Annotated in this window: 59 protein-coding genes and 1 tRNA gene (1 of these 60 running past the window's edge); 41 read left to right on the plus strand and 19 right to left on the minus strand. The window is 69.3% G+C overall.

The features are described 5' to 3' along the window. The 7 genes from A3Q37_RS13115 to A3Q37_RS13145 form a co-directional block, all read left to right on the plus strand. Nucleotides 1-926, plus strand: the 3' portion of a protein-coding gene (locus tag A3Q37_RS13115; protein ID WP_065482879.1) for an ABC transporter substrate-binding protein. The gene continues 598 nt to the left of window position 1, outside the view; the window shows 926 of its 1,524 coding nt (coding positions 599-1,524); its start codon lies off the left edge, out of view; the stop codon is at nt 924-926. Nucleotides 927-930: 4 nt separating this feature from the next. Further along, entirely contained in the window at nt 931-2,661 is a 1,731-nt protein-coding gene (locus A3Q37_RS13120) for an ABC transporter permease subunit (RefSeq protein WP_065482886.1), read from the plus strand. Further along, a complete protein-coding gene (locus tag A3Q37_RS13125) occupies nt 2,658-4,079 on the plus strand; it encodes an MFS transporter (RefSeq protein WP_065482889.1) in 1,422 nt (473 codons plus the stop codon). The genes A3Q37_RS13120 and A3Q37_RS13125 overlap by 4 nt, the downstream gene beginning before the upstream one ends. A gap of 60 nt (nt 4,080-4,139) precedes the next feature. Beyond that, nucleotides 4,140-4,544, plus strand: a complete 405-nt coding sequence (locus A3Q37_RS13130) for a PPOX class F420-dependent oxidoreductase (protein WP_010063550.1) — start codon at nt 4,140-4,142, stop codon at nt 4,542-4,544. A 141-nt stretch (nt 4,545-4,685) separates the two neighbouring features. Continuing rightward, nucleotides 4,686-6,086 carry a cysteine--tRNA ligase gene (gene cysS / locus A3Q37_RS13135; protein WP_065482891.1) on the plus strand — a complete coding sequence of 467 codons (1,401 nt, stop codon included), beginning with the start codon at nt 4,686-4,688 and terminating at the stop codon, nt 6,084-6,086. 113 nt (nt 6,087-6,199) lie between these two features. Then, nucleotides 6,200-7,156, plus strand: a complete 957-nt coding sequence (rlmB, locus tag A3Q37_RS13140; RefSeq protein WP_065482894.1) for a 23S rRNA (guanosine(2251)-2'-O)-methyltransferase RlmB — start codon at nt 6,200-6,202, stop codon at nt 7,154-7,156. Between the two features lie 202 nt (nt 7,157-7,358). Further along, on the plus strand, nt 7,359-8,996 hold the full coding sequence (locus tag A3Q37_RS13145; protein ID WP_255311799.1) for a DoxX family membrane protein: 1,638 nt from the start codon (nt 7,359-7,361) through the stop codon (nt 8,994-8,996). A gap of 85 nt (nt 8,997-9,081) precedes the next feature. On the opposite strand, the gene A3Q37_RS13150 is transcribed toward A3Q37_RS13145, so the two are convergent. The 3 genes from A3Q37_RS13150 to A3Q37_RS13160 form a co-directional block, all read right to left on the minus strand. Next, on the minus strand, nt 9,082-9,798 hold the full coding sequence (locus A3Q37_RS13150) for a nucleotidyltransferase family protein (protein ID WP_065482900.1): 717 nt from the start codon (nt 9,796-9,798) through the stop codon (nt 9,082-9,084). 80 nt (nt 9,799-9,878) lie between these two features. Continuing rightward, nucleotides 9,879-10,292 (minus strand): hypothetical protein, encoded by a 414-nt coding sequence (locus tag A3Q37_RS13155; RefSeq protein ID WP_065482903.1) that lies wholly within the window; start codon nt 10,290-10,292, stop codon nt 9,879-9,881. Between the two features lie 232 nt (nt 10,293-10,524). Continuing rightward, entirely contained in the window at nt 10,525-11,661 is a 1,137-nt protein-coding gene (locus A3Q37_RS13160) for an ABC transporter ATP-binding protein (protein WP_032781274.1), read from the minus strand. A 176-nt stretch (nt 11,662-11,837) separates the two neighbouring features. Here A3Q37_RS13160 and A3Q37_RS13165 point away from each other — a divergent pair. The 5 genes from A3Q37_RS13165 (at nt 11,838) to A3Q37_RS13185 (ending at nt 15,630) form a co-directional block, all read left to right on the plus strand. Continuing rightward, nucleotides 11,838-11,911 (plus strand) — tRNA-Thr (locus tag A3Q37_RS13165). A gap of 548 nt (nt 11,912-12,459) precedes the next feature. Next, nucleotides 12,460-12,633 carry a hypothetical protein gene (locus A3Q37_RS37225; protein ID WP_176711407.1) on the plus strand — a complete coding sequence of 58 codons (174 nt, stop codon included), beginning with the start codon at nt 12,460-12,462 and terminating at the stop codon, nt 12,631-12,633. 111 nt (nt 12,634-12,744) lie between these two features. After that, nucleotides 12,745-13,797: a CdaR family transcriptional regulator gene (locus tag A3Q37_RS13175; protein WP_065482909.1), complete on the plus strand. Its 1,053-nt coding sequence runs from the start codon at nt 12,745-12,747 to the stop codon at nt 13,795-13,797. Nucleotides 13,798-13,950: 153 nt separating this feature from the next. Then, complete coding sequence (gene nhaA / locus A3Q37_RS13180) at nt 13,951-15,282, plus strand: Na+/H+ antiporter NhaA (protein ID WP_065482912.1); 1,332 nt, start codon at nt 13,951-13,953, stop codon at nt 15,280-15,282. Between the two features lie 132 nt (nt 15,283-15,414). Then, a complete protein-coding gene (locus A3Q37_RS13185) occupies nt 15,415-15,630 on the plus strand; it encodes a hypothetical protein (RefSeq protein WP_141693564.1) in 216 nt (71 codons plus the stop codon). Nucleotides 15,631-15,693: 63 nt separating this feature from the next. Here A3Q37_RS13185 and A3Q37_RS13190 read toward each other — a convergent pair whose 3' ends face one another. From A3Q37_RS13190 to A3Q37_RS13205, 3 genes are all read right to left on the minus strand, one after another. Beyond that, on the minus strand, nt 15,694-16,617 hold the full coding sequence (locus A3Q37_RS13190) for an alpha/beta fold hydrolase (RefSeq protein WP_369691451.1): 924 nt from the start codon (nt 16,615-16,617) through the stop codon (nt 15,694-15,696). 731 nt (nt 16,618-17,348) lie between these two features. After that, the gene (locus tag A3Q37_RS13200; RefSeq protein ID WP_065482921.1) at nt 17,349-18,965 is read right to left on the minus strand and encodes a site-specific integrase; all 1,617 of its coding nucleotides are present in this window, start codon (nt 18,963-18,965) and stop codon (nt 17,349-17,351) included. After that, entirely contained in the window at nt 18,962-19,621 is a 660-nt protein-coding gene (locus tag A3Q37_RS13205) for a helix-turn-helix domain-containing protein (protein ID WP_065482924.1), read from the minus strand. Before A3Q37_RS13205 ends, A3Q37_RS13200 begins: the two co-directional genes overlap by 4 nt. A gap of 91 nt (nt 19,622-19,712) precedes the next feature. On the opposite strand from A3Q37_RS13205, the gene A3Q37_RS13210 reads away from it, so the two are divergent. Next, nucleotides 19,713-20,000, plus strand: a complete 288-nt coding sequence (locus A3Q37_RS13210; RefSeq protein WP_065482927.1) for a hypothetical protein — start codon at nt 19,713-19,715, stop codon at nt 19,998-20,000. Nucleotides 20,001-20,098: 98 nt separating this feature from the next. Here the strand turns inward: A3Q37_RS13210 and A3Q37_RS37475 are convergent, their stop codons facing one another. Further along, nucleotides 20,099-20,443 carry a hypothetical protein gene (locus A3Q37_RS37475; RefSeq protein ID WP_218064552.1) on the minus strand — a complete coding sequence of 115 codons (345 nt, stop codon included), beginning with the start codon at nt 20,441-20,443 and terminating at the stop codon, nt 20,099-20,101. A 58-nt stretch (nt 20,444-20,501) separates the two neighbouring features. Here A3Q37_RS37475 and A3Q37_RS37480 point away from each other — a divergent pair, with 58 nt between their 5' ends. Beyond that, the gene (locus A3Q37_RS37480; protein WP_218064553.1) at nt 20,502-20,705 is read left to right on the plus strand and encodes a hypothetical protein; all 204 of its coding nucleotides are present in this window, start codon (nt 20,502-20,504) and stop codon (nt 20,703-20,705) included. A gap of 348 nt (nt 20,706-21,053) precedes the next feature. Beyond that, nucleotides 21,054-21,332 (plus strand): hypothetical protein, encoded by a 279-nt coding sequence (locus A3Q37_RS36795; RefSeq protein WP_141693566.1) that lies wholly within the window; start codon nt 21,054-21,056, stop codon nt 21,330-21,332. A 149-nt stretch (nt 21,333-21,481) separates the two neighbouring features. Here A3Q37_RS36795 and A3Q37_RS13230 read toward each other — a convergent pair whose 3' ends face one another. The 7 genes from A3Q37_RS13230 to A3Q37_RS13260 all read right to left on the minus strand — a co-directional run bounded on the left by A3Q37_RS13230 (nt 21,482) and on the right by A3Q37_RS13260 (nt 27,214). Beyond that, nucleotides 21,482-21,787, minus strand: coding sequence for a MazG nucleotide pyrophosphohydrolase domain-containing protein (locus A3Q37_RS13230; protein WP_065482940.1), 306 nt, complete (start codon nt 21,785-21,787; stop codon nt 21,482-21,484). Between the two features lie 80 nt (nt 21,788-21,867). Then, nucleotides 21,868-22,368, minus strand: coding sequence for a hypothetical protein (locus A3Q37_RS13235; protein WP_065482943.1), 501 nt, complete (start codon nt 22,366-22,368; stop codon nt 21,868-21,870). Continuing rightward, nucleotides 22,365-23,318 (minus strand): nucleoside 2-deoxyribosyltransferase, encoded by a 954-nt coding sequence (locus A3Q37_RS13240; protein WP_065482946.1) that lies wholly within the window; start codon nt 23,316-23,318, stop codon nt 22,365-22,367. Before A3Q37_RS13240 ends, A3Q37_RS13235 begins: the two co-directional genes overlap by 4 nt. Nucleotides 23,319-23,343: 25 nt before the next feature. After that, a complete protein-coding gene (locus A3Q37_RS13245; protein WP_065482949.1) occupies nt 23,344-24,162 on the minus strand; it encodes a PfkB family carbohydrate kinase in 819 nt (272 codons plus the stop codon). Next, nucleotides 24,131-25,003 (minus strand): hypothetical protein, encoded by an 873-nt coding sequence (locus tag A3Q37_RS13250; RefSeq protein ID WP_065482951.1) that lies wholly within the window; start codon nt 25,001-25,003, stop codon nt 24,131-24,133. The genes A3Q37_RS13245 and A3Q37_RS13250 overlap by 32 nt, the downstream gene beginning before the upstream one ends. After that, complete coding sequence (locus A3Q37_RS13255) at nt 25,000-25,710, minus strand: aspartate/glutamate racemase family protein (RefSeq protein ID WP_065482954.1); 711 nt, start codon at nt 25,708-25,710, stop codon at nt 25,000-25,002. The genes A3Q37_RS13250 and A3Q37_RS13255 overlap by 4 nt, the downstream gene beginning before the upstream one ends. Beyond that, nucleotides 25,694-27,214, minus strand: a complete 1,521-nt coding sequence (locus A3Q37_RS13260; RefSeq protein ID WP_065482957.1) for a radical SAM protein — start codon at nt 27,212-27,214, stop codon at nt 25,694-25,696. Before A3Q37_RS13260 ends, A3Q37_RS13255 begins: the two co-directional genes overlap by 17 nt. Before the next feature lie 522 nt (nt 27,215-27,736). Here A3Q37_RS13260 and A3Q37_RS13265 point away from each other — a divergent pair. Next, complete coding sequence (locus A3Q37_RS13265) at nt 27,737-28,810, plus strand: hypothetical protein (RefSeq protein WP_255311800.1); 1,074 nt, start codon at nt 27,737-27,739, stop codon at nt 28,808-28,810. A gap of 8 nt (nt 28,811-28,818) precedes the next feature. Here the strand turns inward: A3Q37_RS13265 and A3Q37_RS13270 are convergent, their stop codons facing one another. Further along, nucleotides 28,819-29,625 (minus strand): SDR family NAD(P)-dependent oxidoreductase, encoded by an 807-nt coding sequence (locus tag A3Q37_RS13270; protein WP_065482964.1) that lies wholly within the window; start codon nt 29,623-29,625, stop codon nt 28,819-28,821. Nucleotides 29,626-29,917: 292 nt separating this feature from the next. Between A3Q37_RS13270 and A3Q37_RS13275 the strand changes: the two genes are divergently transcribed. The 13 genes from A3Q37_RS13275 (at nt 29,918) to A3Q37_RS13335 (ending at nt 41,707) form a co-directional block, all read left to right on the plus strand. After that, a complete protein-coding gene (locus A3Q37_RS13275; RefSeq protein ID WP_079137772.1) occupies nt 29,918-30,580 on the plus strand; it encodes an ATP-binding protein in 663 nt (220 codons plus the stop codon). 103 nt (nt 30,581-30,683) lie between these two features. After that, complete coding sequence (locus A3Q37_RS37755) at nt 30,684-30,881, plus strand: DUF5999 family protein (RefSeq protein WP_079137773.1); 198 nt, start codon at nt 30,684-30,686, stop codon at nt 30,879-30,881. Nucleotides 30,882-31,076: 195 nt separating this feature from the next. Beyond that, nucleotides 31,077-31,256: a hypothetical protein gene (locus A3Q37_RS13280; RefSeq protein WP_141693567.1), complete on the plus strand. Its 180-nt coding sequence runs from the start codon at nt 31,077-31,079 to the stop codon at nt 31,254-31,256. Then, nucleotides 31,253-32,269, plus strand: a complete 1,017-nt coding sequence (locus A3Q37_RS13285; RefSeq protein WP_065482970.1) for an MvdC/MvdD family ATP grasp protein — start codon at nt 31,253-31,255, stop codon at nt 32,267-32,269. The genes A3Q37_RS13280 and A3Q37_RS13285 overlap by 4 nt, the downstream gene beginning before the upstream one ends. A gap of 1,303 nt (nt 32,270-33,572) precedes the next feature. Further along, nucleotides 33,573-34,016, plus strand: coding sequence for a DUF6082 family protein (locus tag A3Q37_RS13295; RefSeq protein ID WP_065482978.1), 444 nt, complete (start codon nt 33,573-33,575; stop codon nt 34,014-34,016). Nucleotides 34,017-34,098: 82 nt separating this feature from the next. Further along, nucleotides 34,099-34,287 (plus strand): hypothetical protein, encoded by a 189-nt coding sequence (locus tag A3Q37_RS13300; RefSeq protein ID WP_065482987.1) that lies wholly within the window; start codon nt 34,099-34,101, stop codon nt 34,285-34,287. A 215-nt stretch (nt 34,288-34,502) separates the two neighbouring features. Then, the gene (locus A3Q37_RS13305; protein ID WP_065482990.1) at nt 34,503-35,594 is read left to right on the plus strand and encodes an NAD(P)-dependent oxidoreductase; all 1,092 of its coding nucleotides are present in this window, start codon (nt 34,503-34,505) and stop codon (nt 35,592-35,594) included. 115 nt (nt 35,595-35,709) lie between these two features. After that, nucleotides 35,710-36,417: a transferase gene (locus A3Q37_RS13310; RefSeq protein ID WP_065482993.1), complete on the plus strand. Its 708-nt coding sequence runs from the start codon at nt 35,710-35,712 to the stop codon at nt 36,415-36,417. Further along, complete coding sequence (locus tag A3Q37_RS13315; RefSeq protein WP_065482996.1) at nt 36,414-36,941, plus strand: RpiB/LacA/LacB family sugar-phosphate isomerase; 528 nt, start codon at nt 36,414-36,416, stop codon at nt 36,939-36,941. The genes A3Q37_RS13310 and A3Q37_RS13315 overlap by 4 nt, the downstream gene beginning before the upstream one ends. Before the next feature lie 19 nt (nt 36,942-36,960). Then, complete coding sequence (locus tag A3Q37_RS13320; protein ID WP_065482999.1) at nt 36,961-38,181, plus strand: DegT/DnrJ/EryC1/StrS aminotransferase family protein; 1,221 nt, start codon at nt 36,961-36,963, stop codon at nt 38,179-38,181. Then, complete coding sequence (locus A3Q37_RS13325; protein WP_065483002.1) at nt 38,181-39,986, plus strand: radical SAM protein; 1,806 nt, start codon at nt 38,181-38,183, stop codon at nt 39,984-39,986. The genes A3Q37_RS13320 and A3Q37_RS13325 overlap by 1 nt, the downstream gene beginning before the upstream one ends. Next, nucleotides 39,983-40,789 carry a nucleoside phosphorylase gene (locus tag A3Q37_RS13330; RefSeq protein WP_065483005.1) on the plus strand — a complete coding sequence of 269 codons (807 nt, stop codon included), beginning with the start codon at nt 39,983-39,985 and terminating at the stop codon, nt 40,787-40,789. Before A3Q37_RS13325 ends, A3Q37_RS13330 begins: the two co-directional genes overlap by 4 nt. A gap of 39 nt (nt 40,790-40,828) precedes the next feature. Next, complete coding sequence (locus A3Q37_RS13335; protein WP_065483008.1) at nt 40,829-41,707, plus strand: glycosyltransferase family 2 protein; 879 nt, start codon at nt 40,829-40,831, stop codon at nt 41,705-41,707. A gap of 241 nt (nt 41,708-41,948) precedes the next feature. On the opposite strand, the gene A3Q37_RS35630 is transcribed toward A3Q37_RS13335, so the two are convergent. Next, the gene (locus tag A3Q37_RS35630) at nt 41,949-42,773 is read right to left on the minus strand and encodes a hypothetical protein (protein WP_065483010.1); all 825 of its coding nucleotides are present in this window, start codon (nt 42,771-42,773) and stop codon (nt 41,949-41,951) included. 898 nt (nt 42,774-43,671) lie between these two features. Here A3Q37_RS35630 and A3Q37_RS35640 point away from each other — a divergent pair. From A3Q37_RS35640 to A3Q37_RS13345, 3 genes are all read left to right on the plus strand, one after another. Next, the gene (locus tag A3Q37_RS35640) at nt 43,672-44,115 is read left to right on the plus strand and encodes a hypothetical protein (protein WP_255311801.1); all 444 of its coding nucleotides are present in this window, start codon (nt 43,672-43,674) and stop codon (nt 44,113-44,115) included. A gap of 106 nt (nt 44,116-44,221) precedes the next feature. After that, nucleotides 44,222-45,457 (plus strand): MAB_1171c family putative transporter, encoded by a 1,236-nt coding sequence (locus tag A3Q37_RS35645; protein ID WP_079137777.1) that lies wholly within the window; start codon nt 44,222-44,224, stop codon nt 45,455-45,457. 279 nt (nt 45,458-45,736) lie between these two features. Beyond that, complete coding sequence (locus tag A3Q37_RS13345; protein ID WP_065483018.1) at nt 45,737-46,366, plus strand: HAD-IA family hydrolase; 630 nt, start codon at nt 45,737-45,739, stop codon at nt 46,364-46,366. A gap of 194 nt (nt 46,367-46,560) precedes the next feature. On the opposite strand, the gene A3Q37_RS13350 is transcribed toward A3Q37_RS13345, so the two are convergent. Continuing rightward, the gene (locus A3Q37_RS13350) at nt 46,561-47,436 is read right to left on the minus strand and encodes a helix-turn-helix transcriptional regulator (protein ID WP_065483021.1); all 876 of its coding nucleotides are present in this window, start codon (nt 47,434-47,436) and stop codon (nt 46,561-46,563) included. Between the two features lie 554 nt (nt 47,437-47,990). Here A3Q37_RS13350 and A3Q37_RS13355 point away from each other — a divergent pair. The 9 genes from A3Q37_RS13355 to A3Q37_RS13395 all read left to right on the plus strand — a co-directional run bounded on the left by A3Q37_RS13355 (nt 47,991) and on the right by A3Q37_RS13395 (nt 55,028). Beyond that, complete coding sequence (locus A3Q37_RS13355) at nt 47,991-48,317, plus strand: transcriptional regulator (protein WP_065483024.1); 327 nt, start codon at nt 47,991-47,993, stop codon at nt 48,315-48,317. A gap of 1 nt (nt 48,318) precedes the next feature. After that, nucleotides 48,319-49,338: a hypothetical protein gene (locus A3Q37_RS13360; protein ID WP_065483349.1), complete on the plus strand. Its 1,020-nt coding sequence runs from the start codon at nt 48,319-48,321 to the stop codon at nt 49,336-49,338. After that, nucleotides 49,338-50,042 (plus strand): ATP-binding protein, encoded by a 705-nt coding sequence (locus tag A3Q37_RS13365; RefSeq protein ID WP_065483025.1) that lies wholly within the window; start codon nt 49,338-49,340, stop codon nt 50,040-50,042. The genes A3Q37_RS13360 and A3Q37_RS13365 overlap by 1 nt, the downstream gene beginning before the upstream one ends. Nucleotides 50,043-50,150: 108 nt before the next feature. Beyond that, nucleotides 50,151-50,714 (plus strand): WhiB family transcriptional regulator, encoded by a 564-nt coding sequence (locus A3Q37_RS13370; protein WP_065483028.1) that lies wholly within the window; start codon nt 50,151-50,153, stop codon nt 50,712-50,714. Further along, nucleotides 50,711-51,766, plus strand: a complete 1,056-nt coding sequence (locus A3Q37_RS13375) for a DUF2637 domain-containing protein (protein ID WP_065483031.1) — start codon at nt 50,711-50,713, stop codon at nt 51,764-51,766. The genes A3Q37_RS13370 and A3Q37_RS13375 overlap by 4 nt, the downstream gene beginning before the upstream one ends. Before the next feature lie 91 nt (nt 51,767-51,857). Beyond that, nucleotides 51,858-52,082: a hypothetical protein gene (locus A3Q37_RS13380; protein WP_065483034.1), complete on the plus strand. Its 225-nt coding sequence runs from the start codon at nt 51,858-51,860 to the stop codon at nt 52,080-52,082. Further along, nucleotides 52,079-52,744 (plus strand): plasmid mobilization protein, encoded by a 666-nt coding sequence (gene mobC, locus A3Q37_RS13385; RefSeq protein ID WP_065483037.1) that lies wholly within the window; start codon nt 52,079-52,081, stop codon nt 52,742-52,744. Before A3Q37_RS13380 ends, mobC begins: the two co-directional genes overlap by 4 nt. Beyond that, entirely contained in the window at nt 52,744-54,516 is a 1,773-nt protein-coding gene (locus tag A3Q37_RS13390; RefSeq protein ID WP_065483040.1) for a relaxase/mobilization nuclease domain-containing protein, read from the plus strand. Before mobC ends, A3Q37_RS13390 begins: the two co-directional genes overlap by 1 nt. An 80-nt stretch (nt 54,517-54,596) precedes the next feature. After that, complete coding sequence (locus tag A3Q37_RS13395) at nt 54,597-55,028, plus strand: hypothetical protein (RefSeq protein WP_255311802.1); 432 nt, start codon at nt 54,597-54,599, stop codon at nt 55,026-55,028. Nucleotides 55,029-55,098: 70 nt separating this feature from the next. Here A3Q37_RS13395 and A3Q37_RS13400 read toward each other — a convergent pair whose 3' ends face one another. Next, nucleotides 55,099-55,329 (minus strand): hypothetical protein, encoded by a 231-nt coding sequence (locus A3Q37_RS13400; RefSeq protein WP_065483043.1) that lies wholly within the window; start codon nt 55,327-55,329, stop codon nt 55,099-55,101. A 28-nt stretch (nt 55,330-55,357) separates the two neighbouring features. Continuing rightward, nucleotides 55,358-55,681, minus strand: a complete 324-nt coding sequence (locus A3Q37_RS13405; protein ID WP_065483047.1) for an AsnC family protein — start codon at nt 55,679-55,681, stop codon at nt 55,358-55,360. Nucleotides 55,682-55,708 lie beyond the last annotated feature (27 nt).

The following is a 55,708-nucleotide window of genomic DNA, read 5'->3' on the forward strand; positions in this document are numbered from 1 at the left end:
TCAACGGCGCGGTCAGCGCGACCCTGGAGCGCAACGACACCTACTGGGGCGCCAAGGCGAAGGCCCCCGGCGCCGACGTGAAGTTCGTCGCCGACGGCACCGCCCGCGCCAACGCCCTGCGCACCAAGGACGTCGACGTGGCCGAGTACGTCCCCATCTCGCAGGCCGCGCTGCTCGGCGACGGACTGGTCCACGAGTTCCCCTCCGCCCGCACCAACGGCCTCTCCCTCAACACCGAGCGCGGTGTCTTCGCCGATCCGGCGATGCGCGCCGCCGCCCGCGAGGCCATCGACTCCAAGGCGCTGGTCGACGGCGTCTACGAGGGCCGCGCCGACACCGCGCAGGGGCTGCTCGGCCCCGGCGTCCCCTGGGCCGCCGATCTGCGCACCGCCCCCACCGGCCGGGCGAAGGCCGCCGCCCCGGCCGAGGTGAGGAAGACGCAGCAGATCGTGCTCGCCACCTACACCAACCGGCCCGAGCTGCCCGAGGTCGCCACTGTTGTCCAGCAGCAGCTGGAGAAGCGCGGGTTCACCGTGAAGCAGGTCGTCCGCGACTACGCGCAGATGGAGGCCGACGCGCTCGCCGGGAAGTACGACGCGTTCATCCAGGCCCGCAACACCCTCCTGGACACCGCCGACCCGGTCTCCTACCTCGCCTCCGACTTCACCTGCGACGGCAGCTTCACCATCACCCAGCTCTGCGCCGAGCCCGTCGACACCGCCGTCGGCAAGGCCGCCGCCCTCGCCGACACCGACGCCCGGCACAAGGCCGAGATGACCGCCGAGGCCGCGATCCTCGGCACCGACGCCCTCGTCCCCCTCGTCCACGAACGCTTCGTCCAGGGATACGACGAGACCCGCGTCCGGGGCGTCGCCCTCGACCCGATGGAGCGCACCCTCATCACCGCCGACACCCGCATCGGGTGACCCCGTGAAGTACCTCGCCGGACGGCTCGGCACGCTGCTCGCCGTCGTCGCGGTGATCGGGCTGCTGCCCTGGCTGACCCGGACCGACCCGGCCCGCACGATCCTGCACGCCCGGTACGCCGACCGGGCCCCGACCCCCGAGACGCTCGCCGCGATCCGCGCCGAGACCGGACTCGACGGCGGGCCGCTCCACGTCCTGGGCGACTGGCTCGGCGGACTCGTACGCGGCGACCTCGGCACCTCCTGGGTCTCCGGCCAGCCCATCGCCCCCGACGTGGTCGCCGCCCTCGGCAACTCCCTCACCCTGATGGGCGTCTCGCTCGCCGTCGCCGTGCTCCTCGCCCTCGCCCTGAGCGCGGCCACCCTCCGGCGCGGGGCCGCGCGCCGGATCGTGCGCGTGCGCACCGGAGCGGGCGCGGCGGTGCTCGCCGCGCTGCCGGAGTTCCTCCTCGCCGCCGTCCTGGCCACCGTGTTCGCCGTGCACCTCGGCTGGTTCCCCGCGCTCGGCTGGGGCGCCCCCGACCAGCTCGTGCTGCCCGCCCTCGCCATGGGCGTACCCGCGGGGGCCCTGCTCGGCCGGCTGCTGGACGACGCCCTGCCCGGCGCGTTCGCCGAACCCTGGGCGAAGGCCGCCGCCGCGAGCGGCATACCCGGCCGGACCGTCGCCCGCCACGCCCTCCGCCGTACGCTGCCGGGCTTGCTGCCCCAGCTCGGCCTGGTCGCGGTCGGGCTGACCGGCGGGGCCGTCGCCGTCGAGACGCTGTACGCGATCCCCGGCCTCGGCGGTACGGCACTCGCCGCCGCCCTCGCCCAGGACCTGCCCGTCCTCCAGGCGGCCGTGCTGGTACTCCTGCTCCTCGGCGTCGCCGCGGGCCTCGCCTCCCGCCTCGCCGTCCGCGTCCTGCTCGGCCCCGCGCTCACCGACCGCGCCCTGCCCGCCCTCGTCGCACCCCGGCTGCCCGGCCGTCGCGGGCTCGCCGTCGCCGCCCTCGTCCTCGGCACCCTGCTCGTCGCGGTCACCGTCGCGGGCCTCCTGCGCGACCCGCTCCACGTCGACACCGCCGTCCGGCTCGCCGGCCCGTCCGCCGCGCACCCCTTCGGCACCGACAACCTCGGCCGCGACGTCCTGGCCCGCCTCGGCCACGGGGCCGCCCGCACCGCGCTCGCCGCCGTCGCCGTCGGAGCCGTCACCCTGGCTCTCGGGCTGCTCCTCGGAGCCGTACGCGCCGGGGCGCTCACCGAGACCGCGAACGCGCTCCCCGCCGTCCTCGCCGGACTCGTCGTCGCGGGCATCGCCGGACCCGGCCCCTGGGGCGCCGCCGCAGCCGTGGCCGCCGTCGCCTGGGCCCCGCTTGCCGCGCACACCGCCGCCCTGTACGCCCAGGAGAAGGCGGCCCCGCACCTCGCCGCAGCCGTCGCCCTCGGCGCGGACCGGGCCCACCTGCTGCGCCGCCACGTCCTGCCCGGGGTCCTGCCGCCGGTCGCCCGCCACGCCCTCCTCCGCATCCCGGCCGTCGCCCTGGCCCTGGCCTCCCTCGGCTTCCTCGGCCTCGGCACGCAGGCGCCCGCGCCGGAATGGGGCCGGATGCTGTCGGAGAACATGCCGTACGCGGAACGCGCCCCGTGGGCCGTCCTCGCCCCCGCCGCCGCGCTCGCCGTCCTCGGCGCGCTGGCCGTCCTCACCTCGGCGGCCGTACGCGGGCGCACGCCGACGGGCCTGAAGGGCTCGAAGTGACCCGGCCCGCCGAAGCCTCCGCCGAAGCCCCGGCCCCGGACGCCAAGGGGACGGAGAAGGCCCGCCGCCGCCCCCTGTTCGCGAGCGCGCCCACCCCCTACCTCCGGCTCCTCACCGCCACCCAGTTCGCCTTCAACATCGGCTTCTACGCCGTCCTGCCCTACCTGGCCACCCATCTCGGCAGCGGCCTCGGCATGGCGGGCTGGCTCGTCGGGCTCGTCCTCGGGCTGCGCACCTTCAGCCAGCAGGGCCTGTTCGTCGTCGGCGGCGCGCTCACCGACCGGTACGGGCCCCGCTCCGTCGTCCTGGCGGGCTGCGCGCTGCGGATCGCCGGGTTCGGCTGGCTCGGGTTCGCCGGATCCACGGCCACCGTCATCGCGGCCGTCCTCCTCATCGGCTTCGCCGCCGCGCTGTTCTCCCCGGCCGTCGAGTCCGAGGCCGCCCGCGAGGCCGTCCGGCACGAACGCGACACCGGCGAACCGCGCGCCCACGTCCTCGCCCTGTTCTCCGCCGCCGGGCAGGCCGGAGCGTTCCTCGGACCGCTGCTCGGCTCGCTGCTCCTGCTGCTGGGCGGCGGTTTCCGGGCCGCCTGCCTCGCCGGGGCGCTCGTCTTCGTCGGCGTACTGGCCGGACACGCCCGCCTGATGCCGCGCGCCGACGGCGTACGGAACCGGGACCGGGCCCCGGAAGCCGACCGCGTACGGAACCGGGAAGCCGAACCCGTACCGGAAGCCGACCGCGTACGGGAATGGGACCGGGACCGGACCCCCGGCACCCCCACCCGTACGGCTCAACCGGAGCCGTCCCCCTGGCGTGCGGTGTTCGCCAACCGGGCGTTCCTGCTGCTCTGCCTCGCGTACAGCAGCTATCTCGTCGCCTACAACCAGCTCTACCTCTCCCTCCCCGTCGAGGTGGAGCGGGCCACCGGGTCCCAGGCCGCGCTCGGCTGGCTCTTCGCCCTGTCCTCGCTGCTCGTCGTCGCCGCCCAGGTCCCCCTGACCCGCTGGTCCGCCCGCCGTGTCGCCCCGCGCACCGCGCTGGTCACCGGTCTCGCGGTCGTGGCCGCCGGGTTCGCCGCCGTACCGCTCACGCCCGGCGGGCCCGGCGGACTGCTGCCCGGTGCCGCGCTCGTCGTCCTGCTGACCCTGGGCCAGATGCTGCTGGTCCCCGCCGCCCGCGGCCTCGTCCCGGACCTGGTCGAGGACCGGCGGCTCGGCCTGGCCACCGGGGCGCTGTCCTCCGTCTCCGGGCTCGCCGTGCTCGGGGGCAGCGCGGCGACCGGCGCCCTGCTGGACGCGCCCGCGCCCGTGCGGTGGGCGGTCCTCGCGGCGGTCCCGCTGGCCGGGGCGGCGCTCGCGTTCACCCTTCCGGCGGGACGCGGCGGGAAGGAAGCGGGGCCGCGCGCGGTTGCCGGGTAGGAGCAGCATCGGAACACCGGACAGGTCCGGCCCACCCGCAGCGCACAGGAGGACGTACGCATGACCGCCGCACTCTCCACCGAGCTCAAGAACCTGCTCGACACCCCCGTGTTCGTCAACATCGCCACCATCCAGCCCGACGGCAGCCCCCAGGTCTCCCCGGTCTGGGTCAAGCGCGACGGCGACGACGTCCTCATCTCCACCACCGTCGGCCGCCGCAAGGAGAAGAACCTCCGCCGCGACCCGCGCGTCACCGTCGTCGTCCAGCCCTTCGACGCCCCGTACAGCTACGCCGAGATCCGCGGCGAGGCGACGCTGACGACGGACGGCGGGCAGGAGCTGATCGACGAGCTCTCGGTGAAGTACACCGGCAAGCCGTACGCCGAGTTCAACCCGAACTCCGGCGCCGACGACCCCCGTGTCGTCGTCCGGATCTCGCCGCGCAAGGTCGTCGGCAGCATCTGAGGCTCCGGGGACTCCGCCGACTCCCCTCGTATGGCCGGAAAACGCTCTCCGGGGTGTCCAGAACCATCCCGGTACCAGAAAGTTGTCCCCGCGATCCCCAAGGGTCGCGGGGCACTGGTGTCGGCCTACTACCCTTGAGGCGTGACTATTCGCCTGCACGACACCAGCGCCCGGCAGATCCGTGACTTCGTCCCGCTCACCGCGGGCTGTGTCTCGATCTACCTCTGTGGCGCCACCGTCCAGGCGGCACCGCACATCGGCCACATCCGCTCGGGCCTGAACTTCGACATCATGCGCCGCTGGTTCACGTACCGCGGTTACGACGTCACGTTCATCCGGAACGTCACCGACATCGACGACAAGATCATCGCGAAGTCCGCCGAACAGGGCCGCCCGTGGTGGTCGATCGGCTACGAGAACGAGCGCGCGTTCAACGACGGCTACGACGTGCTCGGCTGCCTGCCGCCCACCTACGAGCCCCGCGCCACCGGCCACATCCCCGAGATGATCGAGATGATGCGCGGCCTGATCGAGCGCGGCCACGCCTACGAGGCCGACGGCAACGTCTACTTCGACGTGCGCTCCCTCCCCGGCTACCTGGAGCTCTCCAACCAGGAGCTGGACGATCTGCGCCAGCCCTCCGGCGAGGGCGAGACCGGCAAGCGCGACCCGCGCGACTTCGCCATGTGGAAGGCCGTGAAGCCGGGCGAGCCCAGCTGGGAGACCCCGTGGGGCCGGGGCCGGCCCGGCTGGCACCTGGAGTGCTCGGCGATGGCCCACAAGTACCTGGGCGCCGCGTTCGACATCCACGGCGGCGGCATCGACCTGATCTTCCCGCACCACGAGAACGAGATCGCCCAGGCCAAGGCCTTCGGCGACACGTTCGCCAACTACTGGGTGCACAACGGCTGGGTCACCCTGGCCGGCGAGAAGATGTCGAAGTCGCTGGGCAACTCCGTCCTCGTCAGCGAGATGGTCAAGCACTGGCGCCCCATCGTCCTGCGCTACTACCTGGGCACCCCGCACTACCGGTCGATGATCGAGTACAGCGAGGAGGCCCTGCGCGAGGCCGAGTCCGCGTTCGCCCGGATCGAGGGCTTCGTCCAGCGCGTCACCGAGAAGGTGGGGGAGACCGTCGCCCCCGCCGCCGAGGTGCCGCCCGCCTTCGCCGAGGCGATGGACGAGGACCTGGGCGTCCCGCAGGCGCTGGCGATCATCCACACCACCGTCCGCCAGGGCAACAGCGCACTGGCCGCCGACGACAAGGAAGCCGCCGCGGCCCGCCTCGCCGAGGTCCGGGCCATGCTCGGCGTCCTCGGCCTGGACCCCCTCGACCCGCAGTGGGCGGGCGAGGGCGACCGCGGCGAGGATCTGCACGGCGTCGTCGACACCCTCGTGCGCCTCGTCCTCGACCAGCGGCAGTCGGCCCGCGCCCGCAAGGACTGGGCCGCCGCCGACGCCATCCGCGACCAGCTCAACCAGTCCGGCCTCGTCATCGAGGACAGCCCCACCGGCCCCCGGTGGACGCTGGGACCGCGCTGAGCGAACCTCTGAGCAGGGCAATGGTGCCGCCCGGCGATCCGGGCGGCACACTGATGAGACGTACACGATCCGCATCCGCGTGCGGATCGAGGATTTACAGGAACAGGTAGGTCATGGCCGGGAACAGCCAGCGCAGGAACCGCCGCACGTCCAACAAGAAGGGCGCGCAGGTCGGCAGCGGTGGCAAGCGACGCCGTGGCCTGGAGGGCAAGGGCCCGACCCCGCCCGCGTCCGCCCGCAAGGGACACAAGAAGAACCGGGTCGCCAACGCCCAGGCCAAGCAGGCCGCCGCCCGCCGCCCCGCGCCCCGGCGCGGCGGCGCCAAGGGCACCTCGGAGATGGTCGTCGGCCGCAACCCGGTCTACGAGGCCCTGCGCGACGGCGTCCCCGCCGTGACGCTGTACGTCCAGCAGTACATCGACAACGACGAGCGCGTCCGCGACGTGCTCAAGCTCGCCGGCGACCGCGGCACCATCAATCTGATGGAGGCCCCGCGCCCCGAGCTGGACCGGATGACGAACGGCCTGAACCACCAGGGCCTCGTCCTCCAGGTCCCGCCGTACGAGTACGCGCACCCGGACGACCTGCTCGCCGCCGCCGACGACAACCACGAGGACCCGCTGATCGTCGCCCTCGACGGCGTGACCGACCCGCGCAACCTCGGCGCCATCGTCCGCTCGGTCTCCGCGTTCGGCGGCCACGGCGTCGTCGTGCCCGAGCGCCGGGCGGCCGGCATGACCGCCGGAGCGTGGAAGTCCTCCGCCGGCACGGCGGCCCGCACCCCGGTCTCCCGGGTCACCAACCTCACCCGCGCCCTGGAGGGCTACCAGAAGGCGGGCCTCACGGTCGTCGGCCTGGCCGCCGACGGCGAGCACACGGTGGAGGACCTGGAGGAGCTGGACGGCCCGGTCGTCATCGTCATCGGCAGCGAGGGCAAGGGGCTGGGCCGGCTCGTCGGCGAGACCTGCGACTACCGGGTGCGGATCTCGATGCCGGGCGGCGCCGAGTCGCTCAACGCCGGTGTCGCGGCGGGCATCGTGCTGTACGAGGTGGCGCGCCGCCGGTCCTAGGACGCCCAGGACGCCTTGGACGTACGGCGTTCGCCCGTCGACAGGCCCGTCCGCCGGGTGAGCGCAGGCCCGCTCGCCGGGCGAGCCGACGGGCGAACGCCGAACATCCATCCAGGATGCCCGAGTTTGGCCTGATCTTGACGGGTCTCGGACACATCCGGTGCGGTCGAGGCAGTGTCCTAAACACACATCACTCGGTTAGATGAGTGTGGACACCAGAACGCCTCGGTTCGACGAGCAACCCGCCCTGAGCATGACCAAGGTGGACAGCGACCCCGCGCAGGTCATCGTCAACCACGCCAGCTTCCGGGTGCAGCTCGCCCCGGGCCAGCGCGCACGGCTGCGCGGTGCCCCCGCGGAAACGGCCCGCATCCCCGCCATGAGCGGCGCCGGCGGCGGCCGCAGGCGGGCACCCGTCGTCTGGAGCGGCAAGTCCGCCCCCGGCGACCCCGGCGCGACGGGCCTCCTCCAGGCCGTGCGCAACTCCACCGCCGGACACCTCGACGCCGGACTCGGCGCGCCCCCCGGCGGCGGGCTCGGCCACGAAGCGGGCGCGACGCAGGTCATCCCGCTCCTGGAGGAGACGCAGCCCAACCCCGTACTGACCGCACCCCACCAGCCGGGGCGCACCGGCGGCCCCCTGCTGCCGCCCATGCGGCAGGCCGTCGGCGCGTACGACGACCCGCTCGCCGGGCCCGACGGCCCCGGCGACGACTACGACTCCCCGGAATCCGCCGAAGCCGCCGACGACCGCGCCCGGCGCGGGACGGGCGACCCCGTCCGGCACGCCTACTACCCGGGCCACCGGATGAACCTGGGCGTCGTCCTGCTCCCCATGCGGGTCCTCCTCGGCTTCATCTCCATCTACGCCGGCATGGGCAAGCTGTCCGACCCCGTCTACTTCGACGGCGGCGAACGCGGCTCGATGGTCAAGTGGCTGACCTCCCTGCACCCGTGGGCGGTCGCCGAACCCCTGCGCGACTTCGCGCTCTCCCACCCGGTCGGCGCCGGACTGACCGTCGCCTTCCTCCAGGTCGTCGTCGGCGTCCTCACCGTCCTCGGCCTCTGGCAGCGGGTCGCCGCCGCGTTCGGCGCGCTGCTCTCCGCCGCGCTCCTGGTGACGGTCAGCTGGCGCCAGGTCCCGGTGTACGACGCCCCCGACATCATCCTGCTGGCCGCCTGGAGCCCCCTGATCATCGCGGGCGCCCCCGTCTACTCCGTCGACGGCCGGCTCGCCGGGGAGGCCTGGCGCAAGCTCGGGCCCCGCTCGGAGATCTGGGACCTGCGCCGCCGGGTCCTGCGCCGGGGCACGGTCGTCGCGACCGTCGTCGTCGGCCTCACCCTGCTCATCGGCTCCATCCTCGGCGGCGCGGTCCGCTCCACCGAGGTCGTCACCGTCCCCGGCCGCAACGGCAACCCCACCAACCGCCTCCCCGGCATGCCGCTGCCCCAGGAGTCCACCGGCGAACGCCAGGCCTCCCGCACCCCGGAGCAGCAGCGGCAGCCCGAACCCAGCCGCTCCGGCGAGGCGAGCACCCCCGCCACCGGCCAGGTCACCCCCGGCGCGACCCGCGACACCGGCGGCGGCCAGAGCACCGGCTCGGGCACCCAGCCCAGCGAGACCCAGGGCACCGGCCAGGAGCCCCCGCAGCAGACCACCCCGCAGCAGCCCCCGGCCGCCACCAGCGCCGGACCCACCTCGTCCGGCTCCACCAGCGGCGACGCCTCCACGGGCGGCGGCGAAGAGCCGGCCCCCACCGGCGGCTCGACGTCCTCCGGCGGCGAGGGATCCACCTCGGGCGGCGGCGGCCGGAACCCGATCGGCGGCCTGCTCGGCTGACCCGTACATACGCCGAGGGCGGCGCCCACCCGGTTCTCCTGCCCGGGTGGGCGCCGCCTTTCGTGTGCGTGCGTACGAGCGGCTGTCAGGCCCCCTGGGAGCCGAGCTCGCGGGCCGCCTCGGTCAGATCCTTCGCGGTGTCGATGGCCCGCCAGTACGCCCCGTTCGGCAGCGGATACCCGGCCAGGCGGCGTTCGCGGGCGAGCCGGGGGAACGTGGTCCGCTCATGGTCGCCACGGTCCGGCAGCAGCTTCGTGAACGCGGGCGAGAACACGTACACCCCGGCGTTGATCAGATACGGGGACGGCGGCGACTCGATGAAGTCGGTGATGTGCCCGAACGCGTCCGTCTCCACCGCACCCCACGGAATGCGCGGCCGGGCGAGGGCCAGGGTGGCGGTGGCGTCGCGCTCCGCGTGGAAGGCCGCCATCTCCCGCAGGGAGAAACGGGTCCAGATGTCGCCGTTCGTGGCGTACCACGGCTGATCGGCGTCGGGCAGGCGCTCGGCCGCGTACCGCAGCCCGCCGCCGCGCCCCAGCGGCTCGGTCTCCACGACGGTGGTGACCCGGAGCGGCAGGACGGCCTCCTCCAGCCACTCCTGGAGCACCTCGGCCAGGTGCCCGCAGGAGACCACGGCGTCGGTGACCCCCTCGGCGGCCAGCCAGGACAGCTGATGGCCGATGATCGGAGTCCCGGTCCCGGGGATCTCGACCATCGGCTTGGGGCGGTCGTCGGTGTACGGCCGCAGCCGCGACCCCTGGCCACCGGCAAGGATCACGGCCTGCGTCGGATACGTATGCATGGCAGGCACGATATGCGGTGCCCGCCGACGGGAGGCGGCGCTCGACGCGACCGCCTGCCGTCGGGCTCAGCCTCCGGGGCTCAGCTGAACTGCGCGACGCCCGAGGCGAACGAGGTGTCGCAGACGGGCCGGGAGAAGCGGTGCGCCCGGGTCGGGCCGTACTGCTCGACGGCCGCCTTGCCGAGCGCCTTCGCGATCGACATGCAGTGACGGGCGAGCGACGGACGCTGCTCGACGGCCCGCTGGAGACCGGTGAGGGCGGTGCCCGGGTCCTTCTCCTGGAGCTCCACGAGCAGCTTCTCGCGCAGGACGTCCTGCGGGGCGTGCGGCTTCGCGGGCTTGGACACGGTCTCCGAGGAGGCGGCCAGCAGCTGGGAGTCCTTGTCCGACGCCGCCCACGGAACGCTGGTGACCGCGAGGGTCCCGGACAGAACCATGACGACGGGCAGGACGAGAGCGAGGGATCGGCCGATGCGGCGCGCGGTGTGGGTCACGCAGCGAGCGTAGCGGCCGGTGATGACTTGGCGACAATTCGTCACCCTCGCGGGGGATGGTTCGACGCGCCCTTTCGAATACGAGGTTGACGACCCGGGGTGAAATGCCCCGTGTGCCGGGGTATTTGACGCGGCGCGCTGCCGAAACCCAAACCTGCCGGGACCACGCAAACGGCCCCGCGCCGCCGGGCGTTGCCGGCGGACGCGGGGCCGTGCGGACGGCAGGGGCGGGTCAGTTGGTGAGCCGCTCGCCGGTGGAGGTCGCGAAGACGTGCAGCTCGTCCGGGCGCGGAACGACGTGCAGCTCGGTGCCCTTCTCCGGGACGGCGCGGCCGCCGACGCGGACGACCAGGTCCTTGTGCTCGCCGCCGACCTGGGTGGAACCGTAGACGAACCCGTCGGCGCCGAGCTCCTCGACGACGTTGACGGAGACGGCGAGACCGGCCGGCTCGTCCGAGGCGTCCTTGGTCAGCGACTTCGCGGCGGCGCCACCGTGCTCGACGATGTCGAAGTGCTCGGGCCGGATGCCGACCGTGACGGTGGTGTCACCGCGGTCCGCGGCGGCGGAGAGCGCCTCACGCGAGACCGGGACGACGCTGTTGCCGAACTTCACGCCGCCGTCGGTGATCGGGACCTCGACGAGGTTCATCGCGGGCGAGCCGATGAAGCCGGCGACGAAGAGGTTGGCCGGGCGGTCGTACATGTTGCGCGGCGAGTCGACCTGCTGGAGCAGCCCGTCCTTCAGCACCGCGACCCGGTCACCCATGGTGAGGGCCTCGACCTGGTCGTGGGTGACGTACACCGTGGTGATGCCGAGGCGGCGCTGGAGCGAGGCGATCTGCGTACGGGTGGAGACACGGAGCTTGGCGTCGAGGTTCGACAGCGGCTCGTCCATGAGGAAGACCTGCGGCTCCCGCACGATGGCCCGGCCCATCGCCACACGCTGACGCTGACCACCCGAGAGCGCCTTCGGCTTCCGGTCCAGGTACTCGGTGAGGTCCAGCATCTTGGCGGCCTCTTCGACCTTCGCCCGGATCTCGGTCTTGTTCACACCGGCGATCTTGAGCGCGAAGCCCATGTTGTCCGCGACGGTCATGTGCGGGTAGAGCGCGTAGTTCTGGAACACCATGGCGATGTCCCGGTCCTTCGGCGGCAGGTGCGTGACGTCGCGGTCACCGATGCGGATGGCGCCGCCGTTGACGTCCTCAAGACCCGCGAGCATGCGCAGGGAGGTCGACTTGCCACAACCGGAGGGACCGACGAGGACGAGGAACTCACCGTCCGCGATGTCGATCTCGAGCTGGTCCACGGCCGGCTTCGTGGAGCCGGGGTAGACGCGGGACGCCTTGTCGAACGTGACACTGGCCATGATGGATCTTCTCCTCAACCGGCAGGAACGTGCCGGACGATCCGAGTAGGGAGTGGTCTGGTCCACTGAGGGAACCTGCGGTGACGCTACCTGGCCTTTCCCGATCTGTCAGTAGTCCGGAGCACACGGAAATCGCGGACGGCGGAGGCCCGGCGTTGGTTAGACTGCTCCGGCACGCCTCCTTAGCTCAGCTGGCCAGAGCAACGCACTTGTAATGCGTAGGTCGTCGGTTCGAATCCGACAGGGGGCCCGGCGAAGGCCCAGGACGGAACGCCTCTGACCTGGGCCTTTGTGCTTTTCAAGATCAATTCATGGTGGCGTGGAACCCTGCTCGGGGCTGCATGATCGTCGCCGGTGGACAACCGGTGGACAGGCGTGCAGCAGCGTGCAGAGCGGTGGACAACTCTCTAGTCGCCTGCGGACGATGGCGCGGTCGAACTGGGCGGTCGCCCGGGGGCATCTGAGCTCAACGGCCGGAGGCGCTCTTGGAGGGTTCCCACGAACCGGGCGACCTGCGGTTTGCCTGATGGCGAATCATTAGGTGAGGAGCATCGCCGCAGGGGCGACGAACGGGGTCGCGCTGCGCTTGAACGGGGCGCCGAGAGCCGCCCCCATACCCAGAAGGGGCATGCAGCTCCTCGGTGCGGACCTCGCCGCTTGAGCTGCCTTCCTGTATCGGGTCCGCATGTAACGATCACCGAATGCAGGCACGCTTGTGAATGTGGGTAGCGCTAGAATTTCGTCAAGGTGAGGTCAACAGGATCTGAGCTCCCGTTTCTTGCGGGTAACTTGCGCTACATGGTTTCGATGCGGTGCCATGACCGTGCCGTCGGCCGCTCGGTCATTGTCCTCCTCCTGCTGTCGGGGCTACTCGTCGGGACCGGCATTGCGCTGGATCAGTGGTTGGTGCTGAGCATCGGCGTCTGCGGTCTCATCTCCGGCATCGCGGTCGAACTCTTCTATCGGCCCTGACCTTCGGGCCGGATTCCTGCGGACGTTGGGTGGGTGACTCAGGCGCCTCCCAAGCCCCCTTACTGTCACGTACGGTGTGTGCCCGTTCAGTACGCGGGCGAAGGGCGTGCCATGAATTCGCTGGAGACCCTACGGAGCCACTTGGAGGTCCTGGCCCGATCGGTGGCCGACGCCACCGAGTCGAGCCCCTGCCTCACGCCAGATGAGATCGATGCGTATCGGGCGTGTGGGAACACGGCGGCGGAGCAGGGACCCGGCATGCGTTCGACGATCGTCGCGCACATCGCGGCCGCGCGTCTCGTTTGGGCTTCAAGGGGTGTCGAGAACGCCGTTGCGTTGCTGGAACAGTCGGTGGACGCGTTGGCCGCCGGTTATGAAGGGGCGCAGCGGTCGGCTGTACGGCGGGAGGCGGCGGCTCGGCGTGAGTTCATCGACGATCTGCTGTACGGGGGGGTTGATCTGGAGTGTCTGGCGAAGCGGGCGGAGCGGTTCGGGCTACTGCTGTCCCACGCGCATGCGGTTGCTGTGGCAGGCGGGCCTGCGGTCTTCGATGAGGGGGGTGCCGGTCTACGGCAGGTTGAGCAGGCGGTCTTTCAGCGGTTCGGGGACCGGCATGTACTGCTGACGACGAAGGGCGGGCACCTGGTGTGCGTTGCCCCAGGTGATCGGGGCGACGTGCTCGCCCACTTCGCGAAGCACGCGCATGCGGCCACGGACGGCGCCCAGGTTGCGGTAGGACGTCCCCACCCGGGCCCCGGTGGTGTGCGGCACTCGTACGAGGAGGCGCTTGCCGCTCTCGATCTGGCGGCGCGGATGCGGCTGGACGCCCCTGTGCTGCGGGCCGCTGATCTGCTCGTCTATTCGGTGCTGCTGCGTGACAGGGCGGCGCTGTCCGACCTGGTGGAGAACACGCTCGGCCCACTGTCGGAGACGCGGGGTGGTGCCGGTCCGCTGCTGGAAACTTTGTCCGTGTTCTTTGATGCGGGCTGCGTCTCGGCGGAGGCCGCCCGCCGTCTCAACCTGAGCGTCCGGGCGCTGACCTACCGGCTGGAGCGCATTCATCGGCTTACGGGGGCGAACCCGGCCGAACCGGGACATCGTTACAAGCTCCAGGCCGCTGTGGTGGGCGCGCGGCTCCTGAACTGGCCGGATACACGAGGCTGAGAGATCCGCCCGGGGCAGCCAGGGCTGTGCCGGTGGCACGGTTCCGGTTAGGGTGTGAAGAACGCGTCAACAGACGCGAGGTGTGCCGGGAAGTCTGGTCGGCGTCGAAGAGGGCTCTGCCCCCGCTGTTCCGTACTCCCGGAGGTCCCTGTTGTGAGCAACCGTCCGCGTCTGCCTTTCCTCGGTGTTCTGCCGTGGCCCGAACGCCAGGCTGTCGCCCGAGCTCTGCGCACCGAGACGGTCGGCGGGCTCGCCCTTCTCGGCGCCGCCGTGGTGGCGCTGGTCTGGGCGAACAGCCCGTGGCAAGACGTCTACCAGCAGGTTCGTGACTTCCACTTCGGGGTGCCCGCGCTGGGGCTCGACCTATCGGTCGGGCACTGGACCGCAGACGGGCTGCTCGCGGTGTTCTTCCTGATCGCGGGCATCGAGTTGAAGCGCGAGCTGGTCTCGGGCGAGCTGCGTACACCGGCAACGGCGGCCCTGCCGGTCGTCGCCGCCGTCGGCGGCATGGTGGTGCCGGCGGCCGTCTATCTCGCGGTGGTCGGCGCCGGAGGGGGATCGCGCGAGGGCTGGGCTGTGCCGATGGCTACGGACATCGCGTTCGCGCTCGCCGTCCTGGCAGTCATCAGCACGCATCTGCCCGCCGCGCTGCGGGCCTTCCTGCTCACCCTCGCGGTGGTGGACGACCTGGGCGCGATCATGGTGATCGCGGTCTTCTTCACCAGCGACCTGAACCTCCTCGCGCTGGGCGGTGCCGTGGCGGGGCTGGCCGTCTTCTACCTCTTGCAGCGCCAGCGGGTGAGCGGCTGGTGGTGGTACGCGCTGCTCGGCGTCATCGTCTGGGCGTTGATGTACAACAGCGGCGTCCATGCCACGGTCGCCGGCGTGGCGATGGGTCTGATCCTGCGCACTACGCCGGACGAGGGGGAGAAGGCGTCGCCCGCAGCACGGACCCAGCATGCGCTGCACCCGTTCTCCGCCAGTGTGGCCGTCCCGCTGTTTGCCTTGTTCGCCGCCGGTGTCGGGGTCTCCGCAGGCGCGCTCGGGGACGTGTTCAGCCGCCCGGAGACGCTGGGCGTGGTGCTCGGCCTTACGGTCGGCAAGACGGTGGGAATCTTCGCGGGTGCCTACCTGGCGGCCCGGTTCACACGGGCGAAACTGAACCCCGACCTCGCTTGGGCAGACGTCGTCGGGCTCGCGACGCTGGCCGGGATCGGGTTCACCGTGGCCCTCCTCATCGGCGAGCTCGCCTTCCCTGGCACCGCGCTGGGTGACGAGGTGAAGGCTGCCGTGCTGCTCGCTTCGCTGCTCTCCGCCGTTGTCGCGGCAGCACTGCTGCGCCGCCGCAACCGGCTCTACCGGCAGTTGTCCGAGGCGGAGGACGTGGACAGCGATGCCGACGGCATCCCGGACATCTACCAGCGCCCTGGGGCCGGTACGCCGGGTGAGGCCGCCGCCGACGGTCGGCCAACGTCCCGGAACTAAGCGTTGCAGAACGCCGCAAAGTGTCCGGTGCGTAGAACTACCTTTTCACTTAGCGGTCCTGCAGCCGGTGCAGCGTATGCCGACGCCACTCGTCGCCATGTGATCCGCGCCACTAACGATCACGCAAAGCTCGTGGCAGATGTGCCTAACTCCAACGGAACTGGCGTGCTCCTGATCGTCGCCCGGCTCGTGATCGCCGGACTCGTCTTCTCCGCCTGGTTCGGACTGGCGCAGTCCCGCGCGTCCAAACTCGCCATGGCCGTCGTACGGGGAAGCACGATGAAAGGAACTCCGAAGGGCGAGCTCAACCACTTCCACGCGCTGACCGCCCCGCGGCCCGGCTCCTGACGCAAGGGGCCTCACCCTCACACTCTGTGCTGTGAGGGGGAGGCCCCTCCTCCAGCCGTACCTTCAGCCGTCTGTCGGGGACGCGACGAACTGCTGGATCCGCGACGCGGTACGGGCGCGGTCGGGTCCGAACCACACGAAGTGACTCGGTGCAGAGCTAACGACCAAGTCTGCGTGCGGCAGAGCCCGCACCAGTGCCTCTGCGTGGGCGAAGGGCACCGAACCATCCTGTGGCGAGGCCACGACAAGCGCTGGCTGGACGACACTCGGCATCCTCAGTGGCCTTACCCTGCGGAGCTGGTCGAGGTCGTTAGCGAAGCCCGCGCCGGAACGCATGGCAGACAGCAGCGCGACCATCTTGGAGCGCCCCTCCTCGCCGAGATCAGAGAAGGCGTACGTCGGGCTTTCCGTCGTCAGGTCACGCAGCAGGAAGCGGAGTCCGGCCTCCGGGGACTTCCGCAGCAGCGTCCCGGTCAGCCGCCACGTCGCGGCTTCGGTGCGCGGGGAGAACACAAGACGGGCTGCCGCGGCGGTGCGGAGGCCGGGCCAGGGAAGGGGGCCGACCGCGGATTCCAGGACCACGCGCCGCACGAGGTCCGGGTGCCGGGCCGCCATCGCCACGGCCGTCGGGCCACCCGCCGAGATGCCCACACACGCCGCCACGTCCGTGATACCCAGTTGTGAACACAGGTCAGCCGCCGTATCGGCGAACTCCTCGGGCGAGGCCCCGACGGACAGGGGAGTCTTCCCGTACCCGGGACGGGACGGAATCAATAGCGAGCAGCCCGACGCCCGATACGGCTCCTCACCGAGCGAAAGCCCCGCACGCATGTGCCCACCGTGGAAGATCACGACCGTAGTACTGCCGCTTCGGCGCTCCCACCGGTATTCCACCGGTCCCCGACCTGTGCGCAGCCGCTCCGTTGGCAGCTCCGCCCCTCCCTGACCACTCGTACCCCTGGAGTTCACCGACCTACGCTGCCTCACCGCTCGGTCCGGCGCGGCCGTTCCGCACTGTCGACAGCTTGGGCCACCAAGAGTCCCGCCAGGACAGCCCAGAAGAGGGCGCCGTCGAGGGCTGCGGGCCAGCTGACAACTGTGAGGAGTCCCATCGTGATTCCGCCAGCCGCCAGAGCCGCCCGATTGCGTAGTACCGAAGGCATGGTCCTCCGACGGGCCGAGAGCCGTAGAGTCTGCGAGCGGAGGAGGACCACGAGAATGAGCAGCAGAGCGGGCCAGAACAACACAGTGGTCTCCAGGGGTCGCCGGACGAATCGCCGACCAGACTTCCCGGCACACCACGCGGCTGACGCGTGCCCGTCACCCTATACACCAGGTCTGTGCTGCGGCCAGCCTGCTGACGGGGGGCCGCCCCGGTTACCGGTCCGGGAGATAATCTGCCGGCATGGTCAGGTGGCCTCATGTTGACGGCTTGGGCGGCCAGGTTCCTCAAGCAGGGAGCAGGCGAATGCGCCGCGTACGTTACAGGGTGAGGAGCGCTCCGGTCGCCCACCGCCACTCGGATCGCCTCACCGCTTACGCCGTCTGCGAGGCGTCCTGGGGCGGCCTGCTTGGACGATCGGTGCCGTCGCCCGGGACGGAGAACTCAGCTGCTCGGGCTTCCCGAAGCGGACCTTGAGCGTGTGCCGCTGCGTGGGCACTGCAGCGCGGTAGGGGCCCGGTCAGCCTCCCTGACCGGGGGTCCCTTCCGCTCGTTCTCAGGCAGAACGATTCTGCTGTAGTGCCTCGTCCTTCCGGGGCGGCACCATCCTCGGCAGTTGAGGGGGCGTGTCCAGCTTCGGTGCGATCTCTGGGACGGCCGCCAGCTGCTTGCGGGCGTGGGGCACGAGCTGCACGACTTTCTCGGCGGCGTCACGAGCGAGGTCGTCGAGGACGGACTGGTAGATGTCCCGGGTGATCCGAGTGTCGGAGTGGCCAAGAGTCTCCGAGACGACCTTGACGTCGGTCCCGGCCGCGAGCATCAATGTCGCGGCGACATGCCGAAGGTCGTGGAGACGGATGGGCGGCAGGTCGGCCGCCTTCACGAGGCGCTCGAACAAGTCGCTGACCTTCCCCGGGTGGAGGAGAGAGCCGTCCTCCTGGGTGAAGATGCGTCCGGTGTCCTGCCAGCCCTCGCCCCACGCTTCGCGTTCCCGCTGCTGACGGGTCTTGTGGGTGAGGAGACCGTCGTTGGTGTCATCGTCGAGGGCGATCAGGCGGATGCCGCTGTTGGTCTTGGGGGCGCCCTCGTGCACCTCCCAGCCGTCCTGGACGAGCTGGGTGGCGATGGCCAGTGAGCGGGCCTTTGCGGAATGGTCCTCCCAGCGGACACCGCAGGCTTCCCCTCGGCGGGTGCCTCGGAAGGCGATGAGCCGCCAGAGCATGTACAGCCGGTCTCCGGCGACGAAGTCGAGGAAGATGGCAGTCTGCTCCGGGGTCCAGACCATGACCGGTGAGGGCTTCCGGCTGGTCTCCCGCCAGCGGGCGATGCGCTCCTCGGTCCAGATCAGAGCCTTCGGCTTCGTCCCCGGCAGCAACTCGACGTGGGCTGCAGGGTTGAAGGCGGGCATCACCTGCTGGGCAATGGCGACGTTCAGCGCGGCCCGGAGCGTGTTGCGGATGTGTGGCTGCGTGTTCAGTCCGGTGACCCGCCGGAACGGCGGCATGGCGTCGAGCTGGGCGCGGAGCCATCGCCGCCGCGCTCGATTTTCGGCCCCCTTGTTCGGGGTGGCCTTCAGCTCGTCCCTGACCGCCCGCCGCTGGGCGTTCTGCTCCTGGATCTCGATGTTCCGCTCGTTGATGGCGTCGAACATCGTGTCGATGTGGTGGACCCGGAGCTTGTCGAGGCGGAGATGCCCAAGGTGGGGCTTGAGGTGGACCCGGATACTGCACTCGTAACGCTTCGCTCCAGTTCGCCGCAGACGCCTACGCCCGGCGAGCCAGAAGTCCAGCCACTCCGCGACGGTGATCTTGGAGTTGAGCGTCTGCCCGGCTTGGAACCGGCGACGGGTCTCGTCGTAGTCCGGCAGCGGCGTCTTCTCTTTGACGCAGTCCTCCAGCATGTCGCTGATCTGCGTCCTCCCCCAGGCGTCGTCCCTCTCGGGGATCGCCATGAGGGCGCGAACCTTGTCCAGCTCCTCCTGGGCATCGGTGGAGCTCTCGAAGCCGCCACGACGGAACCGCCTGCGGTCGCCGTTCTGGGCGGGATCCAGCTCCTGGAAAACCCCGTACGTCCCATGCCGCCGAGACTGGCGCTTCGGGCAGGAAGCCCCGAGTTCCTTCCCCGTGGTGGGGTCAGTGCACCGGCACCGCCGGGTTATGGTGCCCTTCTTCACTCGTTCTCCTCTGTGTCTGAAGGAGCGTCGGGCAGACCGACGAAGGCGAGTTCGTCCGGAAGGGGCGGGGGCGTGAGCCCGCGCTGACGCATCCGCTCCCGGTACGTGCGGAGCTCTTGGGCGTCTTCGAAGGCGTGCTCCTCGTAGCCGTCGGCGCGCTCCAGCAGGGTGGCCCGGCGGGCCCGGTCCAAGGTGGTGCTGGCCGCTCGACGCCTCTCCCTCGCCAGGGCGTAAGAGGACAGCGCCGCAGTGACCAGGTCACCGTGCACGCGGAAGGCGTCGAGGGCATCGCGAGCGGAGCCTTCCGGGGCAGGTTCCTCCATCGGCAGCTCGCCGGTGAACCACGCGACTGCTTCCCATGTGGGCACCTCCCGCCCTGGGAGGACTTCGACCGTCGCCGAGGCGCCGAGCGGAAAGAGGAGGGCCACCGGGGGGACGCCCAGGACGTCAGCCAGTACGACGAAGTCCGCCACGGTGACGCTTGTCTTACGCCCGGACTCCAGGTTCTTCATGGAGTGCTCGGTGAACTCCGGCAAGCCGCGGTCGGAACAGCCCTGGGCAACTTCGGCCATCGTGAGGCCGGCGGCCTTGCGGGCTGCTCGCAGACCTTGCGCGATTCGGGCAGTGAACGCTGCGGACCACTGATCTGGTGTCATGGTGGCACTTTAAGGCCGAAAAAGGTGCTGCTGCAACTCCGTGATACACCTGTGGTATCACGATGGCGCACTACAACGCGAAGGAAGCATCATGGTGGCACCTGACCCGGCTCGTACGACGCGCGGACTGACGGGCGACGAGCTGCTCGCCCTCCCCGCCGTGATCGACCTCGACACCTCGAACCAGGCGCTGATGATCGGACGATCCACGGGATACGGGCTCGCGAAGCAGGGGAAGTACCCGGTCAAGGTGCTGCGCCTGGGCAACGCCTACCGGGTTGTGACGGCTGACCTGTTGAAGCTGCTGGGTCTGGAGCGCGAGCAGCCCGGCGGCGAGCCGGGAGGGGCTGGAGCCGGAGGTCACGGGCTCGCCGCCTAAACGCCGACGCGCGATCATCGAGCACTTGAGGGGTCGGCATCCCAACCGGGTTCCGCCCGGCCCGGCAGCGGCCCTTCGCCTGGACGCTTCCTTAAAGCTCAGTCGGCGCCGAACTGGTCCTGCATGCTCTTCTCGCTCTTCGTGGTGAGTGTTGCGTTGACCACCGACTCGACACGCTCGGGGGCCTTGTCATACGCACAGCCGATCCCGGTGAGGCATTCCTCCTTGCGCGTGCCCCCGGCGACGAAGAACGTCATGTCCTTCGCGGTGAACTCGGTGACGGCGCCGGACTCGTCGCAGGTGACGCTGCCGACGGGCTGCCCATCCGATGTACGGATGAGGTAGTGCGCCAGGGGGCCCAGCACCACGTCCTCCATGGCGGTCCAACTGGTCTTGAGAGGCACCCTCTTGCTGGTGTAGTCGACGGTGGCCGTACCGGTCACGGTGCCGTCCGAGACTTGCCCCTGCCTGTGTGTCTCCGGGCCGAAGGCCATGTTGTTGATGGAAGCGTTCCTGTCGCTGGATGTGACGCGCCCGTTGTACGGGCCTCCGAGCCGGAAGCTCTCGATACTGCCGCACGCTGGCTTCTGCGCTTCGCTCGGCCTCGCTTCCACAGCTGAGGCGTTGACTGTCAGCGCAACCGTGCAGGCAGTCATGGTGGCGGCGGTAGCCATCCTGAACCGCATACGGCTCTCCTCCTTTTGATCTGTCGATGCCTATACAGCAACAAGATCAACGACCGGACCTGGCAGAGGAAGCGCTTCGGCGGATGACAGAGCCGGTGGCGACGGACGAGGCCCCGGACAGCCGACGGCAGTCCGCCCGATGCTCCAGCGGCAGACGACGCTGCCGAGGACACACGGTAGGTTTGCGCAACTGCGCCGCCGGTCGTGCAGGGGACTCTTCATCCGGCGGGTCATGCGCACCACCGGGTGCAGCCTCCCACCGCACCGCACAATCGAAGCCGAACTCGGCGACTACCTTGCCCGCCACAGGGCCGCCTCTTCGTCATACTCCTGGGCGGACTGCCCGCGCGGATCGATAATGGGACCGATGACTGAACTACACCTGATGACGGCGGAGGAGACCCGCGCGTTCGTCAACGCTGCGCTCACGGACCCCACCATCGACCTGACCACCCCACTAGGAGTGTCGCTCGCGTTCCGCGAGGGCCTGCGAACTGCGGTCCTCGCCTCGCTGTCCCGTGCGGACTACCACCCCGCCGTCGGGGAGGTGCCCGGGATACTGACCTACCGCGATGGCGACCGGGTGCGTGCTGCCAAGCTTTCGCCGGAGTCCGAACTGCTCCTTGCGGCTGTCCTGGACCGGTGATTGCACCGTTCGGGGCGTTCGTCCGCTTCCTCGCTACGCCCACCGACATATCGGCGGGGACTTATGGCTCAGCGCACCGGACCGGCCCCGAGCGAGATGCCGTCGGCGATCTACCCGCAAGCCAGGTCGAAACGGCGCGACGTAGCGACCTACACGTCGCTCGTCCGCACCAGCGCCCCGTGACCGTTCGGCTCGTACGTACGGCCCGTGTTCTTCTCGATCTTCTGAGCGACTTCGGAGGCCAGGTCGACGCCGTTCATCTCCGACAGACCTGCCAGGTAGAGGAAGATGTCGGCCAGTTCCTCTCCGAGGCCGGCCTCGCCCTTGCGCCAAGCGGTGAAGGCTTCACCGACCTCGGCGGTGAGGAGCCCGAACTCCAGTGCTGTGTCCCTGGTGTTGAACCCCTTGACGAGCTTGTTCTCCCAGGCGAGTTTCTGGGCGTCTTCGATTCGCAAGGCTCCTCCAACGGCGGTACAGCAGGTGCTCCAGGAGCCTAGCGGGAGCCGTGTGCCGTCGGGCTGGTTTCGGTGAGCAGTCACCCTGTCGCAGGGAGGGCGAGGGCCGAGGTGTTGATGGTGAGCACGTGGGTGTAGTCGGCGAGTGTGGAGAAGACCGTCTCGTACCCCTTCACCAGGGCGGAGATCTCTTCCAGACCGAATGCCTCACCATCACGTGACAGAAGCCGCTGATGAATAACGGCAGGTGGCGCGGTCAGGTGGATGAGGACGCCGGAGCGCTCGATGACGCTCTCGGCCAGGTCGATCGCCTGGGTCCAGGTGATCCGGGAGCGGCCCCGGTGGAGAGGGCCGTAGACCAACTCGCTGATGAAGCACCGGTCGAAAAGGATCCTCCCTTTCCTGGCGAGGATGGTTCTGTAGCGGCTGGCAAGGTCGAGATGGTCGGGAGTCCTCGGTGAGTGCACTACGGCGAAGCCGTGATGCGTCCCCAGTCGCTCGGCGAGAGTACTTTTGCCGACTCCGTCGCAGCCCTCCAGGACCACGGTCTCGTACCTGCCGGTGATCTCGTCGAGGTTCATACGGTCAGCCAGGGCAGGATGGCCTCGCCGCTGTCGAGGTGGGCGTCGGTGGCGTACTGGACCATGAGGTTGCGCCAGTTGGGCTCGCGGCCATGGGCGTGCGTGAACGTGACACGTGGCTGGAAGGCTGCGATCCGTACGCCGCTGGCCAGTGCCGCACCGATGAGCAGGGCGGTTCCCGGCGGTGTCTCCGGGCCGGAGACGTCAGCCAGCAGTCGAGCAGCCGAGCGCACCGCGGTCAGGTCGGCCAAGGCCCCCGCCAGGGGGTTTGTCGCCGTGAAGCGCTGGGGCACCGTGACGGTGTGGCCGGCTTCGGCACAGGCTTCGGCCAGGTGATCTCGGCCCCAGGTCGTGTACGGCGATGGCTCGACGTACACGTGCGTACCGGTGTCGGGTGGGGAGTCGGTACGGAGGGGCGGACGATTTTGGAGGTCGAGCAGGGCATCGACGGCTGCGTCGAGGGCCGTGTCCGTCTGGGCCGCGTTGCGCGCCCGGAAACCTTGGAACCGCGACTGGTCCGGCGGGGGCGACAGAGTCGGTGGTCCGAGCTTGGCCACACGCACGACTTGCGTGGCCACGGCCTGGATGAGCGGGTCCGGGAATTCGAGATGGGCGCCGGTCTCGGTCATCGAGTAGGTCTGGAAGTCCGTGCTGACCACGATGACAGGAACGTCGGAGGCGGCAGCGTATCCGATTTCCAGGCAGACGCCGTCGTCAAGGCTGGGGCCGTGCAGGATGGCGACCAGGGCGTCGAGGCGGCCTAGGAGATCGCGGTCCAGCTCGAACAGGCGGCGTCCCTTGACCTCGGCGACGAGATTCTCCTCGTCGGTGTCGCAGAAGGGGAGGAAGACGCGATCGGGGCTGATCTTCCCGGCGATCCGGTCGGCGAGGTCTGCGGCGAGAGCACGGTCGTGGGCGGCGAAAAGCCGATGGGCTATGTAGACGGACACAGGGAGAGGCCCCCAAGTCGGAAGGTCACCCGCGTCGGGGCGTGGGGACCGGAAGGGATGGGGCGGCGACGTACCTGGATGCCGCTGCTGTCGCTTCAACCAGGGCCTGAGAGGCCGTGGCACCGCGAGAGCGGTGGGCCAGAAATGTGCCGGCCAGTGTGTCCCCGGCACCAGAGATTTCGTGCGGGAGTTGAGGGGGAGGCATGGCGGAGGCGATCTGACGCCCGAAACTCCGGACTACGGCGGCCCGGGGCCCGTCGGTGACCACCACCTCCGGCAGCGTGCCGCAGTCGATCACCTGCTCCAGGAGCCGGTACTCGGCGGTGTTGAGGAACACAGTGGTCGTCTTCGACAGCCAGGGGGCGGCCGCGCGGATCATCGCCTCCGCGCTCGGCAGGAAGAAGTCCACGCTGAAGTCCGCCGCCAATCCCGCGAGCCGGCCGAGCACCGCCGGCACTTCCAGAGGACGGCGGCAGCAGACGTGGAAGGTGGCGCGCGGATGGGCATTCACGTACGCGAGCGCGTGCTCGGTCAGAGTTTCCGCCACGCCGTATTCCGTACCCACCCCCACCAACTCGCCCTGCGGGTCGTACTCGAGGTCGAAGGCGGTGGATGGGCCGTCAGCCTGGAGTCGCGCCGACCAGTCGAGTATGTCCAGGCCCGGCACCTCGGGGAGATGCGCGAGATCGTTTCCGAGGACGCATACCGGGGCCGCTCGGCGACCGGCCCGCGTCGCCGCCGCGGATACGAACAGGGCCGCCCCGCCGATCCGGGAGCCCCCACGGCCGTCGGGGTAGCGGGTCAGGTCCAGGCTAACGTTGCCGATCACGTCGAGCCGCCCCATGCTCGCCCCCCGGTTCTCTGGCGATCGAGGTCGAGTGCGGGCAGCCGACGACCTTTGTACAGACCGGCCGCCGGTCGCAGAGCTGAGGTGCGGGGCCGTTGAGGTAGAGGCGTTTGAAGTAGATCAGGACGAGATGCACCCACCAGGTCGGCTCCACCCCGGCCGGGATCGTGACCTGGTAGCCGTTGGTCGTGACCAGTGCGCGGAATTCCGCAGAGCGGGCTCGCACCGCCGCCTCAAGGATGTGCCGCATGCGTTCATGCGCCACAGCGCCCGAGGGGAGGGTGATCCCCAGGACGGGCGCCAACTTGGAGACCATGCCGGAATCCACTGGGATGATGCCGCAGTGGTATCCGCGGGCGGTGAGGAGCGCGCACTGGGCGACCTTGTACGAAGCGCCCCGCACCCGCGCCGCGAATTCGAGGACCAGGGCGTCGAGATCGACGGATTCGGCAGTCAGGTCGATTCCCTCCTTCTCCCAGTTACGGAGGAGTTCGGCGAGGGAACGCAGGTAGCCGATCCGGGCTTGAGGCAAGCCGATGGGCCGTACCAACGTGGCCAGTTCGGAGTCCGTGTCCGCGACGAGATCGTCGAAGCCACGGGAGGCCGCCGAGGTGATCACTTCCGCATAGGTCTCCACCATCCGGTACGAGACCCGGGAGGACCATCCGGCGGCAAGCATCCGGACCCGGGGGTCGCTGATCGAGGTCGGCCACCACCGGTTCTCGTCGTGATTCGCCTCGACCTCGGCCCGTACGTCCGGCAGGCCGGCGGCGCGGGCAACCAACCGGTAAGTACGCCGGACCTCAAGCGCCTTCGGCTTCACGCGTTCGATGGTCATGAACCGACTCCAGCAGGGGCTCGGGCAGCCAGAAGCGCTATGGCGAGGTTGGACGAAAGGACCGGCTTCCCGTACCGGTGCTCCAGTTCGGTGATCACCGGCAGGGTGTGCCACCCGGTGCACGACAGGATCACTGCTTCGGCGGCCTCGACGGCGTACTTCGGTAGCTGCTCGACCAGGGCAAGTACCTGGTCCGGAGTGACCTCGGGGTAGCCGTCGACCAGGCCCAGACTCACGTGCGCGAGGACCTCCACTCCGGCCTCGGCGAGCGCCGCAGCTTCCGCTTCGGTCACCGGGGCAGGGTAGGGCGTCACGAGAACCACCCGTGCCACCGCCGCCTCGGTCAGACCCTGCAGGAGGGCATCGAAGGCGCTGACCACGCCACTCGGCAGCGGTGGACCACCGGTGAAGCCCGCCGAGGTGCACGCCAACACCGCAGCTTCGAGCCGAATGTGCGACAACGAGTCCAGCGCTTGAGCCGATGCCTCGCGCAGTCCCTGCCAGAAGGAGGCATCGATCGCTGTTGTCCTGGACGCCGGCACGAGTCGCGCATGGTGGAAGACCGTGTGGCGCAGGCCGAGGAGCGGTAGCTCGGTCTCCACGGCGACATTGGCCCAGGGCAACAACAGCCCTACCCGGACGGTGCGGTCCGCCGCCGCGTCCAGGGCCGCGAGGGTCGCGAGTGTCCCGTCAGGAAGCGGACGCAACGCGTTCTCCAAAGATTACGCGCGGCGAGTGATCGGTGACCACTAGATCACCGGTAGTGCCGAGCGGAACCGCCGCGCCACGCTCGACGACCTGGATGGAGTACGAGCCCAGCCGCCGCCAGTACGTGCCCTCTTCGCTGATGAAGTAGGAGTGCAGGCCGGGCACCCGCAGATCGGTCGGGTAGACCCGTTCCTTCATCGGCTGGTCCCAGGTGAAGTCGATATCCGCCTTCCACGACGCGAAGTGCTCGGCCGACGGCAGTGGTTCCCGTCCGCCGAGCGCGGCGAGCGGGGTCCCGGGGAAGGCCCTCGCCAGGCGTACGTTCGTCCGATGGCACAGCAGGCCAGCATCGAGAATCCCGGCCAGGCCGCGAAGGTTTGCCACATGGGTGCGGTGAGTTTCTCCGGGGAGTCCGTAGATCAGGTTCAGGCCCGGGAGGAGCTTCGGCAGACCGCCCGGCCCGCGAACGGCGCCCGCCTCATTCACGTGCTCCACGGCGCGCATCAGGATCTCGGGCGTGCAGGTGAGGGTGTTGCGCTCGATGACAGCCGGGTCGAAGCTCTCGATGCCCATCGGCGCGCAGTTGCCCTCGGTGCAGAAGTCCGCCACCAGCTTCGCGATCCGCAGCCCGACGGGAGCTGCGACGGCGAGAGGGTCCGCGTTGTCGATGTGGAGCACCTCCAGCTCGGGGCAGCGCTCGCGGATGCCGCCGAGCAGGGTGCGGATCGCGTTCTCGTCCCGCTGACGGTAGGAGAAGAAGCAGGTCTGCTGACCGAGGCGGAAGTTCCGGACGCCGGCGGCGTAGAGCTGGGCAGCTTCGGCGACGACATCGTCGACCTCGCGGAAGGCGGCGAGAGGTGACTTCGTGGGCTCGTTGCAGAAGTTACAGAACTTGCGCCGTGTGCAGCCGCGGTACAGCTCCATCTCTGCGATCGGACGCCAGGGCATCTGTTCGACGAGGCCGGTGAATGAGTCGCGTTCCCGTCGCATCTGCTCGTAGTCGGCCGGGCGCCTGCTACCGAGCAGGAGGTCCCCGGACGTCACGGTGTGGGTGTGGACGGCGTCGAACAATCCGGCGTACTCCGCAGGGGCGGACAAGGCGTAGGCGGACAGCGGACCGAGCAGGTAGCGGCGCCCCCGCGTGCAGGCGAGCGCGCGAGCAATCTCCTCGACCGACCCGTTCACCGCGTGCAGATGGACGGACGGGACCGCGTCTCCGGCGATGACGATCACGACTTCGGCGTCTCGCAGGAGCTGAATGGCGGCGTCCCGGTTGACGGTGGTCGAGTACGTGAGCCGATCGCTCAGGGGCGGTTCGACGGTGGGCTTGCCTCCGGCCAGACACCAGCGGACATCGTCGATGGTCAGGTATCTGACGTCCGCCTCGGGCCGGGCCCGCCGCAGTGCCGACCAGGCGGTCCGGACGTAGGTCGACAGGTAGGGCGGTACGCCGAGGCCGCTCGGTTCAACGGTGAAGCAGTCCAAGATCACTACAGGCTGCATGTGGGTCTCCCTCCAGCGCTGAGGACATCGGCGGTGTTCCAGCGGCGTCCTCGCCGGGAAGGCCGTGGGCCCGCAGCTCTCTCAGTGTCGGTGCTTGCCCGGTTCAGGAGGAGGGAGTGATGGGGTTGTTCGGTTGTACGGAGGTTGTTTTTCCGTGGCTCTGTGTCCGAAGGCTGGGACGCAGGGTGATCCACAAGGCATCATCTACACATGGGCAGTTCAAAGGCGAGCGGCGAGGCCAACACCGCGTTCGCGGCTGTGCTCGTGGAGGCCGGTTGTTCGCACGCGACTCTGGCGCGCAGGGTCAACGAACTAAGCGCGCTACAGGGGGAGGTGTCCCGGTACGACAAGGCATCGGTGAGTCGATGGCTAGGAGGAATGACCCCACGAGGACGCACTCCGGAGTTCATCGCTGCCGCTCTATCGGGTTTCTTAAGCCGACCTGTCTCCCCTGTGGACATCGGCTTCCCTGGGCAGTCTCAGAGGCCCGTCGTTGCAAGGGCCTTGACGTACCGTGAAGATGTGGGTGAAACACTTCATACGCTCGCGGAGCTCGGCTCGACCGACATCTCGCGGCGCAGCCTGCTCGGCGCGGTTCCGTACGTCGCGTCTGCTCTCATGGATCCCCAACGGCAGTGGTTGCTCTGGCTCCTTGAGGACGACCAGGCGCCCCGGCTCGCTGTAGTCGCGGGCAGCGGCCCCATCGAGCAGGTCCAGGCGATGATCGGGATGTTCGACGAGATGGACAACCGCTACGGCGGTGGCGGCGTCCGAGCGAGCATCGTGCACTATCTGAGCACTGAACTCGCCCCGAAGCTCCAGCAGCGCAACCTGCCCGCGCACCAGCGCCGGCTCCTGTACACGTCGGCCGCCAAGCTGGCGGCGATGGCAGGGTGGTGCTCGTACGACTCCGCTGACTACGGACTCGCGGAGCGCTACATGATCCAGGCGCTGCGGCTGTGCGCCGAAGGGGGCGACCGCGTACTCGGCGGTCAGATCCTGGCCGGTATGTCGCACCTCGCCACCGGCCTCGGCAACCCCGCCGAAGGAGTCTCGCTGGCGAGAGTGGGTATCGCGACCGCCAAGTCGGCGGGTAGCCCGCTCGGGCTCATGCGCCTGCACGCCATGGCCGCCCGGGGGTACGCAGTTCTGGGTGATTCTCGGCGGGCGACGGCTTCCCTCCTGGAGGCCGGCAAGGACCTGGAGGCCAGCCACGGTCCCGCCGAGGAATCACCGTGGGTTCGCTTCCTGGACCACCACTATCTCGAAGCCGAAGCCGCACTGGTCCACCGCGATCTCGGCGAAGCGGGGCAGGCCGAGCGTCTCGCCCAGGCCTCCGTCGAGGCGAACGGCGACCGTCGCCGTCGGCAGGCCATCAGCCGCTCTGTGCTCGCGACAGCGTTCCTCCAGCAGAACAGGCTGGATGAAGCGGTTGATACCGCTAGCAACGCCGTGGATCTGCTCGCCGGGGTTCACAGCGAGCGGTCTGTCCAGGCACTGCGTGATTTCCGTACACGTCTTGCTCCTCACCGGGGCGAGGCAGTTGTCCGGGACTTCGAACGGAAGGCCCGGCCGATACTCGGCACAGCAGCCTGAACCGCCGGTCAATACCCTTCCGGCGTCGGTGCGTTCTGGCCTCTGTCGACCGGCAGGTTGATCCCGGTCACCGCCCGCGACTGGTCGGAGAGCAGGAAGGCGATCACGTCCGCCACTTCCTCCGGCCGGACCAGCTCTCCCCCCGGGAACTCGGCACGGAATCGTTCGAAGGCCGCCGGGTCCTGCTGGCGCATTCGGTCCCACCGTTTGCCCGGGATGAGCATCGAGCCGGGCGAGACCGCGTTCACACGGATGCCGTCGTCGGCCAGCTCCCTGGCCAGCGACGACACCATGTGGATCTGGGCGGCCTTCGCTGAGCCGTACTGAGCCTGCGGCCCCGGCTTCCATCCGGAGACCGAGGCCACCACAACGACGGATCCGCCTCCGGCCGCCCGCAGGTGGGGGGTGCTCCCCGCGATCAGCCGAGCGACGTGGCCGACGTTCATCTTCCACGTCGTCGCCCAGTCCTCGGCGGAAGCCTCGGTGATTCCCCGCCCCCGCGCTCCGCCCGCACAGGCGACGACACCGTCCAGCCCGCCCAGGGCTGAGGCAGCCTCTTCCACGAACCGCTCGAGCAGCTCCGGCTCGGAGACGTCCAAAGGCCGGACGAACAGAGGAGCAGACGCGTCGACTGAACGGCGGAGTCCTTCCAACGGCTCGGGCTTCCGGGCGCACGTCGCCACATTCGCTCCCTCGGACAAGAGCAGGCGCACCACGCGTTCCCCCAGCCCCCGGGAGCCTCCCGTCACCACGATGCGGCGGCCTGAAAACCGCCCAACTGCTCGCTGTCCGCGGTGATGCTCTGTGCCCGTCATCCGTACAACCCTTCACCAACCGTGCCAACCTGCATGGCCGAAGACATCCTTCGTGCCCCCTTCTTACCGGGCCGCCGGAGCGCTTCTCTTATGGCGTACCCGGTCCGGGGGCAACCGTGCAGTCGGCGAGTAGCCGGGCCCGGTCCCTCGGATCCAGGTAACAGCAGCCCCCCCCGGGACACAGGTCTTTCACTGCACAGCTGCCGAGCCCGGGGCAGACAGTCCCCACCACGAAGCGAGCGAGAGCCAGCGAACGCACCCCGCGCTCCTCTCCCAACTCGGGAGGCACATCATGTCCCAGGCACCACACCCGTGTAACACGCTCGAATTGGCCGACACGCCCAACGCCGTGCCCCTGGCGCGGCTGCACGCCGCCGATCTCCTTTCCCGGTGGGGCGTGCCCGCCCAGGCCGCGGAGACGGTACAGCTTCTGGTCTCGGAGCTGGTCACCAACGCCGTGCAGCACCCTCAGGAGCAGGGAGAGAAGACCCAGGTCTCGATCCTCTCGTCGCGGAACACGTCTCGGACCTTCGAGCTGACTCTGGAGATGCTCTGGGACGCCGTGCGGGTGTCGGTCCGGGACCGTGACGCACGGCCGCCCGTCCTCAAAAAGGTCGGAGTCGAGGCGGAGAGCGGGCGTGGGATCTTCATCGTCGCGATGATGAGCAGGAACTGGGGTCACCACCCGGCCGTGGGCATACCCGGCAAGGTGGTCTGGGCCGAGGTCGGGCTCCTCCCCATTGGATGTGTCGGTGAGGACGAGAGGGCTGTACGCCCTCCCGGTCGGCCGCCGTCGGGCGAGCCCGGAATACCGAGGGCCGCGCCGGCAGACCCGAACGTGCTCGGCCGCGTGCTCGTCGGTGTCAGGGAACTCCGAGCCGTGGCGGCGACAGATCGAGTCCAACAGGTTCCCGCAGAGACGAGGGAGACGGCTGTCACCTCGTCACCAAAGTGAGGTTTCCACAGATCCCCTCTCCGGTGTCGGGTGGTGTTCCCCCGCGACGCCCGGCATCGGAGAGGTCCAACTACCCATCATCCTGCAGAGGATGGCGCGTTCGATGTGCCCTCATACCCCGCCGTGTCCCACGGCTGACGCGGCCGACCACGAGGCCGCCCGCGTCTCCACCGCCTGTCACGAGCAGGGGTGGTGCCGCCTCTGCAACGGCGTGGTGCAGTTCGAGGACACCGGTGCGCTGCTGCCGGATGGCCGACTGATCCCGCCCCACCGTGACCCCCTCGCCGGTCGGCCCTCGTGACCACCGTGCACCACCTGGCTAGCGGACCCGTGCTCCGCCTCCCGAGGCCGCAAACCCTGTTGGAACGCCCCCCACCTCGCCACCCACTGACCGTCCTATCAAGGATTTGCCGTGATTCCCGTACCTGTTGTTCTCGATGCCGTTCACGTTCCGCCGCTGCCGTTGGCCTTGAAGGTGAGCGGGGCGCCCCGGCCGATGGTTCGATCCCGTCCGCTGCCGGGGGAGCGCTTCGACGCCAGCCTCCAGGTCCGCGTCGACCGTGACGGAAGCCCGGTGATTCAGAGCGACCAGTACCGAGCATCCAACACCGGGGTCAGTTTTACGCATCTGCGGCCCGGGGACTGGGTCGTCAGCGATGTGGACGGTGCGGCGTGAGCCCGATTCGGACCGACGGCGAAACCGTCCTGGTCATCACCGCCCGTGACTCTGATACCGGGGACGCGGTCACCTTGGCCCTCCAGGACCTCGGTGTCCGCACCGTCCGCTTCGACCTCGCCGACCTAAGCCGCACGGTCAGCGTGAGCGCGCGGTGTGACGGTGGCCAGTGGCAGGGATTGCTCACCGTCAGATCTCGTGCCATCAGACTGCGCGACGTACGGTCCGTGTTCTGGTGCCATCCGACGCCCCCACGGGTCTGGGTCGACGGCATGACCGAGGCGCAGACGCAGTGGGCTTCCCAGGAGGCGCTTGCCGGACTGGCCGGAGTGCTCGGCACCCTGGGCTGCCTGCACGTCAACCACCCGTCTGACACGCGACGGGCGCAGATCAAGGCCGGTGTGGTCGCTGCCGCTGAACGGGCCGGGCTGACCGTACCGCCCACCTGGATCGGGAGCCTCCCGTCCGGCGCCCGGCGGTTCAACCTCGGTGCCCCGGACGGCATCGTCACCAAGACCCTCACCGTCCCGCAGATCACGGAGGGCGACCATCATGTCCGCCCGCTCTACACCACGCCGGTGGTGGACAGCGACCTGGACGCCGTCGCGACCGGTATCACCCACCTCCAGCACCGCGTCGTCACCGACTATGCCGTGCGCGCCCACACCATCGGCACCCGGACCATCGCGGTCCGGATCGACGCGCACACCACGGCAGGCCGGACGGACTGGCGAGCCACCCCCGAGTCCCTGACCTACACGCCGATCACCCTCCCCACCGCGGTCGAGGACGCCCTGAACGCCCTGGTGCAGGGCTACGGACTCTCCTACGCGGCCAGCGACCTCCTCGTGGACAGCCACGGCAGGTGGTACTTCGTCGACCTCAACCCGGCCGGCCAGTACCGGTGGCTGGAGAACGAACTGCCCGACCTCGGCATCACCCAAGCGCTGGCACAGCTTTTGGCCGGAGATCCCGAACGCCCCAGGCGGAACGGCCTCACCGCAGCGGCGTAGCAGATCACCTCCAACCGGACCCATTCCGCACACCGTCTGAAAGGCATTCGATGGCACAGCTGAGGTTCGTCTGCTGGAACCTGGAGAGAAACGGAGCGGGTGACCCGGAGATTCGGCGGGCCGCTGCCGAGACGCTGCGCCGCCTCCAGCCGGACATCGTTTTCCGGCAGGAGATGTCCCGTGCCGACGAGCGCGGACACACGATCTTCAACGAGCAGTGCCGCGAGCTGGACATGCAGGGCGTCCTCGGCACCGGGGCGTGTACCGCCATCCTCTTCAACCTCCGGCGGTTCCACCTCGTACGTGACTGGTCGGGCGACCGAGGCCCGCACTTCGTGCTTCCACCCACCGCGATCACCCTGAGCTTCACGGAGGCCGGACCCGACGCGCCGCCCTTCAACGCGGTCAGCTTCCACTTCGCCTACGCCAGCGCGGACAGCGCCAGCTGGAGGCCGAGTGGACGACGACTTGGGCCGACAAGGCGTGGGAGGCTCCTGACGGCAGCCGCTTCGTACTGCCGGCCATCTTCGGCGGCGACGGTAACAGCTACCCGGAGCCGGGGACGGCGGGCGACCTGCCCCTGCCCGACCTCACCGCTATCCAGGACCGGCCTCACCGTCTCCACCGGTCGCGCCGAGGCTTCGACGGTGTCCGCGTCCCGGACACCGAGCCCGACCACACGCTGCGCACTGCGGGCCTCGAAGACGTCGTCCGCCACTGGGCCACGGCCGAGGGCGGCAACCCGACCGCGCTGGCCCGCACCGTCAACTCCAGCGCGACTCATGGCCCCGACAGCCGGATCGACCGCGTATATGTCGCCACCGGCCTCCTTCCCGCCGTGACCGGCTTCGAGGTGCACGAGGTCCCCCTCCGCGTGTCCGACCACCACATCCCCGTCGTAACCGTCGACAGCAGCGTCTTCGCCGACCTGCTCACCAGCTACACCCGCACCTGATCTTCTGAACTCCGCCGTACGCGCTTGACCATGCAGGCCGTACAGCGGACCAAGCCGGGGTTCCCAGGGAGCAGAGTCCGCGTGCTGCACGGTCACGCAGGACCGCGAACTGAGGAAACGGCGCCTCCTCCGCGCCCCGGTCGATACGGGCTTGAACAACCCGGCCCGACCGGCCCGACCGGCCCGACCGCTCGTCTCCGCCTCAGCTGAGGGCCTGGGGCGGAGACGAGCGGGCCCCGGCAGCGAAACCCGCCCCCTCCTCGATCGAGGCTCGGCGGCACCACCGACCAGCGCCCCGGACTCCGCTCTGCCGGAGCGGCCAACCGAAACCGAACGAAGGAAGTGCACATGAAGACCAGTACCGCCGTGCTCGCGGCAGGCGCATCCATCGCCGCAGTGGGCGTCGCCCAGCTCGTCCAGAGGCACCGGCAGCACAAGCAGCGCAACGACCTGGCGACCTCACTCATCCAGATCGAGTGGCTGTCGCGAGCCTCCAGCGACGAGAAGGAGGCCGCGTACTGGGCACCCGAGGGGATGGAGCCGGCGCAGTACCAGCCGCTGCTGTCCGCCAACCGGATGTTCTGCCAGCTCAGCCTGCTCTACAGGCTCGGTCTGCTCACCGACCGGCAACTGGTCCTGTACGCGGACAAGCTCATGGAGAGCGCTGCTGCCCGCGCCTACTGGGCGCGGTTCGGCGAGCACCGACAGGCCGAGGCCCTGGGCAAGAAGACCGACGAGCGGTTCACCCGGGCCATGAACGAGGCGTTCACCCGGGCCACGATGGTGGCGTAGTGGCCGGCATCGTCATCGGCTTGATCGTCGTCGCGGCCTTCGGCTTCCTCGTGATCTTCGGCGCGAAGTGGGGGCGAGGCCGGTGACGACGCCGAGCCTGGGCTTCCTCCTCCGCCACGCTGTCCGCTATCCCGTCCGAACGACTCGCCGCAACAACCACAAGACGATCGACGCCACGGGCTGCGGCCTGGGACTTCTGATCGTGGTTCTCGGCTTCAGCGGCCTGGTCGCGACGTGGGTGGCCAGCATGATCCTTCCCCTCCTCATTTGACCCGGTCGTATCTGCCCAGCCCCCCCGCCTGGCAGATACGACCTTCCGAAGGGGCCCCTCCGGCTCCGCAGATGATCCCTGCGGAGCACGACAACCGGAGGGGCGCGGCACCGCTGCGGATCAGGCCGCGCGGAGCCCCGGTCGGCCGTCGACCTGAAGTCGGCGGCCGACCGGCCCGACCATCGCGCTCCATCCCACATCGTTCAGGAGGCATCGTGCAGAACCGCTCCGCCCTGTCCGAACTCATCGGCGCCAAGGTCCTGGTGACCGGTGGCGCGGGGCTCATCGGCTCCCGGATCACCGCTCGGCTCAAGCAGCTCGGAGCCCGCCCGATCGCCCTGTGCAACATGAACGCCTACCCCGAGCACGTGTACTCCGGCGTGTTCGGCGTCGACACCACCCACGCGGACACGGTGATCGGGGATGTACGGGAGACCGCCCTGGTGCGGAAGCTGGTCGCCGAGTCGGACTACGTCATCCACGCCGCCGCCCTCGCGGACGTCGCCGCCTGCACCCGGGAGCCGGCAGAGGCGATCGACGTCAACATTGCCGGTACCCAGTCCGTCCTGGACGCCGTCGCCGCGAGCCACCGCGTGCGCCGCATGGTCTTCGTCTCCTCGGCCAGCGTCTACGGAGACGGAGAACCGGAGGAGACGGAGAGCCGCGACCTGCTCGCCATGCGGCAGCTCCTGGAGAGCGTCCACGGCCGGATCCCGCGCCAGTTCCATGAGTTCGACTCCATGCGCCCGGTATCGGTGTACGGCGCCGCGAAGGCGTGGGGCGAGCAGCAGACCGCGATCGTGCTGGGCCAGGTTGGCATCTCGTACAGCATCGTGCGGTACTTCTCCGTGTACGGGGAGCCGCAGACGATCAAGCCGAACAGCCACTCCTGGGTCGTCGCCTGGTTCGCCGCCCGCGCCTCGCTCGGCCTGCCACTCCACCTGAACGGAGGCGGCGGCCAGGTCAGGGACCTGACCCACGTCGAGGACATCGCCGAGGGCACGCTGCGCGCCCTGGTCAGCCCCGGGGCCCACAACGAGACGATCAACATCGGCACCGGCATCGCCACCAGTATCCGGGACGTCGCGGAGCTGGTCCGGGCCCACTACCCGGACACCGAACTCCTGGAAACGCCCCTGCCGGCCGACGACCCGCTCGGCGGCTACGCCTCGGTCTACCGCATGGAGAACGTCCTGGGCTGGACACCGAAGGTGCCGCTTGCGGACGGGGTGGAGCGCTACGTGCAGTGGCTGCAGACCACGCCGCAAGCAGCCCCGGACTGGCTCTCGCAGACAACACCCATCTAGAGGCGTTGAGTTCGGCCCCGGCTATGCCGCTTGGCGTCGAGCGTCGTCCCGCCTCGCGAGAGCGGAACCCTCCAAGACCTCCCACCACGACCAACTCACGGAGAGTCCGTCCACCATGAAGCCCCTTCTGCTCGGCAAATTCGTCACCGCGCCCGCCTACGGACAGCTCGCCGCCACCTCGTACGGGCGCCTGCACACCTACGACCTGGCCGACTTCCTTGCTCGTTGGCCGGAGCTGCACGAAGAGGCCCTCGCTCTGCTCGGCGACAAGCGCATCCACCCGACCGCGTACGTGCACCCGCAAGCCATCATCGGGGACGACGTCATCATCGGCCCGGACGTGAAGGTGCACGAGTTCTCCACCGTACGCAAGGGCAGCGTGCTGTGCGCCGGGGCCTCGGTCGGCTTCAACTGCGAGGTGACCTCCGCGTTCGTCGGCGAGGGCGCGGTTCTGGGCCATCGCATCGGCATCAACCGCACGATCGTCGGCAACCGAGCGCACCTGTCGGCCGGGGTAACGGTGGCCGCCATTGCGGTGAGCGCCGACATGTCCGCGCCGGAGCGCGAGATCCGCCTGCGCACCGAAGGCGGTGCATACCGGTGCCGGACCACGCAGTTCGGCGCGGTCATCGGCGACAGGGTGCAGACCGGGAACAACATCAGCCTGGGCCCCGGCGTCCTCGTCGGCCGCAGCAGCCAGATCGACAGCGGCGTCACCCTCGCCATCCGCGCCGTCCCCGACAACTCCGTCGTCGCGGCCCCGCACACCGCACAGACGCGCATCCGCAGCCGCAACGCGGGCGTTGAGGGGATGCTCCCGTGACCGCGTTCCCCAGGATTCCTGTTGCCGGGCCCGACGTTCTGCCTCCCCTGCACGTGGCCATCGGCGCCGATCGTGCCGGTCAGGAGTACAAGGACGCGCTCGGTGAGTACCTGCAGCATCACCACTTCGTCGCGTCTGTGCTCGACGTCGGCGTACACCTCTGGACTGAAGAGGCGTACCCGCATATCGCCGAGGCGGCTGCCCGGCACGTGGCCGAGGCCACCGTCGACAGGGCTCTGCTCATCTGCCACACCGGCCTCGGAATGGCCATCGCGGCGAACAAAGTGCCCGGCGTCCGCGCCGTCACCGCCCACGACTCCCTGTCCGTGCGGGCCTCCGTGCTCTCCAACAACGCCCACGTCCTCACCTTCGGCGCCGGAATCATCGGCCTGGCCCTGGCCAAGCAGCTCGCCGAGGAGTGGCTGGCCTGCCGCTTCGACCCGGCCGCGTCCGCCGCCCGCAAGGTCCAGATGATCCACGACCTGGAGTGCACCGGCCGCATCATCCCCCCGCCCGTTTCCTGACCGTATGAGGAGAGCGCCGATGCCGACCAACCGCAGCACCGTTCCCCGCACCACCGCAGCCCTGAAGATTCCCTTCGAGCCGGCCCAGGGCGGCTGGTACACGGGAGCCGAGCACGACGCCATCCGCATGGCCATGTCCAGTTCGGAGGACTGGCGCACCGGCTGGCGTGGTGGAGAGTACGTCACCAGCTTCGAGGACGCCTTCGCCCGGTACACCGGGGCGAGTCACGCCCTGGCGTTCAACTCGGGCGGCACCGCGATGGAGATGGTGCTCCGCGCCTTGGAGCTGAAGCCGGGGGACGAGGTGATCTCCTGCGCGATCAACTTCGTCGGACCGCACATCGCCGTCATCGGGCAGGGTGGCCGACTCGTCCTGGCCGAGCCGGACCCGGTCACCCTCAACCTCGACCTCGCCGACACCGAGCAGCGGATCGGCCCGCAGACGAGGGCGATCCTGGTCACCCACTGGAACGGCGCGAGCGCCGACATCGGCCGCTTCGTCGAGCTGGCCGCCCGCCACCCGCACCCGGTGCATGGGCCGCCGGTCGTGATCGTGGATGCCGCCCGCGCCTGCGGCGGCCGGACCCCGTCCGGAGCCCGCGTCGGGTCCGAGGGCTGGGCGACGGTGTTCTCCTTCGAGTCCAAGAAGCTGATGACCACCTTCGGCCAGGGCGGCATGGTCACCACCGACGACCACGTCCTGGCCGAGCGGCTGCGCGGGCTACGGACGTACGGCGGGCGCGCGGGTTGGGGCACCAACCAGCTGCTCACCAAAGCCCAGGCCGCGGTCGGACTGATCCAGCTCGCGCGCCTGGACGAGATGAACGCCGCCCGGATCACCCGGGCTCACGACCGTACGGCGGCCCTCGCCGACATCCCCGAACTGACCCTTCCTCCGACGCTCGACGAGGGCCTGCACCTCTACTACCGGCACAACCTCCTGGTCCCCGAAGCGTGGGCGGGCCGGGGCCGCGACGAGCTGATGGACGTGCTCGCCGACCGGTACGGGGTGGGCAGCATCGTCTCCGACCCCGTCACCTACCTCGGCCATGACCTCATCCGCGCCCACACCGCCGGCCAGCACTGCCCGCGCGCCAAGCAGCTCGCCGCCCGCCTGCTGTGCCCCTGCCTCCACCCGCAGATGACCGAGGACGAGGAGGCCCAGGTCCGCAACGCGATCCGCCGAGCTGTCGCCGGCACCGCCCAGCTCCACCCCGTCATCGTCAAGGAGAACGGCTGATGTCTCAGCTCCGAGCGGAAATCGACGGCATCCGCGACCGGGAGATCCACCTGGTGGACCCGTACGAACCCAAGGACCCCGATGGACTGCTGCGGATGGTCTTCATGATCCCGTACGGACACGCCTTCAGTCTGATGGGCAACGGCCCCATGGGGTTGCACGATCTCATCAACCGTACGAAGGACGTCCCCGCCGTCGCCGAGCGCGCCCTGCACTACGAGTGCCTGATCCACGAGGGAAACCGGGTGACCACGCCGGAAGGGGAGGTCTACCGCAGCATCGAGTCGCCCTTACCCGTCGGCACGGCGGACGTGATCGGCGTCTCGGTCATCAACTCCGGCAGCCTGCACTCCGTCTTCCAGCAGCTCGACCTCGCCGGAGTACCCCGCCGCAGCGCCGACCGGATACCCCGCGAGCACCCGCTGATCGTAGGCGGCAACTCCGGCCTCGCCGACCCCGAGCCCATGGCCGACTACCTCGACGTCATCGCCCTCGGCGAAGCCGAAGAGTCCCTGCTCGAACTGCTGCGCGTCGTCCACGCGCACCGCGAGGAGCGAGGAAGCGGCGTCAGCCTGTACGAGAAGCTGGCCCGCATCCCCGGCCTGTACGTACCGTCGCTGTACACCTGCGCGTACCTGCCCGGCGGCGGCGTCGCCGCGGTCACCCCGAAGAAGATCACCGTCCCCGCGAAGGCTAGCCCCGCCTACCTCCCCGTACGGGAGCTGCACCCTGCCCACTTCGTCTACCCCAAGAGCGACGGCACCGCCGCCGGCATCCACCCCACCCTCGGCTGCCGGCACTCCTGCGACTTCTGCAACCTCGGCGTACCCCCGTTCCGCCACGCGCCCATCGACATGCTCAAGGACTACGTCGACCGGCTCGAAGCGCGGAAGATCCGGCGGATCATCATCAGCTCGCCCACGTTCACCCAGTACCGTCACCGCCGCGAACTCCTGGACCACATCAGCGCTTACGCCCGCCGGGCGGCAGCCGAAGGGGAGACGGTCACCACCATCATCGGCTCCATCCGGGCGGACGAACTCACCGCGGACTACCTGGAGTCGGTCACCGAACTCGAAGAGTTCGGGCACCTGTTCACCGAGCTGAACCTGGACCAGGCCCGGGGCATCATCACCATCGCCCCCGAGTGGGCCTCCCCGGACCTCGTCGCGATGTACGGCAAGACCCAGCGCCGCGAACGCGTCGACAACGCCATCGAACTGTGCCGCAAGAGCAAGGACGTCAACACCGTCATGCTCTATTTCATCGTCGGCGCCCCGGGCGAGCGCGACGCGGACCGCCTCGCCATCGCCGACTACGCCCAGGACGTCCTGGACCGGCTCGGGCACCCCGACGGCACGGTGATCGTCAAGCTCCACCAGTTCATGCCCAAGCCCGGCACCGCCAGCCAGCGCCTGCGGATGAGCGACCCTGACCTCGTCCACACCTACACCGCCCAGATCGAGGACCGCCTGCGCGACCTCGTCGGCGATGAGAAGTTCGAACAGCACTTCCGGGTCCTCGACCTCGGCGCCAGCCATATGCACCTCGAAGTCATCTGCTCGCGAGGCGACCGCCGGATCGGGCTGGTCCTGGAAGACCTCTACGACGCGAACATCGACCTGCACACGGTGACCAAGGACCAACTCGTCGAGGCCCTCGCCCGGCGCGGCCTGTCGTACGACCGCCACCTGCGGCACATGGACGAGCCCGTCCTGCCCTGGCACACCCTCAACCACGTCAACACCACCGCCGAGCACCAACTGGCCACCGCCCTCTACGAGCGCGAGAGCACCCTCACGTGAACGGCTTCCCCCTCCACCCGGGCAAGCACGCCCTGCCCGCCGTACCCGACCCGGCCGAGCACGCCGCGTACGTCCGTACCACCGACCCGGAAGCGGACCTTTCCACGCTCGACGGGGTGGTCCTCCTCTACCAGGGGCGGCTCCTGGAGCACGCGCTGCGTACGTACCGCACCCGCCTGTGCCCGGGGTGGGTGCGCGGCGACCTGCACCTGGTCGAGGACCAGGGCCGTATGTTCGCTCTGTGCGGCGGCTTCGGCCTCGGCGCCCCGGCCGCCGCCCTCGTCGTCGAGCAGCTCGCCGCGCTCGGCACCCGGCGGATCATCACCGTCGGCACTGCCGCCTCCCTTCAGCACGGGCTCGGCCCCGGCCACCTCGTCGTGGGTACGAGTGCGCTCCGCGACGAAGGGCTCTCCCACCACTACCTGCCCCCCGGCCGTACGGCCTCACCCTCGCCCGTCCTCACCCGGTACCTGACCGAAGCGCTGGCCCCGTACGACGTACCGGTCACGCGCGGGCCGATCTGGACCACGGATGCCCCGTACCGCGAGACAGTGGCAGAAGTCGATCGGTACGAAGCCGAAGGCATCCTCGCCGCCGACATGGAAGCCGCCGCGGTCTTCGCCGTGGGCCACTGCCGTACGGTCGCCGTCGCCACCGTCCTCGCCATTGCGGACTCCCTCGTCGACCGCCGCCCGCGCCGGCACTCGCCGGACACCGAACACGCCCTTCACAGGGCGCTGGCCGCAGCGGCGCAGGCGCTCCACACCTCCACGGCGTCACCGCCGACCCCCGGCGAACACTAGGGTTGAACTCCTAGTGAACAGAAGCAGAAGGGCACCCTTGTGAGTACCGGCGCCTCGCGTCCCACGGTCGGCGCGGTCGTCCTGACCATGAACGACCGGCCCGAGGAGTTCCCCCGGGCCATGGCCTCGCTCCTCGCGCAGGTAGGCATCGACCTCGACGTCGTCGTGGTCGGCAACGGCTGCGAACCCGAACAGATCCCCGCAGGCGTCCGTACGGTCACGCTGCCCGAGAACGTCGGTATCCCCGAGGGCCGCAACGTAGGGGCCGACAGCGTCAAGGGCGACCACCTCTTCTTCTTCGACAACGACGCCCACCTGCCCGACACCGCCACCCTCGCCCGGCTCGTCGCCGAACTCCACCGCGACTCCCAGCTCGCCTACGTACAGCCGCGCATCAGCGACCCGGTGAGCGGTGAGACCCTCCGCCGCTGGGTGCCTCGCCTCCGGGCCTCGGACCCCACCCGGCCCGGCGTCGTCACGGTCATGGCCGAGGGTGTGGTGATGGTCCGCCGCGACGCCTACGACCGCGCCGGCGGGTGGCCCGGTGAGTTCTTCCTGTTCCACGAAGGCGTCGAGCTGGCCTGGCGGCTGTGGGACCTGGGATGCACCGGCCGGTACGTGCCGGACATCGTCGTCCACCACCCCGCCACCAACCCGGCCCGGCACGAGACCTTCTACCGGCTCAACGCCCGCAACCGCGTCTGGGTCGCCCGCCGCAACCTGCCCCGCCCCCTCGTCCCCTTCAACCTCGCCACCTGGAGCCTGATCACCCTGTGGCGCATCCGCGACCGACAAGCCCTCCGCATCACGCTCGCCGGCTTCCGCGAAGGGCTCGCCGGCGGACAGGGCCCGAGGCAGCCCATGTCCTGGCGCACGGTACTCCGGCTCACGGCGGCCGGGCGACCGCCCGTCTTCTAGCCTCCCAGGGCGTCTCCCGCACCCGCGTAGCCAGCTGTCCTGTGGCACTGAAGGTTGAGTGTTCTCGCTGAACCTTGGGCGTGAGGATGGGGCCGACCTCAAGTCGGCTGTCGCCTTTCGTCCGTCACCCGGGCGACCCGCAGGAAGCCCCACGGGTCCAGGTGGTCCCGAGGAGGGCGATCTCCTTGCCCCTTGGGGGTCGGTCGCCCTCCTCGGCGCGGAGGCCCCGGCTCCGCGAACCTCAGCCGGCCGGGGTGTACGTCAGCGCCACGCAGCCGTCGTGGCCCTCGGTCCCGTCCTTCGAGGGTTCCTGCGTCGGCTGGTGCCCGCCGGAGTTCCCCGCTCCCTTGCCGCCGTAGCCGCCCTGTCCGGCGAAGGGGTTGCAGGCCATCCCGGCTGCCGAAGTCTGACCGGCCTTGCCGCCGCGCCCGGGGTGGTTGCGCGAGGCGTCCCCACCCGACGCACCCGACTCCCCCGGGGTCAGCACGGCCCCGGAGCCCTCGCAGTGAGACCTCTGCGTGCTGCCGCCCGCCCCGGCCGAACCGCCGTAGCCGCTCTGGAACGATCCCGACGCCTCACCGCCGTGCCCGGGGTCCCCGGCCGAGGCGACCAGCAGCGGACCGGCCTCGAACGGGTCACCCTCGGCCTTGCCGATGGCCGTGTCCATTCCCCCGGCACCGGCCTGGCCGTTGTTGTACTTCCCGCTGCCGCCCTTGCCGCCCGCACCGCCGCTGCCGACCGCGACGAGGAGGCTGCTCCCGGCTTCGACGGGGATCGTGCAGGTCACGGTCGCACCGCTGCCTCCGCCACCGCCGCCCGCCCCGCTGAGCGAACCGCTGTTGTTGCCGCCCCCGCCCGCACCGCCGCCGCCGGCGCCCACCGCCGTCACCTTGATGCTGCTCACGCCCTCGGGGACCGTGAAGGCGTGCTCCCCGGCGGTGTCGAACGTCTGGGTGACAGGTTCCGGAGCCGCCGACGCGGGGCTGGTGGGCACCAGCAAGGCCGCCACTGCCATGACAGCGACCTGCGCGGCGCGCATCGGTGACGAGGCGGAGTTGAGCCTCATAGGGAAAGACCTCCATGCCGTAGCGAAACTCAGCTGTGCAAAGCCAGCCTCACCCAACCAACTCTGGAACACGGCCATTTGGACGCCACCGGACGCCAAGATCACCCCATCGAGGCAGCCTTCGCTCACCATCCCCGTGTTTGAACAGCGACTCGCTCCGTCAGGCGCTCGGCACCGGATGATCAACGATCACAGAATCGCTTTGCCCTGGGGCGACTCGGCACCTTCATCAACAGCTGGTACCTATCCGTCCGACAGGGGCCATCCACCTCTCGCGATCTACCAGGCTGGTCAGCACGGGCGTAGGCCGTCACTCAAACTTGAATGAGATCGCTCAGCCTTCAATGGGACAGGACAAGGTCGCTCGCTACGGGCAGCGGATTCGCCCCAACCGTTCTTGTTAGACGGTCCGTTCAAATGCCCCCGCTTCAACTAGGCGAGAAGGAAGTACGTTTAACTGTGGCGGATCGTCGGATTTAGTTGGCAAAGTTCGCGCGGTGAAATAGGCGTAACGTTTACAAGTCTCGCCTGCCCAGAGGGCGACTCCAAGATCAATCATCATGCGTGGCCTGCCATTTGTGATCTTGAGTTGTTCTTGTGATCAACTGCGCTTGGGTGATCTTTGTAACATGCACTCCTCTCATGATCGCTTAATCTCCCTTGTACGCTTAGGCGCGACAGCGTGTGCCGGTCGACCACCGTGCGCATCGAACACAGGCTTCAGGCTGCTAGCGCCTCGCGTACGCGTTTAGGTATGAGGCTGGTAGTGAGCATGAATGGAGCGACTATGCGTTGGCGTAGGGACCCTTCACGGCGCGCCCTTGTAAGGGAATGTGAGGGGAAGCTGGCCGATCTCCCTATACCGACCCCCTTCAGCGTCGAGACGCTGGTGCGCAACATGGAAGACGTATTGGGACGCCAGATCCAGTTGGCTCCACTGGACGACCCCGACGGGGGTCTGGGTACAGCGTGTGGCCTTCGGGTAAAAACTCCCGAAGTTACCATAATCCTGTATCGGCGCCGCTCAAGTCGTAATCAAACGGAGCACATCATCCTCCACGAGATCGCGCACGAATGGATGGACCACGGTACCTCCCTTACAGCGGCCGAGGTTGAGAGATATGTTCCCGAACGCATCCGTCAGGAAGTTGTTCGACGTTTCCCGTCGGCCTTGGTCCAAGCGCGTGTTGATTTCGACAGTATTGAGGAAAAGCAAGCCGAGCTTTCGGCGTCATTGATTAAGCGACTGGCGCGTCGTCAGTCGGCTACGGGAGACGACGTGATCAGCCTTTTGGAGTATTCGTTGGCTCATCCAGTCGCCCCACCGCGACGTCGACGCTAGCTGCGCCCGCCGTCAATCCTCGCAATGACCCTCTAATGGCGAGTCTGCACTCTGCAGAGCCCACGTGTGGCAGCAGGTGTGGCACGCATGGATATCGACTGATCCTGTGCTCGACTTCTTCAAATGCTTCACTGCGGCAGTAATGACGCTGATCTCCATATGGAGATTCCCGGCCGTCAGATATGGCGATGCGCACCGCAGGGCACTCTGGGGTGGCTATGCCGGATTTTCGGTCGCTCTATGCCTCTATACGCCAGCAGCAATGGACGCAGTGGGCCAAATTCCTGTGGTCGACCTGAGCGCTCTACTCCGGCACTTTGCCAGTACAGCGGCGATCATGGCCGCCCTTACGTACGTCGCCACTAGCTACGGTAAGACCTCTGAGGCTTTCGTGCCAAGGCACGTAGAGGTCTCACGCTGGATCGCCCGCGCGTCGTACAGGGCCGGAGCGGTGGGTGTAGTTCTGCTCGCAGTCCTATTTTTCACCGTGGTGAAGCGGGATCGGCCGAGCGAAGATTTCCTCATTGACCATGCTGGGCAATGGGGGGTCGCGGTCTACATGACTGTCTTCTATTTTTTCCCGCTAGTTACCACTGCAGTCTGTGGCTATCAGTGGACTAGGGTGGCACGCCGGGCCGAAAGTACGAGCATGCGTATCGGGCTGGGCCTGATGGGTTTCTCCATGTGGATGGGGCTGGTCCATACGGTAGCCCGAATCACGATTCTCTGGGGCGCCGTAATATTTCCTCTCAGCGAATCCACCGTGCAGCTCCTTGTTGATGCCACCGCAATCTGGATGAACCTCCTTTTCATTATCGTTGCCGTAGGGGCGAGCATCCCGACAACCCGCGCAGCTGCGGCGCGTTGGAAGACATTTCGAACTCTATACCGGATCTATCCGCTCTGGTTCGACCTGGTTGAAGCCTTTCCCGGAACAAGCCTTTATCCGCCCGGTCGACGCATCAGGGAACTCCTGCAGGTGCGCGTCCCCATTGACGTCCGTCTGGACCGATGGACGCAGGATATTTCCGATGCTTGCGAGAAACTGCGTTACTACGTTCCGTGCGACCTAATGTTCGCTGCGGAAGACCTGGCATCCGTACATTCTGACCCTGGCCCCACTGCGGAGGCATACTGGGTAAAGGCCGGACTCCTGGCAGCTAATGATGAATCCGCCCGTCCGTCTTCAGCTACTCTTCTGAGAGATAAGCCCTTCGTCGACACCGATAGCGAGGCTGCGTGGTACGTGCGAGTTAGTGCAGTCTATTCGCAAATCGATACGGATCAGGCCCAGAGGGTTCTTGACAAATCTCAGAAGCTGGAACCATCGTCCCGAAATTAGCTCCATGGGGTGGCGCACAGCCATATCCGTGCCAATGTTCACGGCGTGTGCGTCTTGTCACTCAAAGATGCGATCTTAGCTGGCTGGCGTGAGATTCGGCACCACATGCTGCGTGGTCTCGGCTGATACCGTGGGCTAGGCGGACAGAAGTTTTTTTGCCCGCCCCGTAAGCGCACTTCCTGGCCTGCGACGCGCAGCTTCTGCGACCGCCTCATGTGCCGGGCCGCGACGCTGTCCTGTTGGGACAGGCGTCCGAATCTCAGCAATGGAGTTCTCCGCATGTCCAACCGCCGTACTGGCCTCATTCTTGATTTCGGAGGCGTTCTCACCACCCCCCTGCTGCCCGCAGTGTTGGCGTTCGAGGTGCGTGAGGGGCTTCCGCGGGGTGCATGCCTCACTGCCTTGTACAAGGACCCGGAGGGCGTCCGGATCACCAGCGATCTGGAGCGCGGCGTGGTGTCCCAGACGGAGTGGAACGAGTTCGCCGGCAGGATGCTGAATGTGCCGGCGGACGGTCTGATGGGCAGGATCTTCGGTGACCTCCGCCCTGAGCCCCTACTGATCGACGCTGCCGCAGCGGCACGGCGAGCAGGCATCAAGGTGGGCATCCTGTCCAATTCGGTGGGATTGTCTCCGTGGGACCTGTACGACGGCTACGAGCTGGAGAAGCTGTACGACGTCGTCGTGATCAGCGAGCAGCACCTGATGCGCAAGCCCGACCCTCAGCTTTTCGAGACCACACTCAAGCTCATGGGGCTGCCGGCCGAGGAGTGCATCTTCGTCGACGACACCGAAGCGTACGTTCAGGCAGCGGAGCAGCTTGGCCTCGCGGGAGTGCACAACCAGGACCCCAAGCAGACGGTCGCCACCCTGTCCGAGCTTCTCGGCGTTGACCTGGCTGCTTCCTAGATCGGCTTCGATCTTCGTCTGTTCGAAGGGACTACGGCTCAACCTCCGCAGAGGTTGAGCCGTAGTCCCTTCGCGTTCCCGGTCCGAGTTCTGCGGTGCGCGGCCAGAACCGATTGGCCAGAGGCTGGTCGGGGCACCGGGCATGCTCCAGGCGGTAGCGCCGCGACAGTCCGCGATGTCGCCTGCCGGTGGCGTCACTCCTCGTCTTGAACCTCGGGCAGCTTGTGCCTCAGTTCTCCGACGAGCCTGTTGATGCCGGCCATCATCTCGACGGTCAGTCCTTCGCTGTTGCCGCGTGCGGCCAGACCGAGGACCTGTCCCTGGTGGATCGAGCCGATGAAACGAATCGCCTCCAGGAACTCCCGGACCAGGGGAGTCAGCTCGGCGTCATCCCCGAACAGCCAGGGGGGAACCTGGAAGGCGTGGGCGAGTCCGTCACGCACTTCATCCGACGCCTCGGTTGCCGTACCTTCGCGCAGATGGACGATGTCCTCGGTGGTGACGACTGCCGCTGGCGCGTAGTGATTGACGAGCCGCGCGATCTCCGCGTCGGAGAGCGTTTTCTGGCCGGTGGGGCCGTACTGCAGGAGGAAGTTGATCTTTTCCCCGATCGTGCGGGGCGCGGTCTCCTGGTCGTCACGCAGGGATGTGGGGCGAATCCCGAATGAGCGGTCCTGGGCCGAGAGCAACTCGTCTTCGGTGACGCCGTATGCCGCCGCGAGCGGCCGCACATAGTTGTCGTTGAGCCTGCGCCGACCGGACTCGGCATTGCTCACCGGGGCCCGACTCGTCCTGATGATCGCGGCGGCCTCTGCCACGCTGAGACCGGCGTCGCACCGCAGAAGCTGTAGGTCCGGCGGGCCCTCGTGGGGAAACAGTTCGTCGAGCGGCTGACGGAGCGCCGACGCGATCACCGGCAGCTTCTCGCCCTTGGGGAAGTCTTGTCCCGATTCCCATCGCGCGATGGTGGGGCCGCTGACGCCCACCATCTTGCCCAGCTCCTTCTGGTGCATGTCCCTTTGCCGGCGGACAGCGCGCACGCGGCTGCCGTCGAACTGGCGTGGGGGCACATGAACTCCTGCGAGATGGCGATGGGGCTGGCGTCTGGGGCAACTCTAATCCAGAGTTGATGCATACGCGAAACTGACGTACGTTTCCGTATCGCGCCTGTTGATCGGGCCCACTCTACGGTGTCAGCCCTTGGGGGACCTCTGTCCATTTTTCTCTGCCCATGACCGCCCGCACAACGGGCGCTGGGAGCGATGCCCGGCTGGAGCGGAACGTTCTCGACATCGCCTGTCCGGATCCAGTCGAGGGGGCGAGTCGACGGCAATTTGATCTTCCGGGCAACGGGATGGACTTGTCTGTGGGGGTCTACGTATGTTCGTCGTCCCCCCGCCGGGCAGGGCCCCGGGGAGGGGACGACGACCACCGGAAAGGAGACGGGACGGATGACGGAACACGACCCGTGACCTGGCTCGAAAAATGAAACCGGCGCCCGGGAGATACCAACTCCCAAGCGCCGGGCTGGCACCCCAAAGGATGCCAATCACACATCACGCGGGCAGCAGGGCTTCTTGCACGAGACCGCCGCACCGCGCTCCTACGAACAACGGAGTATCGCATGCTCGCCACGCCGAGCGGAACCCCGGCCTGCCCGGACGACGACCGTCCGCGCCGCCTCGCCGCCCAGCTCGCCGACATGATCCCGGGGGCGGCCACCATCCGGGTCAGCCTCACCGACCCGACGCAGACGTGGCCTCATCTGCACGCCGTCGTCAAGGACGAGGCCGGGAGGACCATAGAGCTGAGCCGTCCCACCGCCAGGATCGCAGCCCGCTGGATCCTGCGGGTCTGGCCGGAGGCGGACTGGGTGCGCCCGCACACCTTCTACCTCGTCGACGCCACCCTCACTCGCAGTGACCTGGTCGCCGCCGATCGGGGCCGCTGACATGGCCCGGATCCGTTCCATCAAACCGGAGGCGTTCACCTCCGAGTCACTCGCCGAAGTGACGGTGGAGGCCGAGCGGACCTTCTTCGGCCTGCTCACCCAGGCAGACGATCACGGTCGTCACCGGGACAACGCCGCGATCATCGCAGGGCTCCTCTGGCCCCTGCGCGCCGAGCACACCTCGGTGCATGTCGAGGACGACCTTCACCAGCTCGCGAACGCCGGTCTGATCTGCCGGTACACGGGATGCGACGGCCGCCGGTACCTCCATGTCGTGACCTGGTCCCAGCACCAGAAGATCGACAAGCCGAGCCAGTCCCGCCTGCCCTCGTGCCCGCAGCACCAGGCCGACGACCGGTGCACACCCTGCAAGGGCTCCTGCACTCGGCGGACCCAGAGCTCGTCCACCACTCCCCGAGGACTCGCCGAAACTTCGGGGAGGGCACCCCGAGCCCTCGATCTGCCTCCCGTACCCGCCTCGATGACGCCGGACCACGCAGACGAGCCCGCAGCCGACCAGCAGGAGGATGCCGACGGCGCGATCAGCGGACCCGGGCGGGCTGGAGCTGAGAGTGCAGGTCAGAGCGCGTTCTCAGAGGACTCTCCGAACCTTCCCCGAAGCCTCTCCGAAGGCTCGGCGCCTGGATCTAGGATCTTGGATCCTGGATCTCTTGTCCCTACGGGGCGCACAGCGCCCGCAGCCGGCGTCTCCGCCAAGGACCTCGTCGGCGAGTACGTCGCCGGTTGCGACGAGCGCCCCCCGAACGACGTGATTGGGCACCTCGGGCGAATCATCAAGAAGCTCCTGGGCGAGGGCATCGCGCCGGAGCACATCCGGGCCGGGCTGGCGAACTTCGCGGCCAACCCGAGGCACCCGAGCGTGCTGACCAGCATGGTCAACGAGGCGATGAACGCTCGCCCCGGCGGTTTGGCGCGGCCGGGAATCCGGCCTAACGTGCCCGCCCACCAGGCATGGACCAACCCGGCCAACGCTTCCGTCGCCTACGCCGAGGAGCTGTGATGCACACCCGTCACCGCGAGCCGCAGCTCCTCGGCAACGAAGGCACCCTGGAGCGCATGGCCAGGATCCTGGCCGCCCGCAACATCGACCCGGCCGACGCCGCGCTTCCCGATGACCCCGAGCCGTACTCCCCGCTCGACACCCTGCTGGCCGGGATGCCCCCGCGCTACCAGGCGGCTGTCGCCGACCACCCCACGGTGCTGGACTGGGTCCAGAAGGTTGCCGAGGCGGCCGTCGCCCCCAGCCGGGGAGCCCGGCGGCAGGTCACCACCGGGCCTAGCCTGCTGATGGCCGGGGTCGTGGGCGCGGGCAAGACGCACCAGGCGTACGGCGCGATCCGAGCGCTGGTGCAGAGCGGGATCGGCGTGCGCTGGCGCGCAACCACCGCTGCCGACCTCTACGCCGATCTCCGTCCCCGGCCCGGGGGCGATAGCGAGCGGGAGCTGGCGGCCGTCAGCCGGTGCCCGCTCCTGATCATCGACGACCTCGGCGCGGCCAAGGCCAGCGAGTGGGTCGAGGAGACCACGTACCGGCTGATCAACCGGCGGTACAACTACGAACTGCCCACGCTGATCACCACCAACCTGGCGATCAGGGACCTCCGGGCCTACCTCGGCGACCGGGTCGCCTCCCGGCTCGCGCAGATGACCACCCGGGTCGAGTTCGAGCCCGTCGACCGCAGACGCTACAGCGCCGCCGCCTGATCCGCCCCAGGCCGCGTTTCCCCCGGGGCACCGCCCCGGCCTCTTCCCGACCCAGCGCACCTCTCCGCCGACGCCCCTGCGCGCGGAGAGCGATCGGAGCAACCCCGCATGACCAGTACGACGAACAGTCCTGCCCGCCACCGGGCGCTCGGCGACCACACCTGGCAGGCCGACGCCGTCTGCCGGAGCACCGAGTGCAACGCGGTGGACCCCGAAGTCTTCTTCCCCGAGCCCGACGAGACCAACAAGATCGCCGCCGCCAAGGCGCTCTGCGGCCAGTGCCCCGTCCGCCGCACCTGCCTGGACGCCGCGCTGGAAGGCGGTGACACCGACGGCATCCGAGGCGGGCTGACCGAGGAGGAGCGCGGGCCGCTCCACGCGAAGATCGCCCACCGGCTCGACTACAGCCGCGTCAACGACACGATCGCCGGGCGCGATGTCCACCTCACCACGGCCGAGCGCCGTGCAGTCGTCCTCGCCGCCTTCCGCCACGGGGTGAGCGAACAGCGCCTGGCCTGGCTCCTGAAGATCACCGAGGAGCACGCCCAGAAGCTCTACCGCGAACTCCGCCGAGCCCTGCGCAACCGGGACCTGGACCAGCCCGCGACCATCCCGGCCTCCGAGGCCGTCGGCGAGCGCCATGACCGTGACGACTTCGGGACGGCGGCATGACCATCACGAGCGCGCCGAAGGCGGCGCACATATCCGGCTGGGACCGCGCGGCCGTGATCGCCCTGGGCGGCGCGGGGTGCGCCCTGTCGTACGACGCCCTCCAGCAGATGGCCGTCGCCATCCACATCCGAGGGCTGTTGACCTTCGTCTTCCCGCTGGTGATCGACGGGTTCATCGCCTACGGCGTCCGCGCGCTCCTGGTCCTGCGCGAGGCCCCGCTGCGCGCCCGGCTCTACGTCTGGACACTCGTCGGCACGGCCACCGCCGCCAGCATCTGGGCCAACGCCCTCCACGCGGTCCGGATCAACCAGGACGCGGTCGCCGGCACCGGCCTCCGGCTCGGGGACACGGTGGTCGCGGTGCTGTCCACCATCGCCCCGCTTGCGCTGGCCGGTGCTGTCCACCTCTACATCCTCATCGCCCGGGGGCCGACCAAGGGCAGTGACCGCGAAAATCTCGGTCACCCCGGCCAGGCCCACCAGGGCACCGTTGGCGAGGTCACCCGGACTGACCGAGTCGGTCAGCAGCCGGCTGCCGGTCAGGTCGCCCCCGGTCAGCCGGTCACCGCGCTGACCGACCGGACGCCACTGTCCCTGGACAAGAAGGTTCCCACGCCTCGGTCACTGACCGGGGACACGAACCCGGCGGACAGCCCGGTGCCGGTCACTGGCCAGCGCCGTCAGCCGCACGAGCCCGCTGACCTGCCCGGACAGCCGGACACGGGGCGGCCGGTCACTGACCGCGCCGCCGACCCCGCCCCGGTCACCGGTGACCAGGACAGTCCGGCGGCGTATTCCGGTCACCCGGTCACTCCTGAGTCGGTCACTGACCGGGGTGCCCGGACACCGGGTGGCCGACGACCTGACCCGGACACCGAGGAGCTGCTGAGGATCGCCCGGTCAGCGGTCAGGGCCGAGGACAAGCTGACCCGCAAGGTGGTCGCCGATGCGATCCGCGGTCAGCAGATCCCGCTGTCCAGCGACACGCTGACCGCCCTGATGGCCCAGCTCCGCACTCAGCACGGACAGCCGGTCACCGCCGCCCGGCCCTGACCGAACTTCCACGGGGCGGATGACCGGCCCGGTCACCCCGGCCGGTCATCCGCCCCGGACACGCCTCCCGAGTAGAAGCGGAGTACACCTGATGCGCACTCACCCTGCTACGCCCGCCGAAGTCGACTCCTGGCTGACCGTCCTGCACCAGCGCGGTCACCTTCACCGCGCTCAGTCCGGTCCGGACAGCAGCTGGATCGTGCAGCGCGAGCAGCACGACCGTCCCTGGACCCTGCACCACCCGGTCCTGGCCATGGACTGGATCGAGGAACTGGTCCGCGAACTCCAGCAGCAGGACCCGGAGACGAGTCGGTGACCTCCGACGACCCGGCGGTGGTCACCGCCGGACAGCAGCGTGACCCTACGACGGCTCCTGGCGGAGCAAGCTATCGCGTACGACGGTCCTACGGCCCGTCGTACGCACTTGCCCCCGCCCCGGAGGGCGGGGGAAGCCCGGCTGGTTCCCGAGCGAGGGCGCTCGGGAACCAGCCGGGCAACCGGCACCAGGGGGCGCCGGTTGCCGGGGGAGAAGCCGACCGCGACGACCACCGCGAGCAGCCGAGCCCGAGCACACCTGCCTTCCCCGACCGCAAACCGCGCCGCCGCAGCCGCAACCCCAGTGAGCGCACCCGCAAGACGACCACTCGCCTTGCCGACACCGAGCACGCCGAGATCGCCGCCGCCGCCAAGCAGCGTGGCGTCACCGTCGCCCGCTTCCTCGCCGGTGCCAGCCTCGCCGCCGCCCGCGGTTCGACCGCCCTGCACACCAACGAACGCTTCGATGCGGCCATCGATGAACTCGCCTCCCTGCGAACTGCCTTGGCCCGAATCGGCAACAACATCAACCAGATCGCCTACATCTACAACAGCGGCGGACAGCCCCGCCCCGGCGAACTCGACCACGCCCTGAGCGCGCTGCTCCGGCTCCTCACCCGCGTCGACGACGCGGCGAACAACCTGGTGAACAGGCGGCTGTGATGGTTCCCGACATCGGACGCGGCTCCCGCACCCACGGACTGCTTGTCTACCTCTACGGCCCCGGAAGGCGCGAGGAGCACACGGACGCGCACCTCGTCGGCTCCTGGGACGGCTTCGCCCCCGACCCCGGCCGCGACACCAGCCCCGATCCCGATCCGAAGGTCACCCTCGCCCGCCTCACCGCCGCCCTCGACCTCCGGGTCAAGCAGGCCGGAGACCGCGCTCCCGCCCAGCACGTCTGGCACTGCTCGGTCCGTACCGCTCCCGGGGACCGGCGGCTCTCCGACGAGGAGTGGAACGCCGTCGCCCAGCGCATCGTCCACGCCACCGGCATCGCCCCGGACGGTGATCCCGACGGCTGCCGGTGGATCGCCGTCCGCCACGCCGAAGATCACGTCCACATCGTCGCCACCCTGGTCCGGGGCGACCTGCGCAACCCCCGACTGAACTACGACTTCAACAAGGCCCAGGCCGAATGCCGCCGCATCGAGAAGGAGATGGGACTGCGCCGCCTCAACGCCGGGGACGGCACCGCAGCGAAGAACCCCACCAGCGCCGAGAAGTTCAAGGCCGAACGCACTGGCCGCCCCGAGACCTCCCGCGAGACGCTTCGCGAAGCCGTCCGCCAGGCCCTCGCCGGAGCAGACGACGAGAAGGAGTTCTTCACCCGGCTCCACGACGCCGGCCTGCGGGTGAAGGTGCGCCACGCCCCGTCCGGTGACGCGCTCGGCTACAACGTGGCCCTGCCCGGCGACCGCAACCGCCACGGCGAACCGGTCTGGTACCCCGGCTCCAAACTGGCCCCCGACCTGTCCCTCCCCAAGATCCGCCTCCGGCTGGCCGACAGCACCGCCCTGCGTACGACGGCCCCGGCTGCCAGCGGCCGGGCGGATAGGTCCGCGCCTGCCAGGGAGCGACGCAGCGCCACCGGCATCGCCGAACGTGCCGCCGTCCTCCTCGACCACGGTGACGACGGAGAAGCCGCCGCGCAGCTCGTCGGCGTCGGAGAACTCCTCGATGCCGTCGCGCAGACCTCCCCGGCCGCGACCCGCACCGAGCTGGCCGCCGCCGCCCGAAACTTCGAACGGGCGACCCGCAGCCACGTCCAAGCGGAACGCGCCGACACCCGGGCGCTCCGCTCCGCCGCCCGAGGCATCGTCCGGGCTGGCGGCGCCCTCGGCCGAGGAGAGGACGGCGGCACCACCGCCATGCTCCTCTCCACCCTGGTCCTGGTCACCCTCGCCGCCGCCCACTGGCACTCCGCCCGCGGACACGCCCAACAGGCCCACGCCTCCCACCAGGCCGCCGAGCACCTGCGCACCGCCTACCGCCAGGCCGCCACCACCCCGATGCGAACGCTGCACGACCAAGGCCGCGCCCTTCCTGACACCCAACGCCGGAGGTACGAGACCACCATCCGCGCCGCCCTACCGGACCACGGCGTACGAGGAGATGGTGTACCGGCGAAGACCGACGCCCTGGCCGCCACCCTCGCCCAGGCCGAGCAGGCAGGCCACGACCCCGAAGCTCTCCTGCGACAGGCCATCGACATGCGCGAACTCGACACCGCCGCAGACGTGACCGACGTCCTGGTCTGGCGCCTGCGCCGCCTCGCCCAACTCCCTGCCCACCCGCATGAAGCAGCCTGCCGCCCGCAGGCCGACACCTGCCCGACCAAGACCTCGGCCAGGGGCACCGGCCAACGGAACGCACCCGCAGCGGCGCCGCGTCCTGCCGCCTCCGACCCGCGCAGCCGCCCACCGCGCCGCTGACCAGAACGCCCGGAACGCCGGACACCGGCCGACCGGACCCCACGAAATGCCTGGACAGCCGGTGGAAGTGGCTGTTACGGATGAAACAGGAAGCCCTCGACCGGGAGATGACCCTCGTGCTCAGAACCACCGACCGCACCACAGAGCCGACACCCACGCTGCCTGTCCTCCCCGCTGGCACCGACCCCCTGCTGCACTTCCAGTACGAGACACAGCCGGCAGACGGCCCCGGCGCGACCCGCTGCGTCAGCCACCCGCACGAACTCGCCCTCGCCGGCATCCCCGCGATGTGCTCGGCCTGCCGCGCCCGACGCGACTGGCTCCTGATCAACCACGGCCGCAACGTCTGGGTCCGCTGCCGGTGCGGCAACCAGTGGCTCGAACCCGAGATCAGCCGCGCCGACTTCGATGCCCTGATCGCCAGCCCGTACGGGACGACCTACCCGAGCGTCGAGGAGGGCCTGGTCGCGCTCGGCTTCGACGGCGCCTTCGCTGGCATCTACCTGGAGTAGACGAACAAGGAGCTGAACGCCGAGGGGCGCCACCGATACGTCGGTGGCGCCCCTCGGCGTCCAAAGGAGGTCAGCCCCGCTGGGTGTTCTTCGGTAGGCCGCCCCGGAAGTCGCATCCGGGGCACTCATCTTCACCATGGACATGGCCTTCGTACCAACCGTGGACCGCCGCGTGCAGGATCGCCTCCTCGACCAAGGCTTCGCCGTTGCGGACCGAAGAGATGGCGTTGCTGACGATCATTCTGAGAACGGCGTTGTCCGGTGAAGGGAACGGCGGGGACGGCATCGGGGAGTCGCTCATGCACCGGATACTAGGGGCGACTGAGCCATCATCCAGCAGGATCGGATTTCGGGGGGAGCAGGCCCGCCTTGGTCAGGCGGTGGATGCTGAGCCGGACGGCGGCCGGACGAAGACCGACCTCGTTCGCGAGAGTCTCGACGGGCTGGTGGGGAGATTGCCGGAGGTGGCGAAGGACAGTGCGGTCGGTCGCGGCATCCTGGGAATGGCTGATCAGGTAGGCGCCGACGCCTCCGGCTGTGACGGTGAACAAGGCGACGGCGCAGAGGCCGAAGCTGTCCTGGGCGGCGGCGACGATGGCGGTGACCGCACCAGCGGCGGTGACCACGAAAGCACCGACGAGAGGGTTGTTCATGACGATCCTGTGCTGGGACACGACGGA

It is taken from the genome of Streptomyces sp. PTY087I2 (genome assembly GCF_001687325.1).
In the GTDB taxonomy this organism is placed as follows: Bacteria; Actinomycetota; Actinomycetes; order Streptomycetales; family Streptomycetaceae; genus Streptomyces.

Coding starts and splice junctions, on each gene's coding strand:
- A3Q37_RS13150 (WP_065482900.1), bottom strand. CDS start 9,798: ATGCATACGTATCCGACGCAGGCCGTGATCCTTGCCGGTGGCCAGGGG.
- A3Q37_RS13175 (WP_065482909.1), top strand. CDS start 12,745: ATGAATTCGCTGGAGACCCTACGGAGCCACTTGGAGGTCCTGGCCCGA.
- A3Q37_RS13250 (WP_065482951.1), bottom strand. CDS start 25,003: ATGACCATCGAACGCGTGAAGCCGAAGGCGCTTGAGGTCCGGCGTACT.
- A3Q37_RS13210 (WP_065482927.1), top strand. CDS start 19,713: ATGGTGGCACCTGACCCGGCTCGTACGACGCGCGGACTGACGGGCGAC.
- A3Q37_RS13320 (WP_065482999.1), top strand. CDS start 36,961: ATGCCGACCAACCGCAGCACCGTTCCCCGCACCACCGCAGCCCTGAAG.
- A3Q37_RS36795 (WP_141693566.1), top strand. CDS start 21,054: ATGACTGAACTACACCTGATGACGGCGGAGGAGACCCGCGCGTTCGTC.
- A3Q37_RS13260 (WP_065482957.1), bottom strand. CDS start 27,214: ATGCAGCCTGTAGTGATCTTGGACTGCTTCACCGTTGAACCGAGCGGC.
- A3Q37_RS37755 (WP_079137773.1), top strand. CDS start 30,684: ATGTGCCCTCATACCCCGCCGTGTCCCACGGCTGACGCGGCCGACCAC.
- A3Q37_RS13395 (WP_255311802.1), top strand. CDS start 54,597: ATGAAACAGGAAGCCCTCGACCGGGAGATGACCCTCGTGCTCAGAACC.
- A3Q37_RS37225 (WP_176711407.1), top strand. CDS start 12,460: ATGGTTTCGATGCGGTGCCATGACCGTGCCGTCGGCCGCTCGGTCATT.
- A3Q37_RS35640 (WP_255311801.1), top strand. CDS start 43,672: ATGGAAGACGTATTGGGACGCCAGATCCAGTTGGCTCCACTGGACGAC.
- A3Q37_RS13310 (WP_065482993.1), top strand. CDS start 35,710: ATGAAGCCCCTTCTGCTCGGCAAATTCGTCACCGCGCCCGCCTACGGA.
- A3Q37_RS13365 (WP_065483025.1), top strand. CDS start 49,338: ATGCACACCCGTCACCGCGAGCCGCAGCTCCTCGGCAACGAAGGCACC.
- A3Q37_RS35630 (WP_065483010.1), bottom strand. CDS start 42,773: ATGAGGCTCAACTCCGCCTCGTCACCGATGCGCGCCGCGCAGGTCGCT.
- A3Q37_RS13345 (WP_065483018.1), top strand. CDS start 45,737: ATGTCCAACCGCCGTACTGGCCTCATTCTTGATTTCGGAGGCGTTCTC.
- A3Q37_RS13355 (WP_065483024.1), top strand. CDS start 47,991: ATGCTCGCCACGCCGAGCGGAACCCCGGCCTGCCCGGACGACGACCGT.
- A3Q37_RS37480 (WP_218064553.1), top strand. CDS start 20,502: ATGGAAGCGTTCCTGTCGCTGGATGTGACGCGCCCGTTGTACGGGCCT.
- A3Q37_RS13235 (WP_065482943.1), bottom strand. CDS start 22,368: ATGAACCTCGACGAGATCACCGGCAGGTACGAGACCGTGGTCCTGGAG.
- A3Q37_RS13145 (WP_255311799.1), top strand. CDS start 7,359: ATGAGTGTGGACACCAGAACGCCTCGGTTCGACGAGCAACCCGCCCTG.
- A3Q37_RS13405 (WP_065483047.1), bottom strand. CDS start 55,681: ATGAACAACCCTCTCGTCGGTGCTTTCGTGGTCACCGCCGCTGGTGCG.
- A3Q37_RS13275 (WP_079137772.1), top strand. CDS start 29,918: ATGTCCCAGGCACCACACCCGTGTAACACGCTCGAATTGGCCGACACG.
- A3Q37_RS13390 (WP_065483040.1), top strand. CDS start 52,744: ATGGTTCCCGACATCGGACGCGGCTCCCGCACCCACGGACTGCTTGTC.
- rlmB (WP_065482894.1), top strand. CDS start 6,200: ATGGCCGGGAACAGCCAGCGCAGGAACCGCCGCACGTCCAACAAGAAG.
- A3Q37_RS13375 (WP_065483031.1), top strand. CDS start 50,711: ATGACCATCACGAGCGCGCCGAAGGCGGCGCACATATCCGGCTGGGAC.
- A3Q37_RS13270 (WP_065482964.1), bottom strand. CDS start 29,625: ATGACGGGCACAGAGCATCACCGCGGACAGCGAGCAGTTGGGCGGTTT.
- A3Q37_RS13360 (WP_065483349.1), top strand. CDS start 48,319: ATGGCCCGGATCCGTTCCATCAAACCGGAGGCGTTCACCTCCGAGTCA.
- A3Q37_RS13370 (WP_065483028.1), top strand. CDS start 50,151: ATGACCAGTACGACGAACAGTCCTGCCCGCCACCGGGCGCTCGGCGAC.
- A3Q37_RS13130 (WP_010063550.1), top strand. CDS start 4,140: ATGACCGCCGCACTCTCCACCGAGCTCAAGAACCTGCTCGACACCCCC.
- A3Q37_RS13245 (WP_065482949.1), bottom strand. CDS start 24,162: ATGGGGCGGCTCGACGTGATCGGCAACGTTAGCCTGGACCTGACCCGC.
- A3Q37_RS13400 (WP_065483043.1), bottom strand. CDS start 55,329: ATGAGCGACTCCCCGATGCCGTCCCCGCCGTTCCCTTCACCGGACAAC.
- A3Q37_RS13160 (WP_032781274.1), bottom strand. CDS start 11,661: ATGGCCAGTGTCACGTTCGACAAGGCGTCCCGCGTCTACCCCGGCTCC.
- A3Q37_RS13325 (WP_065483002.1), top strand. CDS start 38,181: ATGTCTCAGCTCCGAGCGGAAATCGACGGCATCCGCGACCGGGAGATC.
- A3Q37_RS13280 (WP_141693567.1), top strand. CDS start 31,077: ATGGTTCGATCCCGTCCGCTGCCGGGGGAGCGCTTCGACGCCAGCCTC.
- A3Q37_RS13380 (WP_065483034.1), top strand. CDS start 51,858: ATGCGCACTCACCCTGCTACGCCCGCCGAAGTCGACTCCTGGCTGACC.
- A3Q37_RS13205 (WP_065482924.1), bottom strand. CDS start 19,621: ATGACACCAGATCAGTGGTCCGCAGCGTTCACTGCCCGAATCGCGCAA.
- A3Q37_RS13295 (WP_065482978.1), top strand. CDS start 33,573: ATGAAGACCAGTACCGCCGTGCTCGCGGCAGGCGCATCCATCGCCGCA.